The 57,671-nt window shown below is 52.0% G+C and carries 49 protein-coding genes and 1 other annotated feature (2 of these 50 cut by a window edge); of the genes, 32 read left to right on the top strand and 17 right to left on the bottom strand.

The genetic code is table 11. The annotated features are described in order from the left end of the window. Positions 1-810: the end of an outer membrane assembly protein AsmA gene (gene asmA / locus ACK13D_RS13725; protein WP_418796623.1), read on the top strand. The gene continues 1,014 nt to the left of window position 1, outside the view; only the last 810 of its 1,824 coding nucleotides appear in the window; its start codon lies beyond the left edge, outside the window; it ends in the stop codon at positions 808-810. A gap of 30 nt (positions 811-840) precedes the next feature. On the opposite strand, the gene ACK13D_RS13720 is transcribed toward asmA, so the two are convergent. After that, positions 841-2,412 (bottom strand): TerC family protein, encoded by a 1,572-nt coding sequence (locus tag ACK13D_RS13720; protein WP_010670979.1) that lies wholly within the window; start codon positions 2,410-2,412, stop codon positions 841-843. A gap of 795 nt (positions 2,413-3,207) precedes the next feature. On the opposite strand from ACK13D_RS13720, the gene wbaP reads away from it, so the two are divergent. From wbaP to gndA, 26 genes are all read left to right on the top strand, one after another. Beyond that, on the top strand, positions 3,208-4,641 hold the full coding sequence (gene wbaP, locus ACK13D_RS13715) for an undecaprenyl-phosphate galactose phosphotransferase WbaP (protein WP_022625020.1): 1,434 nt from the start codon (positions 3,208-3,210) through the stop codon (positions 4,639-4,641). Positions 4,642-4,928: 287 nt separating this feature from the next. Further along, on the top strand, positions 4,929-6,068 hold the full coding sequence (locus tag ACK13D_RS13710) for a polysaccharide export protein (protein WP_010248145.1): 1,140 nt from the start codon (positions 4,929-4,931) through the stop codon (positions 6,066-6,068). Positions 6,069-6,077: 9 nt separating this feature from the next. After that, the gene (locus ACK13D_RS13705) at positions 6,078-6,512 is read left to right on the top strand and encodes an arsenate reductase/protein-tyrosine-phosphatase family protein (RefSeq protein WP_010248142.1); all 435 of its coding nucleotides are present in this window, start codon (positions 6,078-6,080) and stop codon (positions 6,510-6,512) included. A gap of 12 nt (positions 6,513-6,524) precedes the next feature. Then, positions 6,525-8,702, top strand: a complete 2,178-nt coding sequence (gene wzc, locus ACK13D_RS13700; protein ID WP_010248139.1) for a tyrosine-protein kinase Wzc — start codon at positions 6,525-6,527, stop codon at positions 8,700-8,702. A gap of 277 nt (positions 8,703-8,979) precedes the next feature. Next, positions 8,980-10,116 carry an EpsG family protein gene (locus ACK13D_RS13695; protein ID WP_010248137.1) on the top strand — a complete coding sequence of 379 codons (1,137 nt, stop codon included), beginning with the start codon at positions 8,980-8,982 and terminating at the stop codon, positions 10,114-10,116. A gap of 128 nt (positions 10,117-10,244) precedes the next feature. Next, positions 10,245-11,162, top strand: a complete 918-nt coding sequence (locus ACK13D_RS13690; protein WP_031591361.1) for a glycosyltransferase family 2 protein — start codon at positions 10,245-10,247, stop codon at positions 11,160-11,162. Between the two features lie 69 nt (positions 11,163-11,231). After that, complete coding sequence (locus ACK13D_RS13685; protein WP_010670978.1) at positions 11,232-11,984, top strand: glycosyltransferase family 2 protein; 753 nt, start codon at positions 11,232-11,234, stop codon at positions 11,982-11,984. A gap of 46 nt (positions 11,985-12,030) precedes the next feature. Continuing rightward, positions 12,031-13,065, top strand: coding sequence for a glycosyltransferase (locus ACK13D_RS13680; protein WP_010670977.1), 1,035 nt, complete (start codon positions 12,031-12,033; stop codon positions 13,063-13,065). A gap of 82 nt (positions 13,066-13,147) precedes the next feature. After that, complete coding sequence (locus tag ACK13D_RS13675) at positions 13,148-15,364, top strand: phage tailspike protein (RefSeq protein ID WP_163798726.1); 2,217 nt, start codon at positions 13,148-13,150, stop codon at positions 15,362-15,364. A 159-nt stretch (positions 15,365-15,523) separates the two neighbouring features. Continuing rightward, positions 15,524-16,786 (top strand): colanic acid biosynthesis pyruvyl transferase WcaK, encoded by a 1,263-nt coding sequence (gene wcaK, locus ACK13D_RS13670; protein ID WP_010248124.1) that lies wholly within the window; start codon positions 15,524-15,526, stop codon positions 16,784-16,786. Positions 16,787-16,790: 4 nt separating this feature from the next. Continuing rightward, entirely contained in the window at positions 16,791-18,014 is a 1,224-nt protein-coding gene (locus ACK13D_RS13665; RefSeq protein WP_010248122.1) for a glycosyltransferase, read from the top strand. Further along, positions 18,011-19,351: a lipopolysaccharide biosynthesis protein gene (locus ACK13D_RS13660; protein WP_010248120.1), complete on the top strand. Its 1,341-nt coding sequence runs from the start codon at positions 18,011-18,013 to the stop codon at positions 19,349-19,351. The genes ACK13D_RS13665 and ACK13D_RS13660 overlap by 4 nt, the downstream gene beginning before the upstream one ends. A 278-nt stretch (positions 19,352-19,629) precedes the next feature. Beyond that, a complete protein-coding gene (gene galF / locus ACK13D_RS13655) occupies positions 19,630-20,532 on the top strand; it encodes a UTP--glucose-1-phosphate uridylyltransferase GalF (RefSeq protein WP_010248118.1) in 903 nt (300 codons plus the stop codon). Between the two features lie 42 nt (positions 20,533-20,574). Continuing rightward, positions 20,575-21,588: a UDP-glucose 4-epimerase GalE gene (gene galE / locus ACK13D_RS13650; protein WP_010670976.1), complete on the top strand. Its 1,014-nt coding sequence runs from the start codon at positions 20,575-20,577 to the stop codon at positions 21,586-21,588. 547 nt (positions 21,589-22,135) lie between these two features. After that, complete coding sequence (locus ACK13D_RS13645) at positions 22,136-23,551, top strand: mannose-1-phosphate guanylyltransferase/mannose-6-phosphate isomerase (RefSeq protein WP_010248114.1); 1,416 nt, start codon at positions 22,136-22,138, stop codon at positions 23,549-23,551. 14 nt (positions 23,552-23,565) lie between these two features. Further along, positions 23,566-24,948: a phosphomannomutase CpsG gene (gene cpsG, locus ACK13D_RS13640; protein ID WP_060680583.1), complete on the top strand. Its 1,383-nt coding sequence runs from the start codon at positions 23,566-23,568 to the stop codon at positions 24,946-24,948. Further along, the gene (locus tag ACK13D_RS13635) at positions 24,945-25,739 is read left to right on the top strand and encodes an ABC transporter permease (protein ID WP_031591346.1); all 795 of its coding nucleotides are present in this window, start codon (positions 24,945-24,947) and stop codon (positions 25,737-25,739) included. Before cpsG ends, ACK13D_RS13635 begins: the two co-directional genes overlap by 4 nt. Further along, entirely contained in the window at positions 25,739-26,938 is a 1,200-nt protein-coding gene (locus tag ACK13D_RS13630; RefSeq protein ID WP_187495739.1) for an ABC transporter ATP-binding protein, read from the top strand. Before ACK13D_RS13635 ends, ACK13D_RS13630 begins: the two co-directional genes overlap by 1 nt. Before the next feature lie 7 nt (positions 26,939-26,945). Then, positions 26,946-27,818: a class I SAM-dependent methyltransferase gene (locus tag ACK13D_RS13625; RefSeq protein WP_033778791.1), complete on the top strand. Its 873-nt coding sequence runs from the start codon at positions 26,946-26,948 to the stop codon at positions 27,816-27,818. A gap of 10 nt (positions 27,819-27,828) precedes the next feature. After that, positions 27,829-28,245, top strand: a complete 417-nt coding sequence (locus ACK13D_RS13620) for a hypothetical protein (protein WP_033778793.1) — start codon at positions 27,829-27,831, stop codon at positions 28,243-28,245. A gap of 2 nt (positions 28,246-28,247) precedes the next feature. After that, on the top strand, positions 28,248-31,499 hold the full coding sequence (locus tag ACK13D_RS13615; RefSeq protein ID WP_418796621.1) for a glycosyltransferase: 3,252 nt from the start codon (positions 28,248-28,250) through the stop codon (positions 31,497-31,499). Between the two features lie 11 nt (positions 31,500-31,510). Further along, positions 31,511-32,545, top strand: coding sequence for a GDP-mannose 4,6-dehydratase (gmd, locus tag ACK13D_RS13610; protein WP_033778797.1), 1,035 nt, complete (start codon positions 31,511-31,513; stop codon positions 32,543-32,545). A 1-nt stretch (position 32,546) separates the two neighbouring features. After that, positions 32,547-33,449 (top strand): GDP-mannose 4,6-dehydratase, encoded by a 903-nt coding sequence (locus ACK13D_RS13605; RefSeq protein ID WP_187495737.1) that lies wholly within the window; start codon positions 32,547-32,549, stop codon positions 33,447-33,449. Next, positions 33,425-34,588 carry a glycosyltransferase family 4 protein gene (locus tag ACK13D_RS13600; RefSeq protein WP_081113816.1) on the top strand — a complete coding sequence of 388 codons (1,164 nt, stop codon included), beginning with the start codon at positions 33,425-33,427 and terminating at the stop codon, positions 34,586-34,588. Before ACK13D_RS13605 ends, ACK13D_RS13600 begins: the two co-directional genes overlap by 25 nt. Then, positions 34,585-35,700: a glycosyltransferase family 4 protein gene (locus ACK13D_RS13595; protein ID WP_060680577.1), complete on the top strand. Its 1,116-nt coding sequence runs from the start codon at positions 34,585-34,587 to the stop codon at positions 35,698-35,700. The genes ACK13D_RS13600 and ACK13D_RS13595 overlap by 4 nt, the downstream gene beginning before the upstream one ends. 135 nt (positions 35,701-35,835) lie before the next feature. Next, a complete protein-coding gene (gene gndA / locus ACK13D_RS13590) occupies positions 35,836-37,245 on the top strand; it encodes an NADP-dependent phosphogluconate dehydrogenase (protein ID WP_010248093.1) in 1,410 nt (469 codons plus the stop codon). A 35-nt stretch (positions 37,246-37,280) separates the two neighbouring features. Here the strand turns inward: gndA and ACK13D_RS13585 are convergent, their stop codons facing one another. The 12 genes from ACK13D_RS13585 to hisL all read right to left on the bottom strand — a co-directional run bounded on the left by ACK13D_RS13585 (position 37,281) and on the right by hisL (position 47,361). Beyond that, positions 37,281-38,579, bottom strand: coding sequence for a succinylglutamate desuccinylase/aspartoacylase family protein (locus ACK13D_RS13585; protein WP_033758378.1), 1,299 nt, complete (start codon positions 38,577-38,579; stop codon positions 37,281-37,283). 106 nt (positions 38,580-38,685) lie between these two features. Continuing rightward, the gene (locus ACK13D_RS13580; protein WP_010248077.1) at positions 38,686-39,477 is read right to left on the bottom strand and encodes an ABC transporter substrate-binding protein; all 792 of its coding nucleotides are present in this window, start codon (positions 39,475-39,477) and stop codon (positions 38,686-38,688) included. Between the two features lie 66 nt (positions 39,478-39,543). After that, positions 39,544-40,020: a YbaK/prolyl-tRNA synthetase associated domain-containing protein gene (locus ACK13D_RS13575; RefSeq protein ID WP_132500063.1), complete on the bottom strand. Its 477-nt coding sequence runs from the start codon at positions 40,018-40,020 to the stop codon at positions 39,544-39,546. Between the two features lie 114 nt (positions 40,021-40,134). After that, on the bottom strand, positions 40,135-40,746 hold the full coding sequence (gene hisIE, locus ACK13D_RS13570; RefSeq protein WP_033778806.1) for a bifunctional phosphoribosyl-AMP cyclohydrolase/phosphoribosyl-ATP diphosphatase HisIE: 612 nt from the start codon (positions 40,744-40,746) through the stop codon (positions 40,135-40,137). Continuing rightward, positions 40,740-41,516 (bottom strand): imidazole glycerol phosphate synthase subunit HisF, encoded by a 777-nt coding sequence (gene hisF / locus ACK13D_RS13565; protein ID WP_010248068.1) that lies wholly within the window; start codon positions 41,514-41,516, stop codon positions 40,740-40,742. The genes hisIE and hisF overlap by 7 nt, the downstream gene beginning before the upstream one ends. Continuing rightward, on the bottom strand, positions 41,498-42,235 hold the full coding sequence (hisA, locus tag ACK13D_RS13560; protein WP_061901282.1) for a 1-(5-phosphoribosyl)-5-[(5-phosphoribosylamino)methylideneamino]imidazole-4-carboxamide isomerase: 738 nt from the start codon (positions 42,233-42,235) through the stop codon (positions 41,498-41,500). Before hisA ends, hisF begins: the two co-directional genes overlap by 19 nt. Further along, positions 42,235-42,825, bottom strand: a complete 591-nt coding sequence (gene hisH, locus ACK13D_RS13555) for an imidazole glycerol phosphate synthase subunit HisH (RefSeq protein WP_008926061.1) — start codon at positions 42,823-42,825, stop codon at positions 42,235-42,237. The genes hisA and hisH overlap by 1 nt, the downstream gene beginning before the upstream one ends. Next, on the bottom strand, positions 42,825-43,892 hold the full coding sequence (gene hisB, locus ACK13D_RS13550) for a bifunctional histidinol-phosphatase/imidazoleglycerol-phosphate dehydratase HisB (protein ID WP_010670960.1): 1,068 nt from the start codon (positions 43,890-43,892) through the stop codon (positions 42,825-42,827). The genes hisH and hisB overlap by 1 nt, the downstream gene beginning before the upstream one ends. Then, positions 43,889-44,965, bottom strand: a complete 1,077-nt coding sequence (gene hisC / locus ACK13D_RS13545; protein ID WP_010248060.1) for a histidinol-phosphate transaminase — start codon at positions 44,963-44,965, stop codon at positions 43,889-43,891. The genes hisB and hisC overlap by 4 nt, the downstream gene beginning before the upstream one ends. Continuing rightward, on the bottom strand, positions 44,962-46,266 hold the full coding sequence (gene hisD, locus ACK13D_RS13540) for a histidinol dehydrogenase (protein WP_172608007.1): 1,305 nt from the start codon (positions 46,264-46,266) through the stop codon (positions 44,962-44,964). Before hisD ends, hisC begins: the two co-directional genes overlap by 4 nt. A gap of 3 nt (positions 46,267-46,269) precedes the next feature. Next, positions 46,270-47,169, bottom strand: a complete 900-nt coding sequence (gene hisG / locus ACK13D_RS13535) for an ATP phosphoribosyltransferase (protein ID WP_004571317.1) — start codon at positions 47,167-47,169, stop codon at positions 46,270-46,272. Positions 47,170-47,217: 48 nt separating this feature from the next. Continuing rightward, positions 47,218-47,338 (bottom strand) — a sequence feature (His leader region). Further along, a complete protein-coding gene (gene hisL / locus ACK13D_RS13530) occupies positions 47,314-47,361 on the bottom strand; it encodes a his operon leader peptide (protein WP_100396937.1) in 48 nt (15 codons plus the stop codon). Its footprint overlaps the feature before it by 25 nt. Before the next feature lie 179 nt (positions 47,362-47,540). Between hisL and ACK13D_RS13525 the strand changes: the two genes are divergently transcribed. Then, positions 47,541-48,368, top strand: coding sequence for an SDR family oxidoreductase (locus tag ACK13D_RS13525; protein WP_033788300.1), 828 nt, complete (start codon positions 47,541-47,543; stop codon positions 48,366-48,368). A gap of 168 nt (positions 48,369-48,536) precedes the next feature. On the opposite strand, the gene ACK13D_RS13520 is transcribed toward ACK13D_RS13525, so the two are convergent. The 3 genes from ACK13D_RS13520 to puuD are packed head-to-tail and all read right to left on the bottom strand — an operon-like array spanning position 48,537 to position 51,150. Next, positions 48,537-49,814, bottom strand: a complete 1,278-nt coding sequence (locus ACK13D_RS13520; RefSeq protein WP_418796616.1) for an NAD(P)/FAD-dependent oxidoreductase — start codon at positions 49,812-49,814, stop codon at positions 48,537-48,539. A gap of 18 nt (positions 49,815-49,832) precedes the next feature. Beyond that, positions 49,833-50,390, bottom strand: a complete 558-nt coding sequence (gene puuR / locus ACK13D_RS13515; RefSeq protein ID WP_010670955.1) for an HTH-type transcriptional regulator PuuR — start codon at positions 50,388-50,390, stop codon at positions 49,833-49,835. Beyond that, entirely contained in the window at positions 50,383-51,150 is a 768-nt protein-coding gene (gene puuD, locus ACK13D_RS13510; RefSeq protein ID WP_418796614.1) for a gamma-glutamyl-gamma-aminobutyrate hydrolase, read from the bottom strand. Before puuD ends, puuR begins: the two co-directional genes overlap by 8 nt. 204 nt (positions 51,151-51,354) lie before the next feature. Here puuD and ACK13D_RS13505 point away from each other — a divergent pair, with 204 nt between their 5' ends. Then, on the top strand, positions 51,355-52,770 hold the full coding sequence (locus ACK13D_RS13505) for a glutamine synthetase family protein (protein ID WP_010248044.1): 1,416 nt from the start codon (positions 51,355-51,357) through the stop codon (positions 52,768-52,770). A gap of 405 nt (positions 52,771-53,175) precedes the next feature. Then, entirely contained in the window at positions 53,176-54,534 is a 1,359-nt protein-coding gene (locus ACK13D_RS13500; RefSeq protein ID WP_010248042.1) for an APC family permease, read from the top strand. A 48-nt stretch (positions 54,535-54,582) separates the two neighbouring features. Here ACK13D_RS13500 and ygbI read toward each other — a convergent pair whose 3' ends face one another. Further along, entirely contained in the window at positions 54,583-55,344 is a 762-nt protein-coding gene (gene ygbI / locus ACK13D_RS13495; protein WP_033758363.1) for a DNA-binding transcriptional repressor YgbI, read from the bottom strand. A 267-nt stretch (positions 55,345-55,611) separates the two neighbouring features. On the opposite strand from ygbI, the gene ltnD reads away from it, so the two are divergent. Next, on the top strand, positions 55,612-56,517 hold the full coding sequence (ltnD, locus tag ACK13D_RS13490; RefSeq protein WP_228312579.1) for an L-threonate dehydrogenase: 906 nt from the start codon (positions 55,612-55,614) through the stop codon (positions 56,515-56,517). After that, positions 56,517-57,671: the 5' portion of a 3-oxo-tetronate kinase gene (otnK, locus tag ACK13D_RS13485; protein ID WP_418796610.1), read on the top strand. 108 nt of this gene lie beyond the right edge of the window; only the first 1,155 of its 1,263 coding nucleotides appear in the window; its start codon is at positions 56,517-56,519; its stop codon lies off the right edge, out of view. The genes ltnD and otnK overlap by 1 nt, the downstream gene beginning before the upstream one ends.

Raw genomic sequence — 57,671 nt, 5'->3', positions numbered from 1 at the left:
TTACAGGCTGACAATGCGGTATGGCGCGGACTCTCTCTGACCAGTCTTTCGGTGAACGCCAGCAATCAGCAGGGAGTGATGACGCTGAAGACGCTCAGCGGCAAGCTGGGCAATGGCAGCTTCTCAATTCCCGGCAGTATCGATATCCGTCAGCCAGAGACGCGGGTCAGCCTTAAACCCCAACTCCGGTTAATTGCGATTCAGCCGCTGCTTAAAGCGTTTGAACTGCCGGAAAGTGTGCAGGGGAACCTGAGTCTGGATGGCGACCTGTCGGGCGATACGCTGACGGTCGAAGCAGCCAAACGTCGCTGGCAGGGCAGGGCGACCATCAGCGCCAGCAACCTGAAGCTGGCACAGCTGAATCTGCAGCAGATGGTGCAGCGTGCCGTGGCGCGGGTCAGCGATAAGGTCAGCAGCGATCAGGCGGTGGATGAGGGGATTGAGTCGATTAGCGCACAGGTGGCGCTGAATAAGGGCGTACTCAGCTTCAGCGATATCAATGGCAACGGACAGAATCTGGGCCTGCAGGGTGCGGGCAAAGTTGACATGGTGCAGCAACAGCTGGATATGACCCTGGGGCTGAAAATCAGCGGCTGGCGTGGCGATGATGCGCTGGTGAAGGCGCTCTCCAGTCAGCCGGTTCCGCTGCGCATGTATGGTCGCTGGGACAGCCTGCAATACTCTCTGCCGGTGGATGACGTTCTGCGTAACCGGCTGCAGAGTGAGGCGAAATCACGGCTGAATCAGTGGATCGATCGCCAGAAAGAGGGCGAGAACAAAGAGAACCTGAAGAAAATCATGCGCCCGTAGCGGGCGCATTCCCTTCTGCCAGCTAACCACTCAGACCTCGTAACTGATATCGGGCTGCAGCAGGATCTCGACTTTCTGCACCCGATGATTTTCGACCTGCAGCGTTCGCAGCAGATAGTCACCCAGTTGCAACACTTCGCCTTCCTGAGGGATGTGTTGCAGCTTATCCATCAGTAATCCCGCCAGCGTATGATAGTCACCCTGCTCATCGAGCGGCAATTTCACATAGAGCGCCAGATCTTCCAGCGGCATATGACCGTTAGCAATCCAGTGACCTTCATCCTGAATCTGAATATCGTAGCGAGCATCGATTTCACCCGCCTCATTCGGCAGATTGCCGGCGATGGTCTCCATTACATCGCTCAGCGTCACCACGCCTTCCACCGAACCAAACTCATCAACCACAAAGGCGAAGTGAGTATGGGCCTGACGAAACTGTTCAAGCGCCTGCAGCACCGTCAGCCGCTCAGGAAAGACCAGCGGCTGTCGAATCAGGGCGCGTAAATCCAGGGAATTGTGGTGCAGTGACTGGTGCAGCAGATCGATAACGTGAACCACGCCCAGCGGTTCGCTGGAGTGATCCGTAATCAGTATTCGCGTGTGCTGGTTGCGGTCGAGGCGCGACATAATCTCTGCCGGATCATCACTGAGATCGATATGTTCGACGTCGTGGCGAGAGGTCATGATGCTGTTAATGTGGCGCTGACCCATGCCCAGTACGCGGGCAATCATCACCCGTTCCTGCCGGTTAAACAGCATGCTGTCATCGCTGTCAGCAATCAGTGACGAAGTTTTCGCATCCAGCTCCGCCGGTTCTGCCGCGCCGCGCAGCAGGCGTAACACCGCTTCCGCCGTACGCTGGCGTAGTGGACGACCGGCCGACAGCACCCGACGACGATTAAAGTGCGCCAGCTGGTTCAGTGCCTCAATCACCACCGAGAAGCCGATTGCCGCATAGAGGTAGCCTTTGGGAATCACAAAACCAAAGCCTTCCGCCACCAGGCTGAAGCCGATCATCAGCAGAAAGCTTAAGCAGAGGATCACAATCGTAGGATGGTTGTTCACGAAGCGGGTTAACGGCTTGCTGGCGAGCAGCATCAGCAGAATGGCGATGGTGACCGCAATCATCATGACCGGTAAGTCATTAACCATGCCGACGGCAGTAATCACCGCATCCAGCGAGAAGATGGCATCCAGCACCACGATTTGCGCCACCACCGGCCAGAATTTAGCGCCGCCTTTTTGTTGACCGGACGCCTCATCACCCCCTTCAAGACGCTCATTCAACTCTGTGGTGGCTTTAAATAGCAGGAAAATCCCCCCTGTCAGCAGCAGTAAATCGCGCGCACTGAAGGGGTGGCCCATAAGCGTAATCCAGGGTTCTTTCAGCGTAACCAGCCACGAAAGCGATGCCAGCAGCAATAATCGGCACAATAACGCCAGCAGCAGTCCAATCACGCGCGCGCGGTCGCGAAGCGGCCCTGGAAGCTTCTCCACCAGGATGGCGATGAAGATCAGATTGTCGATGCCTAAAACCAGTTCCAGAACGATTAGCGTTACTAATCCCGCCCATAGCGAGGGATCTGCAATTACCTCCAGCATGCGTTGTTCACCTGAATGTCTTAAATTGAGTTTTCTCTGATGATAGTGGAGTGCGAAGCCACGTACAAATGGCAGGGCAGGGGGCATGTTCTCAGATAACCGCGCTATATCGTGCAAAATATGAACATAATAGTGTGACGCTTTGATTAACTTCACAGGGCGCAGTAGAGATAATTCTTAGTCATTAGCTGACAGGAAAGAGATATTCACCTGTCGGGCTTATGCGATTTATCTCATCGGGAGTATGGCATTAATCCGAATTGTGAAGAAAGGATTGCACTGCCCGTCAGGCCTCAATACTAATTGCTGGTAGTCTTTTTCCTAAAATAGTCCAGGGATGGCGGGACCTGCTTGTAAACAAGCCAGTAATAACTAGTATAGCAACAAGTTAGCAAACTCTGCCCCAGAGTCGTAATCTGCGTACCTATTCGACATTAATCGCAATGTCACGAATGAGTAATTCGCCTGTGAACGTCTGTATGATGCGTTGCGGTAACGCTAACACATTACGGGGAGCATTATGAATGATGACAGCGATATTGGCAGCGACAGCCAAGGGCGGTAGCGTGCCCGAATCGCGTTTTTGTTGATAAAGTGAGCAGCGCTGGCGGTGGTTAAGTCAGAGTAATCTGTTGGTATTCATCACGATATTATTGGTTTCATGGTTAAGATCATTGGCGTAAACGCCGCAGGAGCTCCCCTTAGAAACGGCTCACTCTGGAGAGGTTTCGTCGCTTAATGATTAAACAGGCGATAGCCGTTGCGGGTTTAAGGAAATAAAATAAAGAGTTAAATATGCGCGATACAGAATTTACGTTTAAAAGTCTTATTACCAAATTAATGCTGGCATGTTCAGACTTAATTTGTTTCAACGCAGCGTTATTTTTGGCGATGATGCTAATTAATTTGCAGTCAGATTCGCCGCTGGCAGATATTTCTGAAAAAGAAATGAATTTAAAAATTGCCACACACATTTGTCTGTCGGTAATTTGTATTGGCTGGTTCTGGGTAAGGCTGCGTCACTACACTTACCGCAAACCTTTCTGGTTCGAATTAAAAGAAGTTTTTCGTACCATTCTTATATTTTCTGTTATCGACCTGTCGATTACCGCCCTGTCGCAGTGGCAGATGTCGCGTTTCGTCTGGTTACTGACCTGGATCCTGGCGCTGATTTTAATTCCGACCTGCCGCGCGCTTTCTAAACGTCTGCTGAATAAAAATGGCTTGTGGAAAAAACAGACCATTATTATCGGCAGCAGCAAAAATGCGCACGAAGCCTGGCAGGCACTGCAAAGCGAAGAGGTCATGGGTTTTGACGTTATCGCCTTCTATGACGTTGATGGAACCTGTCCGCAGGAGATCATGAACGGCGTGCCGGTGCTGCGCGACGAGCAGGAGCTCTGGAGCCTCACCAACAGCGAAACGCAGTTTATCGTTGCCGTTGAGTATGAGCAGAGTCAGTACCGTGATGTCTGGCTTAAATCGCTGGCGATGCACAACTGCCGTTCAGTGTCAGTGATCCCAACCCTGCGTGGTGTACCGCTCTACGGTACCGACATGGCCTATATCTTCAGCCATGAAGTGATGATCCTGCGGGTTCAGAACAACCTGGCCAAACGCACGTCGCGCTTCCTGAAGCGGGCATTTGATATCGTGGGTGCGCTCTCGATTATCCTGATGCTGATGCCAGCGCTGCTGGTACTGGGCTTCCTGGTGGGTCGTGACGGTGGACCACCGATTTATGGTCACGAGCGTGTGGGAATGAATGGCCGTAAATTCAAATGCCTGAAATTCCGCTCGATGGTCATTAATTCAAAAGAAGTGCTGGAAGAGGTGCTGCGCACTGATCCGATTGCCCGTGCGGAATGGGATAAAGATTTCAAACTCAAAAATGATCCACGTATTACTAAAGTGGGCCACTTCATCCGTAAAACAAGCCTCGATGAGCTCCCTCAGCTCTGGAACGTGGTGCGCGGTGATATGAGTCTGGTCGGACCGCGTCCGGTCATTGAAGATGAACTCTGTCGTTATGCCGGTGATGTTGATTATTACCTGATGGCAAAGCCAGGCATGACGGGATTGTGGCAGGTCAGCGGTCGTAATGATGTTGACTATGAAACCCGCGTCTATTTCGACTCGTGGTACGTGAAAAACTGGTCACTGTGGAACGACATCGCGATTCTGTTTAAAACAGTGGGCGTGGTGTTGAAACGCGATGGTGCCTATTAATCGTGAGTCGGAATGAGCGCGTTAATGCGCGCTCAGAGGTGTTTTGCCGTTGTCAGGCGTGTCGTTGATAGTGGCCATCATCAGGGATATCGCTGTGCATCCATAGTCCGCTATGATGCGTGGCGTTCAGGGTACACCCTGGTAGATGGCCGCTACTTATAACAAGTGGAGCAAGGATAATGAACGACAGGTTCAGTGCTTAAGTCAGGTAGGATTTACTTTTTGTTGGACGCTTACACAGCGGCGGTTTCGCCTCTATCAATAAATAACTGATAGCGAAGATCTAAATGATTACAATCAAAATGAAATTGATACCCTTGCTGGTATCCGCCACATTCCTTAGCGGGTGTACGATCGAACCAGGTTCTCACCTTTCTACATCAGGAAAAGATGTTGTTGAACAGCAGGATAGCAACTTTGACATCGATAAATATGTCAACGTCTTCCCGTTAACGCCTTCACTGGTTGAAAGGATGCGTCCGAAGCCACTGGTGGCTCAGACGAATCCTGCCCTGCAGAACGAAATTCAGAACTACGAATACCGCATCGGTGTGGGCGATGTCCTGACCGTAACGGTCTGGGACCACCCGGAACTGACCACCCCAGCGGGTCAGTACCGTAGCGCCAGCGACACCGGTAACTGGGTGCATTCTGACGGCACCATTTTCTATCCCTACATCGGTCGTGTGCGTGTAGCGGGCCGTACCGTCGGCGAAGTGCGTGACGAAGTGTCACGTCGTCTGGCTCAGTACATTGAAAGCCCACAGGTTGATGTCAGCATCGCCTCGTTCAAATCACAGAAAACTTATGTGACGGGTTCAGTGACCACTTCTGGTCAGCAGCCCATCACCAACGTTCCGTTGACGGTGCTGGATGCGATCAACGCCGCTGGCGGCCTGGCCGCTGATGCTGACTGGCGCAACGTGGTGCTGACGCACAACGGGCGTGAACAGCGCATCTCTCTGCAGGCACTGATGCAGAATGGTGACCTGAGCCAGAACCACCTCCTCTATCCAGGCGATATTCTTTACGTTCCGCGTAACGATGATCTGAAAATCTTCGTGATGGGTGAAGTGAAGCAGCAGACCACCCTGAAAATGGACCGTAGCGGCATGACGCTGGCGGAAGCACTGGGCAATGCGGCCGGGATGGATCAAACCACCTCTGACGCCACCGGTGTATTCGTTATCCGTCCACTGCACGGCACCGATCGCAACAAGATTGCCAACATCTATCAGTTGAACACCAAAGATGCGGCATCCATGGTGATGGGAACCGATTTCCAGCTCCAGCCTTACGACATCGTTTATGTCACCTCTACGCCGCTGACGCGCTGGAACCGTGTGATTGGACAGTTGATACCGACCATCGCAGGTATCAACGATGCAACACAGGCCGCATCGCGTATCCGTACCTGGGGTAATTAAGGTCCCATCATGATTAAGTCCGTGTTAGTCGTTTGCGTTGGCAACATCTGCCGCTCTCCTACCGGAGAGCGCCTGTTTAAACGTGCGCTGCCTGATTTAGACGTTCGCTCTGCCGGCCTGGGGGCGCTTGTCGGCCACCCGGCCGACAAGACGGCGTCTGAAGTCGCTGCTGCGCAGGGTCTGTCGCTGGAAGGACATGAGGCGCAACAGTTGACGGCAGAGATGTGCCGCAACGTTGACCTGATTCTGGTGATGGAAAAGCGACATATTGAACAGGTGAATCGCATCGACCCGGCCGCGCGTGGCAAAACCATGCTGCTTGGGCACTGGCTCAATCAGAAAGAAATTGCGGATCCGTACAGAAAAAGCCGTGAGGCCTTTGAAGAGATTTACGGATTACTGGAAAACGCTACCCAGAAGTGGGTGAACGTATTAAGCCGATAGTTGGGATTATCCATGAATATAAAAAATAAGGTCAGAACCGCGCCGGGAGAGGATTCGAATGGATGGGATCTGGCGCATCTTGTGGGACAGCTAATTGATCATCGCTGGATCATTGTTGCCGTTACCGCTTTTTTCATGCTGGCGGGAACACTCTACACACTGTTTGCAACACCCATTTATAGCGCAGATGCGTTAGTTCAGGTTGAGCAGAAGAATGCCAGCACCGTTCTGAACGAAATTGACAGCATTCTGCCACCGACACCAGCCTCTGATACGGAAATCGAGATTCTGGAATCCCGTATGGTCATCGGCAAAACCGTTGACGATCTGGGTCTGGATACCGTCGTTGAGCAGAACTATTTCCCGGTTATCGGTAAAGGTCTGTCGCGCCTGATGGGCAACAAACCCGCCAGTATCGCGATTTCGCGCCTGGAAATCCCACGCACTATCGACAAACGTAACGTTGAACTGGAAGTGACCGGTCCGGATAGCTACACCGTCTCAAAAGATGGCGATGAGCTGTTCAAAGGTAAAGTCGGCCAGCTGGAGTCGCACGGCGACATCAGCATGCTGGTCAGCGAGATTCACGCTGATGAAGGCACCAGCTTCACCGTGACCAAGCTGAATAACCTGCAGGCGATCCGTTCAGTGCTCTCTAACCTGACCGTGGCAGACAAAGGTAAAGATACCGGCGTGCTGGGTCTGGAGTATCTGGGTGAAGATCCAGAGCAGATCAGTAAAGTGCTGAACCAGATTGTGAATAACTATCTGTTACAGAACGTTGAGCGCAAGTCAGCGCAGGCAGAGAAAAGCCTGGAGTTCTTACGCACTCAGCTGCCTGCCGTGCGCAGCAAGCTGGATGAAGCGGAAGACAAGCTGAACACTTTCCGTCGTCAGAACGAATCTGTTGACCTGTCACTGGAAGCGAAATCCGCTCTGGACTCCTCTGTCAGCGTGCAGAGTCAGCTGAACGAACTGACCTTCCGTGAAGCCGAAGTCTCTCAGCTGTTTACCAAAGATCACCCGACGTATCGCGCGCTGCTTGAAAAACGCAAAACGCTGGAAGGTGAGCAGGCTCAGCTGAACAAGAAAATTGCTGGCATGCCGCAGACTCAGCAGGAAATCCTGCGTCTGACCCGTGACGTTCAGTCTGGTCAGGAGATCTACATGCAGCTGCTGAACCGTCAGCAGGAGCTGGGTATCAGTAAAGCGAGCACCGTGGGTGATGTCCGCATCATCGATGGCGCGCAGACTGCTAACTCGCCTGTTGCACCGAAGAAGCTGCTGATCATCGCCGCGAGCCTGATTTTCGGTCTGTTCGTGTCAGTGGGTCTGGTTCTGCTGAAAGCGCTGCTGCATCACGGCATCGAGAACCCGGATCAGCTGGAAGAGCTGGGCATGAATGTCTATGCCAGCGTTCCACTGTCAGACTGGCAGCGTAAGAAGGATACCGAAGCCCTGGCGCGTCGTGGCAGCAAGGTGAAAACCGATCCGCACGAAACGCTGCTGGCGCTGGGTAACCCGACTGACCTCTCCATCGAAGCGATTCGTAGCCTGCGTACCAGCCTGCACTTCGCGATGATGGAAGCGAAAAACAACATCCTGATGATCACCGGTGCCAGCCCGGGTATTGGTAAAACCTTTATCTGTGCCAACCTGGCGACCCTGGTCGCGAAAGCGGGTCAGCGTGTTCTGTTTATCGATGGCGACATGCGTCGTGGTTATACCCACGAACTGCTGGGCGCAGATAACAAATCAGGTCTGTCCAACGTGCTGTCCGGTAAAACTGAATTCAGCCCGGCACTGATTCAGCAGGGCGTGTACGGTTTCGACTTCCTGCCACGTGGTCAGGTTCCGCCGAACCCGTCTGAGCTGCTGATGCATCGTCGCATGGGTGAGTTGCTGGAGTGGGCGAGCAAGAACTACGACCTGGTGTTAATCGATACGCCGCCAATCCTGGCCGTCACCGATGCCTCTATCATCGGTAAGCTGGCCGGTACCTCACTGATGGTGGCGCGTTTCGAAGCCAACACCACCAAAGAAGTGGACGTCAGCTTCAAGCGCTTTGCCCAGAACGGTATTGAGATTAAAGGTGTGATCCTCAACGCCGTGGTGCGTAAAGCCGCTAATGCATATGGCTATGGGTATGACTACTACGCCTATGACTACGGCAAGACGAACAAAAGCTGATCATTGAGCAATAAAACAGGGGGCGGTCTGACCGCCCCTTTTTATCGTCCCTTTGAATGACGACACGCATCAATTTACACAGGTTATTCTGTCCAAACCCACAAAAGCGATACATCTATAAATCGCATGGCGAGCGTCACTCAACAGAATTCATCACCAGCAGGCATCGCCCGCACGCAATTTGTGACCGTGCAATCAGACTCGCTGTAAAGCCAGTCGGTAAGGCGAAGCGTGATTATTGCTGGCATGAGAACTTGTGGAATTAAGGAATCACACCATGGCTCCATATTGGTATGTATCAGGCTTTTTACTGCTGCTTTCGCTGTTTGAAATAGCGCTAAAAAAAGACGAACGCACAAATTATATTCTGACCTGGCTACTCTGTTTTGCCGCCGTGACTTTGATTATTTTCGGGGGAATACGCGGTCTTGGTACCGGCATGGATGACTTTCAGTACCGGAGCTTCTTCGAAGACTTTGTAAGACGTATTGAGATTAATGGCTTCTTTAATACCGTTGCGTTTTTCCGTTACGAACCGCTGATTTTTGCGATGGCCTGGCTCACCAGCCTGTTTTCGCACAATGCCAGCATCTTCCTGTTTGTCTTCTGCGCCATTGCAGTTTCCATCAATACCTGGTTTTTCAGGAAGATGTCTCCGTATCCGGTGCTGGCGCTGGTGCTCTATTCGGCGCACATCTTTATCAACAAAGACATTAACCAGATTCGCTTTGGCCTGAGTTCTGCGCTGTTCCTTGGCGTTCTCTGGTCGATCTATCTCAAGCGCTACTGGTGGGCATTTGCCTTCTTTATTCTGTCGTTCACGAGCCATAACACCGGTGTCATGGTGGTGACGCTTGTGCCGTTCCTGTTTATCCGGGACTGGCGCTGGTGGCCGGTCATTATCATCGTTGCCAGTCTGCCGCTATCGGTTGTGGGTGGCTCGGGCTTTATTGCCCTGATTGCCGGTCATCTGGGATCGCTGGGAGAGAGGGCATCGGGCTATAACAATGACCCCTCCTATGCAATGGGTGGCAGCATCCTGGCCGTATCGAACCTGAAAAACATCATGCTGGTGTTCGTCTTCTTCTATTTCATGCTGACCGATAAGCTGAAGCGCGAGAATTACGCCCAGTATCGCCTTAACTATCTGCTGATTTTAAGTTTTGCCATCGGCGGGGCGATCAGGATCTTCCTGTACAACTTCCCGTCAGGTTCGCGCCTGTCCAACTATCTGCAGCAGGTTGAGCCGATCATCCTGACCTCGCTGATTTATCAGGCAAGGCGATCCTGGAAGCCAGCGCTGTATGCCATGCTGGTGTTCTTCCTGCTCTATTACCTCTACTACAACACCATTTCAACCAAACAGGCCGTTACCGGTTATGAAGTGGCGCGGGAGTTTTGGCTGATCCACTAATCAATCTGACGACCGCCTCTGGATGACGAGTTTCACCCAGGGGCGGTCGTCGGTCAGAACACAGGTTTTTCATCGACCGTTGTCGAATGAACTGTTTATTTTTGAACTACTTTAATGAGGTGCTGGCAATGAAGGACATTCGTTTCTCCATCGTAATTCCGGCTTATAACGCGTCAGAATCGATTGTCACGACGCTGGATTGCGTTAAAGCACAAACGTATCGCAATTTCGAAGTCATCATCGTTGATGATAAATCTGCGGATGCCGCCGCGCTGGCGGATGTGGTGCGCAGCGAACGTTACCGGGATCTCGATATCAATCTGGTGCTCTCCGAGGTCAAACTCAACGGAGCCGGTGCACGTAACAAAGGCATTGAGCTGGCGACCGGTGACTATGTCAGCTTCCTTGACGCCGATGATGAGTGGGCTGCGGACAAACTGCAGCAGGTGAGCGAAAAAATTGCTCAGCTGGACGCACAGGGCAAAAAGAATTTCGTCATTTTCAGCCAGGTGAATATCTATCAGGATGGCACGTTCCTGAAAGTGATGCCGATGCAGCCGCCAGGCAAAAATGAAACGGTCGCGGAGTATCTGTTCGGCTGCTACGGCTTTATCCAGACCAGCACCATTGTGCTGAAGCGGGAAGACGCGGCGAAAATTCAGTTCGATACCCGCTACATCCGTCATCAGGACTACGATTTCTGCATACGTGCCGACCGCATGGGCTATGACTTTGTGATGATCGCCGCACCGCTGGCGAACTACCATCTGGTCACTAAGTTTGGCTCGAAACACAAAGGCGAATCGGTGAACTACTCGATGTTCTGGCTCGATAGCATGAAGCCGCATCTGACCCCGCGTGACATCCACACCTACAAAGCTTTTAAGCTGCCGCTGCGCTACAAGATGGATGGTAAGTCGCTGATGGCGAGCCTGAGCTTCGCGCGCTACTTCTTCCTCACCAACAAAGACAACCGTGCTTATTTCATGAACCGGGTTAAAGACAAGGTCAGAGCACGTTTCGGCGGTGAGAAAGCGATCTCCTGACGCGCGCCGCGCCTCGCTCTGCTCCTGATGCCAGGAGCGACTCTTTTTACGATTAATTCAGGGTTGAAGATGAATACTTCTGTTGGAACCGTTGGCATTGTCATGCCTATGTATAATGCACGTCAGACGGTGTTACGCGCGGTGCAATCGGTTATCAATCAGCACTATACCGACTGGCATCTCTATCTGGTCAACGATAAATCGACCGATGACTCGCTGGAATTTGTGCGTGAGCATTGTCAGGATCCGCGCATTACCATTCTGGATAACGCGGTCAACATGGGCGCAGCAGAGACCCGAAATGTCGGGCTGCGCGCGGCCACTGAAGAGATTATCGCCTTTCTCGACAGCGACGATGAGTGGCATGCGGATAAGCTGACCCAGCAGGTCGCTGCCATCGCGGCCGGCGATGATTTTGTGATTACCGAATATCACTATAAAACCCGCAAGGCTGAGCACGACATTACCTACGGCAAACCTTACCTGCAGCAGGAAAACTTTGTGAAGAAGCAGTATCGCGTCTGCTTCTCCTCCGTCTGTTTCCGCCGTCCGCCGCAGGGGCTTTTCTTCCAGCGCAAAGGCCACGAAGATTTCCTGTTTTTGTATGAATTATTCACCCGCTATAAGCAGGCGCGCGTAATTCAGACGATTCTGGTCAACTATTACGAATTAGGCGATTCCCTTTCCCGTAATAAGAACAAAGCGGCCCAGTGGCACCTTGAATTATTAAGAATTATCTATAAAAACAATCCTTTAAAAATCTATTACTATTACGCCTGGTATATGGTGAATGGTGTGCTGTTTACCCTTAAGCATCGTTAAGCCTGTCGGCAGGATTGTCTTTAAAATTTGAGGTGGATAGCGTTTCATGAAAAAAATTGTCCTGGTGATCAAAGATGCTTATTCGTATGCGGGCACCGAGAACATCTGTAACTTCATGTCAGAGTGTCTTGGCGAGACCCATGAAGTCACCATCTACTCGCTGGAAGGCAGTGGAAAAACCTTTTACCCGTTTGAGCACGTCAAACAGATCGTCAGCTTTGAAGGGCAGAGCAATCCGATCAAAAGCGCGGTTGCCCGGATTCACGAAGAGGGCTTTGATACCGTCTTCCTGATCAGCATGGGTCGCCTGAGCGTGATGTTCGCGTTCTGGAATCTGCTGGCGATGAAGAAGAAGCGGGGCAAAGCCTACGCCTGCGAACACATCGCCATTAACTCCTTCAGCAAACCGATTAAGTTCCTCAAGTTTCTGCTGCTGCGCTACTACGACCGCGTGATTGTTCTGACCGACAAAGATCATCAGGTGTTCAGCCGCTGGCGCATTCCCAGCAAGCAAATCCCCAACCCGGTGGTTTACAAAGACTATCAGCGCCAGACCCGTCATCGCCAGGCGCTGGCCGTAGGCCGTCTGGATAACCAGAAGGGCTTTGACCTGATGCTGGATATCTGGCGCGACTTCGCCCGCAGCCATCCTGACTGGACGCTGGTGATTGCCGGTGACGGTGAACTGCGTCAACAGTTGCATGACCAGGCGGCGGTGCTGGGCATCACCGACAGCGTGAAGTTTGTCGGTAAGGTCAGCAATATCAACGACTACTATCGCGACAGCGATATGGCGCTGATGACCTCGCGCTACGAAGGATTGCCACTGGTGCTGCTGGAAGCAAAATCCTGGTCACTGCCGGTAGTGGCATATGACTGCCCGACCGGTCCACAGGAGATCATCAATCACGGTGAAGATGGTTTCCTGGTTCCGATGAACGACAAAGCCACGTTTCTGGCCCGAATGGAGCAGCTCGCCAGCGATGACGCGCTGTTCTATGCCATGAGCGAAAAAACGAAACAGACCGCGCTGAAATTCGACGGTAATCAGATTAAGCAAAGCTGGCTGTCACTGGTTTAACCGGAGCTGGAAAAGCTCACTTGCGACGTGCCTCAGGGACACCGCCATGGCCAATGGCCTTATTGACTACGGGAATTGATGCATGAAAAGAAGAGAAGTTTTACAGACCGCCGCCTCCGCTCTGGTGGGGGCTCTCTCCGTGAGCACCTTTTCCAGCTACGCTGCAAAAAGTAACGGTATCGCCCTGAAGCCGGTTGATGCCACTGACGTGCCTAAAGGCGACGTGCCAATTCTGACCCCGGAAAATGTCTACGCCATGCCGCCGCAGTTCTGGCAGGGCTTTGAAGGCAAACTCTGGATTGGTAAAGCGGGTGCAGATGCCAGCAAACCGGGCAACCAGATCCCGGTCTTCCTGCGTGATGCCAGCGGCAAAGTGTCGGAGATTGCTCAGCCTATCGCGCTGAACAAAGGTAACTTTGCCCAGTTTATTCAGGACAATGCTGCGCTGATTGCCAATCCGTCGCATTCGATGGCAGTTGAAGACAGCAGCGGTCAGACGCTGTTCAACATCGCGGATGTCAGCCGTCCGGGCGCTGCAGATTTCAGCCAGCGTCTGGCACAGCCAGCGGGTTATCAGCTGATTGGTGAGATCCCGTCCGTAGCGGAGTTACGCAAAACCCGTCCGCTGTTTGAAGGCGCCAAGGTTAAGCTGAAAAGCTGGCATGAAGGACGGGAAGTCGGCGGCGGCGAGTTTGTCGGCAGCTTCCAGCCCGCTCAGAATGATGGCGGCGTAAACTTTGCCGGTGAGGGCTTTTCCTGGCGTCGCGTGGTAGACGATTTTAACCGCCTGACCCTGTTTGATTTCGGTGCGATTGCCGATGGCAAAACCGATACGGCACCCGCCATTATGGCGATGTTCCAGTGGTCACAGCAGGCTAACCAGCAGATCTGCGTCCAGTTCCCGGCCGGGACCTTCATGGTCTCAGCCTGTAACCTTGGCGATAAGTATCTCAACTTCTTCCGCATGTCCGGTGCGATGGTAAACTTCGGCTACTTCCCGGCGACCACGATTGTCTCGGATGGTAAGTCAGAGTTCGTCTTTGAGATGAATGCCCGTCGGGTTGAGCTTTCCAACCTGAACTTTAACGGCAACAGCGATAAAAGCCCCAACAAGCAGGGCTTTTTCCATAACAACTGCCCTGGCGGACAATATTTCCGTGGTGCCTGCCTGCGCTTTAACGCAGTTGGCGGCACCGCCATCAGCCTGCAGGATACTCTGGATTGTAAAATCGACCAGTGGTACGCCTCACGCTGTAGCGGCGATGTGATCAAATCGGGCTGGTCAGGTCAGAAGCAGGGCAAATGGGACCACAGCACCGCGATTGAGCTGTCGAACTTTAATGCGCAGTACTGTCGTGGTGGCAAAGTCCTCAATCTGCCGCGCTGCGGCCAGTCGATTATCCATAATGGCTGGATTGAGCACTGTGATAACCCGGGCGATCTCTCCAACGGTCAGTGGATTGTCGATGCGCTGAGTCTGGAGGATTGTAAGAATCCGCTGATCGCGCATAACACGCGCCTGAATATGCGGCAGACCAGCCTCCAGTCGGGCAGCTGGATCGACAACTCTATGCAGGGCGACCGTCTGCTCAGCATCTGGGAGATGGGATCGACCCGCGTGGAGTCCTATGGCGTCGCGCTCGATGGCAGCCTGAAGTACAACTACATCACCTCGCGCTGGCGTTTAGAGAACAACACGAATCAGGAAACCTGGTTTGATCTCGGCAGTCTCTACTCCCCGACCGTGGGTGATTCGTGGGAGATCGAAATTTTTGGTCAGTCGCAGTTCAGCAACGGCAGTGGCGATAAGCCGCTGATGGACCTGATCGGTGACAAGACCACCGGTGGCCGCGCGATGATCCATGTACAGCGCAAAAAAGATCGCTCTGAAGCGAGCTGGTCGGCCGAAGGCAGCAGCCCGATTGTCGATGTGCGCTATGTGGCTGAGCATGACACCGATGTCCGCATCTTCATCAAACTGGCAGGCTGGACGCCGTCGGTGGCCGTGCTGGTGAAAACCACCGGTAAAGATCGCTTTGTCACCGGTCGCTGTGCGCGCGTTAACGCGAAGATGGAGAAGGGCAATCCTCCGGCGGGCGACGCGACTAAACGCGCGCCGCAGCGCTTCAGCCTGCACAACGGCAAAGCGGGCGTGGGCGCTAATGAACAGGGCGACCTGCTGATGGCTTCCCGTCCGCTCTCCGCCGATCAGGTCGATACCAGCAAGCCAGAAGGCTTTGTTTCCGTCGTGATCAACGGCAAACAGGTCGCACTGCCTTACTTCGCAATCAAGTCGTAATCCCTTGCATCACGGCCGCCACAATGGAGGCGGCCGGTTTTAACAGGAGCACTACCTTTGGGTGCGTTATCCCGTAAAGCATTACTTTAAACAGAGTTCATTTTGCCCATTGCGGATCTGGGCGGCTTACAGAATTAAAAAAATTCATTCGGAGTTGTTATGAAAATTTTATTGGTGGGTAACCATACGTGTGGAAATCGCGGGGATGGCGCGATTCTTCGTGGACTGATTGATTCAATGAAGTCTGCACGCAGTGATTTAGAAATTGATGTTATAAGCCGTTATCCAACCAGCTCCGGTTATCTGCTTCAGCAGGATATTAAGCAGGATGCGCTGTATCTGCACAACAGCAAATCAGGTAAAGGTCTGGTCGGTTCGTTCAAGCGTAAAGTCGCGAACCGCCTGATGCCTGATATCATGATGGCGCATCTGGGCAAGGGCGGGATCTTTAAGTCGTTCGCTGTACCCCCGCACCTGAAGGCGTTTACTGACAGTCTGGCAAAATATGATGCGATTATTCAGGTTGGCGGATCGTTCTTCGTTGACCTCTATGGTGTGACCCAGTTTGACCATGCCCTCTGTGCGCTGATGGCGAAAAAGCCGATCTACCTGATCGGTCACTCGGTGGGGCCGTTCCAGAACCCGCGCGTCAATGCGCTGGCAAACTTTGTCTTTGATCGGGTCGACAGCCTGGTGCTGCGTGAATCGGTCAGTCTTGACCTGATGAAGCGCGATGGCGTGACCAGTTCTAAAGTCGCGTCTGGCGTTGATACCGCTTTCCTGGTGCGGGCACGCGAAGTCGAAAATCCAAGCCATAACCTGCTCTACTGGCAGGGCATTATCGATGGTCGTAAAACCATCGCGATCACCGTGCGTGAACTGGCACCGTTTGATAAACGTCTGGGTGTGACGCAGAAAGAGTATGAAGCGGCATTTGGCCGGGTGATCAATGCCATGATTGCTGAAGGCTATCAGGTTGTGGCGTTCTCAACCTGTACCGGCATCGACAGCTATGCCAAAGATGACCGCATGGTTGCACTGACCCTGCGTGACCACGTGACGCAGCCTGAACATTACCATGTCATTATGGATGAGTTTAATGACCTGGAACTGGGCATCCTGCTGAATCATTGTCATCTGACCATTGGTACCCGCCTGCACTCGGCGATTATCTCCATGAACTTTGGCACCCCGGCTGTGGCGATTAACTACGAGCACAAGTCGATGGGTGTGATGAACCAGCTTGGTCTGCCGCAGATGGCAACCGATGTGAAAAGCCTGATGGATGGCTCGCTAATCGACAAGGTGAAAACTGTGCTTGCCGATTACGACAACATCAAGCTCAAGGTCGACACGGCCGTTGCGAATGAAAGGGAAATTGGCAACCGGATCACTGAAGAGATTCTCAAAGTATTAGGGTAATGTGATGAAACTGACTTTTTTCACCATGCGTTTCCCGGTTGCCTCTGAGACATTCGTATTAAATCAGGTAACCCACTTTATTGATGCCGGTTACGAGGTGGAGATTATTTCAGTCTTTCCCGGCGATTTAGTGAACCGGCATGCCGCTTTTGATGAGTATGGTCTGGCGGCGAAGACGCATTATCTGCTGCCGGAAGAGAAGATCTCGATTGTCGATAAGCTGAACCAGCGTATCAAGCTGGTGCTGCCAAAAGTGACGAAGCCGTCGCTGCTGCGTTCGCTGAATGTGCGCCGTTATGGCGCACAGTCCAGCAAACTGCTGCTGCCGTCGATTGTGGCGAATGCTAAACAGACCTTCACCGCAGATGTTTTCCTGGTGCATTTCGGCTATGCCGGTGCGCTGGCGAACAAGCTGCGTGAGCTGGGCGTGCTCAAGGGTAAACAGGCGACCGTGTTTCACGGCGCCGATATTTCCCGTCGTCACATTCTGGAAGAGCACAAACTCGACTATGTGAATCTGTTCCGCCAGAGTGAGCTGATGCTGCCTATCAGCAATCTGTGGAAGAATAAGCTGATTGAGATGGGCTGCCCGCCGGAAAAAATTCACGTTACGCGTATGGGCATTGAGCCGGAGAAGTTTAACTTCCAGCCGCGCCAGGCGTTTCAGACGCCGCTGCGTATCGTTTCGGTGGCTCGTCTGACCGAGAAGAAAGGGCTGGATGTGGCGGTCAAAGCCAGCGCCATCCTGAAGCAGCGTGGCGGTCAGTTTCAGTACACCATTATCGGTAACGGCGATCAGGATGAGATGATGCGTGATTTCATCGCCCGCGAGGGGATGGAAGATTGCGTCAGCATGCCGGGCTTTAAACCGCAGGAGGAGATCCGTCGCGCGCTGAGTGAGGCTGACATCTTCCTGCTGCCTTCCAAAACCGCCGCAGATGGCGATATGGAAGGTATTCCGGTTGCACTGATGGAGGCGATGGCGGTCGGCCTGCCGGTGGTCTCAACCTTCCACAGCGGCATTCCGGAGCTGATCGAAAACAACGTATCTGGCTGGCTGGTGGAAGAGGACGATCCTGAGGCGCTGGCGGAGACGCTGCTGAAGCTCTCTCAGGGTGAAGTGGATGTGGCGCCCGTGGTCGCGGCCGCCCGTCACAAAGTTGAGACTGAATTTAATCAGCATATCGCCTACGGCGAACTGGCACAGATTCTGGAGCGACTGGTGTGAGTGGATTTAAGTCACAGGCGATTTGGCTGTTCGGCAGCACCTGCTTCTCGGCAGTGCTGCAGGTTGCACAGCTAAGCTTTCTCGCCCGCAAACTGGAAACCCACGAGCTGGGTCTGTTAGCCATCATCAACGCCATCCTGGCGGTGGCGGGTGTGCTGCAGGATATGGGGATGAGCAGTTATCTGGTGCATCGCCAGAACATTACCCGTCGTGAGCAGAGCACCATCTACTGGGTGAACGTCTCACTCAGCTTGTGTACTGGCCTGATCATGCTGCTGATCGCCTTCCCGGTCTCCTGGTTCTATCATCTGCCGGAGCTGGTGGGTCTGATCATGCTGACCAGCCTGAACTTCCTTGTGCTGGGGCATCTGTCGCAGTATCAGGCGCACTACATCAAAACCAAGCGGATGGTTTCGCTGGCGAAGATTGAGATGGGCACCAAGCTGTTTGCCTTCCTCTGTGTGGTGGCGATGCTGGAGTTCACCTCGCTCACCGTAGCGGCGGCGATTCTCGGTCTGTTCATCAACGCCTTTACCCGCATCCTCTGCATGATTGCGCTGGGTGAGAAGTCGTGGCGTCCGACCTGGGAGTTCGATAAAGCGACTTTTATTGGCGCGATTCGCTACGGCAGTTATCAGCTCGGCTCGCAGACCATTAACCAGCTGCGAACCCAGGCCGATGCGCTGGTGGTCGGTAAAGTGATGGGCGCAGAGATGCTGGGTGTCTACTCGCTGGCGAAAGAGCTGGTGCTGCAACCGCTGAAGCTGGTGACGCCGGTGATTAACCGTCTGGCACTGCCGCGCTTTGCAGAGAAGCAGCACGATGCCGAGCAGCTGAAGAAGCTGTTCCTCAAAGGCACGCTGGGGATTATGCTGTTCAGCAGCGCGATGTACCTGGTGATTGGCATCTTCTCGCCGGTTATCGTTCGTGTGCTCTACGGCGCATCCCACGAGCAGGTCTATCACCTGATTCCGCTGATGCTGCTGTTTGGTATGCTGCGGCCGATGGGCGGACTGACCGGGGCAATTTCCCAGGCCAACGGACGGACCAACGTTGAGTTCTACTGGAACATCGTGGCGAGTATTGTGGTTCTGGCGGTGCTGGCAACCACCTTTATCTGGCCGAACGTGCTCTATGTGGCGCTGACGCTTTCCATCTCGCAGATTCTGATCTCGGCACTGGCTCATCCATTCTTTATCAAGCCGGTGATTGGCATTCGGTTTATCCCTTATGCCCGACAGTGGGTGGCGGTGTCGGTGGTATTTGTCGGCATAATGTTGCTGGTGAATCACTTTAATCTGTTTGTGATGCCAGAGTGGTTTGAAGGCTGGTTGTAATCACAATTGCGTTATATCAACGGGCGGCCTCAGGGTCGCCCGTTTTCATTTATGGCTGGTCTCAGCCGCGCGGCGACCAGGGGTGGAAATAACAGAGGCGATATTCGATTACTGATTGTCTTTATTCAGTTTATGCCGTTGCTGGCAATGGGCAAAATGCCGAATTTCCAAGTTATGACAGAGAGTTACTGTCCGATTTTCAGATAAAGATTATACTTGCTCTTCCGGCCGATCCTGCATAATCGACCCACATCTTCATTTTATTAAACGGAATAAATATGACCAAGCTTAAAGCAGTAATCCCGGTTGCGGGCCTCGGTATGCATATGCTCCCTGCGACTAAAGCCATTCCGAAAGAGATGCTGCCTGTCGTCGACAAACCGATGATCCAGTACATCATTGACGAGTGTGTTGCCGCGGGTATTAAAGAGATTGTGCTGGTCACGCATGCATCGAAAAATGCCGTAGAAAACCATTTCGACACCACCTATGAGCTCGAAGCGCTGCTTGAAGCGCGCGTGAAGCGTCAGCTGCTGAGCGAAGTGCAGTCTATCTGCCCGCCAGGCGTGACTATCATGAACGTGCGCCAGGCGCAGCCGCTGGGTCTGGGCCACTCGATTCTCTGTGCCCGTCCGATGATCGGTGATAATCCGTTTGTGGTCGTGCTGCCAGACGTCCTGCTGGATGACTCCACCGCTGACCACATGCGTTACAATCTCGCAGCAATGGTTGCCCGTTTTGAAGAGACCGGCCACAGCCAGGTCCTGGCGCAGCATATGCCCGCGTCCAATCTCACTGAGTACTCGGTAATCACCACTGCAGAGCCGATTGATCACCCTGGCGATATCAGCACCATTACCGATTTCGTTGAGAAGCCTGAAGATACCGCCGGACTGAACTCTGACCTGGCTGCGGTAGGCCGCTATGTCCTTTCTGCTGATATCTGGGCCGAACTGGAGCGCACTGAGCCAGGCGCGTGGGGCCGTATCCAGCTGACCGATGCCATCGCCAGCCTGAGCAAACATAAAACCGTTGATGTTTCGCTGCTGACCGGTCACAGTTTTGACTGCGGTCGTAAGCTCGGTTACATGCAGGCGTTTGTCTCTTACGGCCTGCGCAGCAACGCGCAGGGTCGCGATTTCCGCGAAGCTATCCAGACCATCCTCGCAAAACAACAGTAATTTATTTGCCGCGTCCTGCGCGGCAGATTGAAAGGAGCTCACATGGCAATTTTAGTCACGGGCGGAGCAGGGTATATCGGCTCCCATACGGTACTGGCGCTGTTGCAGCGCGGTGATGATGTTGTGGTTCTGGATAACCTCTGCAATGCCTCACGCGAAGCGATTAACCGCGTTGAGAAACTGGCAGGCAAAAAAGCGACCTTCGTTGAAGGCGATATCCGTGATCGCGCCTGTCTGCGTGACCTGTTTGCATCCAACAGCATTTCAGCCGTGATCCACTTTGCTGCGCTTAAAGCCGTCGGTGAATCTACGCGTATGCCGCTGGAGTACTACGAGAACAACGTCGCGGGCACCGTGGTGCTGCTGGAAGAGATGCGTGATGCCGGCGTCTGGAACTTTATCTTCAGCTCATCAGCAACCGTTTATGGCGCAGATGCCCCGGTTCCTTACGTTGAGACCACCCCGATTGGCGGCACCACCAGTCCATACGGCACCTCTAAGCTGATGACCGAATTCGTGATGCGCGACTTCGCCAAAGCGGAGCCGAAGTTCAAGGCGATTGCGCTGCGTTACTTCAATCCGGTTGGCGCGCATGAGTCAGGCGAAATCGGTGAAGATCCGGCGGGTATCCCAAACAACCTGCTGCCGTACATTGCACAGGTTGCGATTGGCCGTCTGGAGAAGCTGGGCGTGTTTGGCGGTGATTACGATACGCCAGACGGCACCTGTCTGCGTGACTACATCCATGTCGTTGACCTGGCGGAAGGGCATCTGAAAGCACTGGATTATCTGAGCAAAGTTGAGGGCTACACCGCCTTTAACCTGGGCGGCGGCAAAGGCTTCTCGGTGCTGGAGATGATCAAAGCGTTTGAGAAGGCGTCCGGCAAGGCGATCCCGTTTGAGATCAAGCCACGTCGCGATGGCGACCTGCCTGCGTTCTGGGCCGATGCGTCACTGGCAAACACCACGCTCGACTGGCGCGTGACGCGCGGCATCGATGAGATGATGCGCGATACGTGGAACTGGCAGAGCAAGAACCCGGATGGGTTTCGGTAGTCTGCGATGAAATAAAAAAAACCCGGCTCAGGCCGGGTTTTTTTGTGCCTGCATTAAGAGAAATTGCATATTCCTGCTCACTCTCCTCACCTCAATGCCAGATTGTGACTGACTGATGACTTAATACGGAATTATCCTGGTCTGGCTTCTATAGCGTTTAATCACAATAGCGGCTAATCCGACTGTGTGAAGAGGCGCAAAGCGCGATTCCTCATACGCTACTATGCTGTTTTGCCAGTGATTACATTTACTCATGCAGGATGAGATCAATGTTTAGTCACTCTTAAGTTTTGTCAGTGGCAATGAAAGATTAGGCATATTATTTTTGCCGCACAAAATGTACTATTTGGTGTTATCCCGGAACCCGTATGCGATTGAATAAAATATAATCAGCGCATCGACAAGCTAACCTGTGAAGGTAAGATTCCTATCACACAGCGCATTGGTTGCTGCAAGCCAGGGGCGGTAGCGTGGCTGTTTATTCATAATGAATAAAAATTGACCCGCTTATATGCATAGCATGTTTAAATTTGTTAGAGGATGTGGAATGTTACTTCCCGTAATCATGGCCGGAGGAACCGGCAGCCGCTTATGGCCCCTTTCCCGCGAACTTTACCCAAAACAGTTCATCTGTCTGCACGGTGAGCACTCCATGCTGCAGGAGACGGTTAATCGTCTGAGCGGTGTCGAAGCGCGTGCACCGATGGTCATCTGTAACGAGGAACATCGTTTCCTGGTTGCCGAGCAGTTGCGACAAATTAACAAGCTATCCCATAACATCATTCTCGAACCGGTAGGGCGTAACACTGCTCCGGCCATCGCGCTGGCTGCGCTGAACGCCGTAGAGCAGGGTGATGATCCGGTTCTGCTGGTGCTGGCCGCCGATCACGTGATTGAAGACCGTGCTGCGTTTCATCAGGCTATCAAAGTCGCCACCGCCTATGCCAAACAGGGCAAGCTGGTGACTTTTGGTATTGTGCCAACCGGTCCGGAAACCGGCTATGGCTACATTCAGCGTGGCGAAGCACTGCCAGGCGCAGAAAGCGGCCCTTATCAGGTTCAGCGCTTTGTTGAAAAACCGAATCAGAGCACCGCTGAGCAGTATCTTGAGTCCGGTGAATACTACTGGAACAGTGGCATGTTCATGTTCCGGGCTAAACGCTATCTGCAGGAACTGGAGAAATTTCGTCCGGATATTCTGGAAGCCTGCCGTCGAGCCATGGCTAACGTGAAAGAAGGGAATGATTTCATCAGTATTGATAAAGATGATTTTATCGCCTGTCCTGACGAGTCAGTGGATTACGCCGTAATGGAACAGACCGATGCCGCTGTGGTCGTCCCGCTGGCAGCCGGATGGAGTGATGTCGGTTCATGGTCTGCACTGTGGGAAGTAAACGACAAAGACGCTCACGGCAACTCCCTGAAGGGCGATACCTTCCTGCACAACACCAAAAACTGCTATATCAACAGTGAAGACCAGCTGGTTGCCGCCATTGGCGTTGAAAACCTGGTCATTGTGAACACCAAAGATGCTGTGCTGGTTGCACGTAAAGACCAGGTACAGGATGTTAAGCGAGTGGTTGAGTTCCTGAAGAGCGAGTGCCGCAGCGAATATCGCCGCCATCGTGAAACTTACTGGCCATGGGGACGTTGCGATCTGGTGGTCAATACTGGCCGCTTCAACGTTAACCGCATTACGGTTAAGCCGGGTGAAGCCTTCGAACTGCAGATGCATTATCACCGCACCGAACACTGGGTGATCCTCTCAGGCACAGCGAAAGTCACTATTCAGGATAAAACCCTGCTGCTGACAGAAAACCAGTCAACCTTTATTCCAATCGGTCACCCGCATACCTTAGAAAATCCAGGCAAAATCCCTCTGGAACTTCTGGAAATCCAGTCGGGTTCTTACCTTGGTGATGACGACCTCATTTTGATTAAACAACAGTTTGCAAGTAAGTAAGGACAGACACGATCATGGCAGCACTGACCTGTTTTAAAGCTTATGACATCCGCGGCGAGTTAGGCACTGAACTGAATGAAGACATCGCTTACCGCATTGGCCGCGCCTATGGTGAATTTATCCGGCCAAAAACGATCGTGGTGGGCGGCGATGTCCGCCTGACCAGCGAGTCGTTAAAGCTGGCACTGGCTAATGGACTGCGGGATGCGGGCACCGATGTGCTCGACATTGGTATGAGCGGAACAGAAGAGATCTATTTTGCCACGTTTCATTTAGGCATTGATGGCGGCATTGAAGTGACTGCCAGCCACAATCCCATGAACTACAACGGGATGAAACTGGTACGGGAAGGTGCTCGCCCGGTCAGTGGTGATACCGGTCTGCGTGACGTGCAGCGCCTGGCTGAAGCGAATGACTTTGCTCCGGTAGAAGAGAGTAAGCGCGGCAGCTATAAACAGATTTCTGTGCTGGATGCGTATGTCGATCACCTGATGGGTTACATCGACCTGAGCAACTTCACTAAACCAATGAAGCTGGTGATCAACTCCGGTAACGGTGCTGCAGGTCATATCATTGATGAAATTGAAAAACGCTTTAAGCAGGCGAATGCGCCAGTAACGTTCATCAAAGTACATCATGAAGCTGACGGTAACTTCCCGAATGGTATCCCAAATCCGCTGCTGCCGGAGTGTCGCAAAGACACTTCTGATGCGGTGCGTGAGCATCAGGCCGATATGGGTATCGCCTTCGACGGTGACTTTGATCGCTGCTTCCTGTTTGATGAGAATGCAGAGTTCATTGAGGGTTACTACATCGTTGGGCTGTTAGCCGAAGCGTTCCTCAAGAAAGAGCCAGGAGCGAAAATTATTCACGATCCGCGTCTGACCTGGAACACCATTGATGTGGTGACCAAAGCGGGTGGTATTCCGGTGATGTCTAAAACCGGTCATGCGTTTATCAAAGAGCGCATGCGTGAAGAAGACGCGGTTTACGGTGGTGAGATGAGTGCGCACCACTATTTCCGTGACTTCGCTTACTGCGACAGCGGTATGATTCCATGGCTGCTGGTGGCAGAGCTGCTGGCAGTGAAAGGGGAGACACTTTCCGGGCTGGTTTCGGAAAGAATGAAAGCGTTTCCCTGCAGTGGTGAGATTAACTTTAAAGTGAAAGATACTTTCAAAGTTATTGAAACTATTAAGGCCGAATATTTAAAAGACTGTGTCAATGAAAACTATATTGACGGAGTAAGCATTGAATTTGAAAAATGGAGAGTAAACGTAAGAAACTCTAATACCGAGCCTCTGTTAAGAATCAATGTTGAGAGTCGGGGATGCTTACGTGAAATGGAATTAAATACCAAAAAATTGATTGATGTTATTCAAGGAAATAATAAATGATAAAGTCATTAATGGCTGCGGCCGGATATCGTGATTTTATATTAAACAGTATAATACGTGATTTTAAGAGCAGATATCAGACAAGTATATTTGGCGCTGCATGGTTAGTGCTTCAACCTTTAGCTATGATTACAGTCTATACTGTAATTTTTTCTGAAGTGATGAAAGCGAGGATGCCAGATAACAATGGTCCTTTTGCATATAGCATCTATCTTTGTGCCGGATTATTGACCTGGGGCCTTTTCTCAGAATTAGTAGCAAGATTAATAAATGTATTTGTTGATAGTGGAAATTATTTAAAGAAACTTAACTTCCCGCGAATCTGTTTGCCAATTATTTCAATAGGTGTTTCTTTTACGAACTTTTTGATAATTTTTTCTCTCTATTTAATCTTCCTTCTTTTATCAGGGAATTTCCCTGGTTTTGAAATCCTATATATTATTCCGCTCCTGGCTATTCAAATACTCTTTGCTACCGGTCTGGGGATTACACTTGGTGTTTTAAATGTTTTCTTCAGAGATGTAGGCCAATTTATGAGCATTGTCCTTCAGTTCTGGTTTTGGTTTACCCCAGTAATTTACCTAATAAATATCCTACCTGAGTGGGCCAGACACTGGCTTTTGATGAATCCAATGACTGGCATCATAATGGGATATCAAAACATATTTGTTAATCATCAAGCCCCTGAATGGGACCATGTAACTTTAGCACTGATACTTGCAATATTTTTTAATATTACTGCATTTTATCTTTACCGCAAACATGCTGGCGAAATGGTAGATGAACTCTGATGAATATAATTTCAGTAAATAATGTCACAAAGAGCTATAAAAACTACCCTAAAAAAAACCATCGTCTTATCGAATGGGCATCTTTAGGTTATAAGAAATGCCACACTACCATCGATATCTTGAAAGGTATTAATTTTAATGTTGGTGCCGGAGAGTCTGTCGGAATCATTGGAATGAATGGTGCTGGCAAAAGTACGCTGTTAAAAATTATTACTGGCACAACGGTTGCAACTTCAGGAAGCGTGTCTGTAACAGGAAGAGTGGCAGCTTTGCTTGAGTTAGGTATGGGTTTTCATCCTGATTTTACTGGTAGAGACAATGTGTATATGTCTGGCCAGTTAATGGGATTGAATAGCGCTCAAATAAAAGATTTGATGCCAGCGATAGAAGCATTTGCAGAAATAAACGAATATATAGATCAACCCGTCAGAACCTATTCAAGCGGGATGCAAGTCAGACTGGCATTTGCTGTCGCGACTGCCGTCAGACCAGAGTTGCTCATCGTGGATGAAGCACTTTCGGTAGGGGATGCTTATTTTCAGGCCAAATGCTTTAACAGAATCAGAGAGTTTAAAGCACAGGGTACAACTCTGCTCATCGTTTCCCATGATCAGGCTGCCATAGCTAATATCTGTACCCGAGCGATTTTATTGGATAAAGGTAAAGTTGTTGCCGATGGCGCTCCTACAGATGTGATGAACTTGTATAATGCTAAGCTTTCTAAAAGTTCAGAACAGAATGCTATAAATGCAGAAAATGGTAAATCTGAATCTGGCAATAAAAAAGCGGTTATTACTGAGTTCTTTCTTGAAAATTCAGCAGGTCAAAAAACTGAAGTTGTTAACGTGGCTGAAGACAGTTCTTTATGTTTTGCCATTGATAACAAAGAAGTTCGTTCAGGTTTAACACTTGGCTTTCATATCAGAGACCGCCTTGGCAACATTGTTTTTGGAACTAATACTCTCGCTCATAACATTGACATGAATGAGCCAGGTAAAAAGATCGTTAGATTTAAATTTAATATGAATATAGGGGTTGGTGAATACAGTATTTCAGCTGCATTACACAAAGAAAGGGATCACTACGAAGAATGTTTCCATTGGAAGGATGGTTTAGGACAATTTAATGTAATAGCGCCTGGAAAAATATTTGTCGGCAGCGCCTGGCTTGAAAACACCTGCACCGTAACAACAATCTAGGAAAATTATGTTGAATATTATCAGTGAATTCAAGAATAAATTTAATAATATTATTGATGTCATCAGTAGATTAGAAAACAAGGTGACGAGCCTTGATGAAAAAGTGCTATCTGTAGATGCTAAAGTTGAAAATTTAAATCATAAAATAGCATCTATTGACGATAAGTTTGATGCAGTAAATGAAGAAAAGAGCCAGTTAATTCCGGTAGAGGTTGATCAGGCTGATGATAAGAGCGCTGTTATTGAGCAGCTTGTGCACAATCTTCAGGACAGACTTGAATTTGTGCGCGAAGAATTTATGTTCGAGTTACGTCTGAAAACAGGTACGCTAACAGACAGAGATAACAAAAAAGAAATTGAAACAAAGATAATATCCTCAGATAAATTCGATAACCTCGGCTGGAGAAAGATCAATATCGGTTGCGGTCACGTTCAACCTGAGGGTTATATAAACGTTGATGCCAGGGAGTTACCTGGAGTTGATGTCATCTGTAGCGCGAGCGATTTAGTATTTGATGATGAAGCATTGGAAGAAATTTATGCTGCACATCTGATTGAGCATTTTACTGAATTAGAACTGACCAGAGTTATTTTCCCACACTGGTACAAGAAGCTCAAAACTGGCGGAGTACTAAAATTAGTAACACCTGACGCAGATAGTATGATTAAGGATTACGTCAGTGGCACCATGAGTTTTGACGATCTGCGGAAAGTCACTTATGGAGCACAAGATTATGAAGGTGACTTCCATTACATCATGTTCTCAGTCGACTCGTTAAAAAAGATGCTTACTGATGCAGGATTTACTACTGTAACGTTAGTAGAAGACAACAGAAAGAATGGCCTCTGCAGAGAAATGGAAGTTCTCGCAATTAAATAATGGAGTTTATATGAACAAAGAAAAAATTGTCTCCGCAAACAAAAGCATTTTAGAGACAATCGAAGATGCTCGTTCAGAAAGAAGACAAACTGAAAGAACGGGCATTAATATTTTGCCTAAAGAGTTGAGGTTTCTTTTTAAGACCACTCAGTTTGAAATTAATGAATTGATTACTTTATGCAAAGATGATTATCGAAAAATTATTGTTGTTTTGATCACCAAAGTCTCACCTGAAAATATTGAGGGCTATTCATTCATAGATAGATTCAGGGCAAGTCCTTTTATATTTATTAACCTTCTGGCTCTTCATCCGAAATCAAAAGTCAGGGTTAAAGGCAGTTTTAAATATGCCGCAGTAAAAATATTGCGTAGAAACAAAACTCTTTTCGATCTTGCAAGAAAAATTTATATTAAGGTCAGAGGCTGAATATGTACGAACATTTCTCGGGACGTTTTATCCAGGTAATCGAATCTCTGGATATGTATGATGCATGTTCGAATCATGTCGTCAATATTGATGAGTATGTTAAAAGCGCATATGGTTTGAAATCAGAAATTTATGCACGGCATTTTCATCCTGAAAGAGAGTCATTGATAAAGTTCATCGATCATTTACAGACAACTGATGATGATATTATACTCTTTCATTTCTCTGCTTATTCTGAATATTGCGCTGAGAAAGTTGTTTCCTCAAAGGGATTCAAAGTACTACATTATCATAATATTACGCCACACTATTTTTTTGAGAAGAATTCATTTCTTTATGAGCTCTGTAAAAAAGGTAGAGACCAGTTAAGTTCAATAATTGATAAGTTTAGTTTTGTAACAGGTGATAGCTTTTATAACATTCAGGAGATAATTAATCTTGGGTTTAAAGAGAGCAGAACACTAAAACTTCCTATCATCATTGATGATCGTAAGCTTGATAAACTTAGAACGGTTGATGAGGTTGAAAAAAATCTTCTATTTGTTGGCAGGATTTGTGAAAACAAATGTCAGCACAAGTTAGTTGAATTTTTTTCTCAATACAGGAAGAAAAATTCGGTTAATAAACTTTTTTTAGTTGGTAAATACGATACTTCCTCGGCCTACTACAAGAAAGTTGTCCAGCTTATTAATGACCTGGGCTTAAAAAATGAAGTGATACTTACTGGTTCTGTATCTGAAGAAGAATTAGATGAGTATTATAAAAATGCTTCCTGTTTTATTTCTTTTAGTGAACATGAAGGATTTGGTGTACCGTTGCTTGAAGCATCGCAATATCAATTACCTGTACTGGCCTTAAATAAGGCGGCTGTGTATGAGACACTATCAGGCTCTCCCGGTATATTTAACGACTCTATTGAACTGGAAGGATTATTAACTAAATCGCTAAACGATAATATTTACCGGAAAATTTTAATAGATTATCAAAATGATGTCCTGACTAAAAATAACTATAGTTCCTGGAAAGGATATGCAGATAGTTTCCTGTCAACGATTCTACCTGATAAAGATCAATTTAAAACAGTTTCTGTTGTTATTTGTACTCTCAATCGAGGAGACCATTTAGACAGATGCCTGGATTACCTTGAAAAAAGCTATAGTAACAATTTCGAGGTTATTGTTGTTAATGGGCCATCTACCGATAACACTTCAGATGTTTTAAAAAAATGGTCTCATCTGATTAAAGTATTCGACAATCCAGTTAAAAACTTGTCTATATCTAGAAATATAGGTATTAAAGCTGCTTCAGGTGATCTTGTCGCTTTTATTGATGATGATGCCATACCGTTTTTTGACTGGTTTGAAAACCTGGTAAATTACTTTAACAGTACGCACTCATTCGTTGCAGGTGCTGGCGGTCCGACTTATTACGCTGGGACACTAAACTTTCAGGCCAGGGATATATTTGTCGATCATTTTGGTAGTGGAATCGTAGATCCTAACGATAATATTAAAAATGATCCTGAATACAACAGAACGCTTCTTGGTACTAACTCTGTTTTCAGACGTGATTATTTAATTGAGTGTGGTGGATTTGACGAAGAATACGACTACTTTCTGGACGAAACTGATCTCTGTTTTAGATTGATTAAAAATGGTTTCTCTATAAACCACTGCGCAGATGCATATCTCAGACATGAATTCGCGCAAAGTGAAAACAGAACCAATAAATATGGCTACAACTGGTATTCTATAGTAAAAAATACTGTTTATTTTGCGCTGACGTATTCTAAAGCAAGTCGGAGTTTTTTGATTGAAGAACTGGAATCTATTGTTAAGCGCGAGAGAGTCGACTACATACAAACTGGTTTTAATAAGAAAGAAATTAGTAAAGAAGAGTGTGATAAATATCTGGCCGAAATTTGGCGAGGTTTTGATGCTGGGTTGAGTGCAGCTAATAATTCACCAAAACTTTTGAGCTACGAAAGCTTAAAACCTGACGAATTTCTTCCTTTTAAATCTCAGGCAACAGATTACAAACGACTTCACATAGTTGTAGTCAGTAAAGAGTTCCCACCATTTACCCGCTCTGGCGGGATAGGCACGCTTTATTATCATTTGGTGAGCGAACTGCTACTGGCTGGCCACTTTGTAAGTGTGATTATTGAAAGCGATGAGGAAAATGTTTTAGAGCGAGGCCGATTTAAACTAATAGCACTCGAAAAACAATCTATCAATCACGTTTATATTGATGATTCAAACATTGCTAACGCTATTGTCAGTTGGTCTACAAGAGTGGCAGTAGAGATTGATAGTCTCAACGAGATTCATCCCATCTCAGTTGTCGATTCATGTCTTTGGGATTCTGAAGTCTATTCATTCAGCCTGATTAATAAAAATCTCGATATTCCTTTAGTGGTTAGATTAGTTACGCCACTGAAGGTAGCTAATGAAAAAAATGCCTGGAATATGAAGACTGAAGATGTTGACTATTTATCGTTCTTCGAAAAAGAAATTGTTAACAATGCTAATGCTGTTATCCCTATAAGCGAATCAATCAAGAAAACATTCATTGAAAAATACTCACCGTCTGAAAGTGTTAAATATCACAAGATCCATGCTGGGATAGCCTACTGGCCTTATTATGAGGTATCTCAGGGTTATGCGAAGTTAGAAAATTTCCCTGATTTGAGTGATGAGAAAATTAAGAACAAGAAAAAATTCCTGTTTTTAGGTCGGCTGGAATTAAGAAAAGGTATTGATGTATTATTAGACGCAATTGAGAAATTCAATCTGGAGCATCTTAATAATAACAATGCATGTTTTATAATAGCCGGAAGCTCTTCAATCGATATCAGAAGTATTTTGAAAGATCGCTTTAAGGATCATGACAATATCGTGTATCTCGGAGAAGTTAATGATTTTGATCGTGAGAAAATTTATGCATTAAGTGATGTCGTAATTTTCCCATCAAGATACGAATCTTTCGGTTTAGTGCCCCTTGAAGCGTTTGTACATGGTAAGCCCGTTATCGCAAGCAACTCAGGCGCGATTCCTGAAGTTGTTATTAATAACTATTGTGGGTTGCTTTTTGAAGATGGTAACTCACAGGCACTTGCTGATAAAATCGCGTTGTTAAACAACGATGACAGTGTAGTAGCTAAACTTAGCGAAGGTGCATTGCTACGAGTCAGAGAACTGTCATCGTACAACTCCGCTAAAGAATCTATCGATCTCTATAACACCCTGGTTTAAGGTACTATTTTATGAAATCTGCAGTTATTACAGGCATCACTGGTCAGGATGGCGCATATTTAGCCGAATTGTTACTTGATAAAGGTTATAAAGTCTTTGGTACTTATCGCCGTACAAGTTCAGTGAACTTCTGGCGTATCGAAGAATTAGGGATTAAAAGCAATCCTAATCTTCACCTTGTCGAATATGACCTGACTGACCTGTCATCAAGCATTCGTTTACTTCAGGAAAGCAAAGCGACCGAAGTCTACAACCTTGCGGCTCAGAGCTTTGTAGGTGTTTCTTTTGACCAGCCACTGACCACAGCTGAAATTACAGGTATTGGTCCGGTAAACCTGTTAGAAGCTATTCGCATCGTTAACCCTAAAATTCGTTTCTATCAGGCGTCTACTTCAGAGATGTTTGGTAAAGTACAGGCTATTCCGCAGAAAGAAGATACGCCTTTCTATCCACGTAGCCCGTATGGCGTCGCAAAGTTGTATGCCCACTGGATGACAATTAACTACCGTGAGAGCTACAACATCTTCGCATCAAGCGGCATTCTGTTTAACCATGAATCACCACTGCGTGGACAGGAGTTTGTGACCCGTAAGATCACCGATTCTGTAGCCAAAATTAAGCTCGGTAAGCTGGATGTGCTTGAGTTAGGTAACATGGACGCCAAGCGTGACTGGGGCTTTGCTAAGGAATATGTTGAAGGCATGTGGCGTATGCTGCAGGCTGATGAGCCAGATACATTTGTCCTGGCAACCAACCGCACTGAAACAGTCCGTGACTTCGTTTCAATGGCGTTCAAAGCTGCTGGCATTGAATTGCGCTTCGAAGGCAAAGATGACCAGGAAGTTGCAATTGATGTAGCCACTAATAAAGTGGTGGTTAAGGTCAATCCTAAGTTCTATCGTCCTGCTGAAGTAGAATTACTGATTGGTAATCCACAGCGCGCGAAAGACATTCTGGGCTGGGAACCAAAAACTACGCTCGAAGAATTGTGCGCGATGATGGTAGAAGAAGATCTGCGCCGCAATAAACAAGGGTTCTCCTTCTGATATGACTAATGGCAAAAAAGCATTGATCACTGGGATCAAGGGCTTTACCGGCCAATATATGGCAGCGGATTTATCCGCTGCCGGATATGAAGTTTATGGTTTCGGTTCAACTCCCGCCCAGAATTCCTCACGCTATTTTCAGGTTGATCTTACGAATGCAGCACAGGTAAAAAATTCTGTGGACAGTATTCAGCCTGACGTCGTTGTTCATCTTGCAGCCATCGCTTTTGTTGGTCATGCCGACCCGAATGCGTTCTATAGTGTAAACCTTTGCGGTACGCGTAATCTATTACAGGCTCTTAGCGAATCAGCAAAAATGCCGGATGCAGTTTTGATCGCCAGCAGTGCTAATGTTTACGGTAATAACACACCGGGAAAATTAGCAGAGTCAGTTCCTGCCAGACCTGCAAATGACTATGCGGTAAGCAAGCTGGCAATGGAGTATATGACCAGTCTGTTTTATGAAAAATTGCCGATTATTATTACCCGGCCATTCAATTACACCGGCGCCGGTCAGGCAGAAAATTTCCTGATCCCGAAAATCGTCAAACATTTTCGTGAGAGAAAAGATGTCATTGAGCTGGGCAACATAGATGTATGGCGTGATTTTTCCGACGTGCGTGACGTCGTTAAAAGCTATTCCGCGTTACTGCATTCCCGCTCATCTGGTCAGACTGTCAATGTCGCTTCAGGTAAAATGCATTCATTGAGGGAAGTCGTTGATCTCTGTCAATCCCTGACAGGCCATGATATTAAGATTGAAGTTAATCCTGATTTTATGCGGCCTAATGAAATTAAAGAACTTTGTGGCGATATCACTTTGCTCAGTAGCTTAGTCGGTGAGACTTCGTCTAAAATCCCTCTTAGAGATACCCTGAAATGGATGCTGGAAGCAAAGCAATAAACGTCGTTTATTCTACGGACTGTATTAAATATCCTTTAACCGGTATTGGCCGTTATGCGTTTGAGCTTGCTAAACAGCTTCAAGAAAGAGATAACGTCGCGCTGACGTTTCTTCATGGCACTAAGACTCGCGACTCACTAGCAGTCGCGAGTGAGTCTGCTCAATCGGTTCAATCTATAAAGCGTAAGTTACAAAGAAGCAAAACAGTAAGTGAAATATATCGCCTGACTTTCCCGGTAATGAAAATGATGGCGCTGAGGCATTTTAAGAATCATATATTTCATAGTCCAAACTATTATCTACCTCCTCGCGTGAAACATTGTGTTGCCACCTTTCACGACCTGTCAGTATTCCATTGGCCTCAATTTCATCCGGCTGGACGTGTTCACCTGATGCAAAAAGAGTTAAGAAATACCGTTTCGCGTGCATCGATGTTGATTACTGACTCTTATTACACAAAGAATGAGTTAATTGATTTCTTTGGTATTGAAGATCATAAGATTGCCGTAGCTCCTCTGGCCTGTAATGAACATTTTCATCCCCGGGATGAAGCAGAAACACAACATGTTCTTGAAAAATACAATCTTAAGTGGCGACGTTTCTTTCTATATACCGGCACGATTGAACCAAGAAAGAATATCCTGACATTGCTTCAGGCGTATGATCGTCTGCCCGCTCAGGAAAAATCCGCTTTCCCGTTAGTCATTAGTGGTTATAAGGGTTGGGAAAATGAGCAACTCTTTAAACTCTTTGACAAGGGCGAGAGAGAAGGGTGGCTAAAATATTTAGGTTTTGTACCCGGTAAAGATCTGCCGTTTTTATTCAGTGCTGCAACGAGCTTTGTTTTCCCTTCAATCTATGAAGGTTTCGGCTTGCCGGTTCTTGAAGCGATGGCATCAGGAACGCCCGTGATCTGCTCAAATGCAACATCACTTCCGGAAGTCGCTGGAGATGCAGCATTAATGCATGAACCTCAGGACGTTCATGCTTTGACAAATTACATCCAGATGATGATTGAAAACGCTGATGAAAAGCGCCGTATGATTGATACGGGATTAGCGCGTGCCCGCGAATTTTCATGGTCACTGTGTGCGGATAAAACCATTGAAGCTTATGAGCAGGTCGCAAGATATATATGATTAAAGTTCTACACTGTTACAAAACCTACTACCCTGATACTTTTGGCGGCATCGAGCAGGTTATTTATCAGCTCGCAGAAGGTGGTTTTAAATCAGGTATTGAGTCTGTTGTTTTTACTCATAGTCCCCAATTTGAAAACAAACAAAACACGCTGGATAATCATCAGATTCATCGGGTAAAAACGCAGTGTGAGTTTGCTTCCACGCCATTCTCTTATTCAGCGATAAAAGAGTTCAGGGAACTGGCTCAGAAGGCGGATATCATCCATTACCACTTCCCGTATCCCTTTATGGACTTTATGCATTTTGCCGCTGGCATCAAAAAGCCATCAGTAGTGAGTTATCATTCTGATATTGTTAAACAGAAGGTGCTGTTAAGGCTCTATACGCCGTTGATGAACCGCTTTCTCTCCAGTGTAGACCGCATCGTTGCCGCGTCGCCAAACTATGTTGAAAGTAGCCCGGTCCTGCAGCAGTTCAAAGATAAAGTTGAAGTTATTCCTTACGGTCTTGATAAACAGTTTTATCAAAATAACGATCCTGCCGTTCTGCAAAAATGGCAGGCAAGATTTCCGGATGGCTTCTTTCTCTTTATTGGAACGTTTCGCTATTACAAAGGCCTGCATATCTTAATCGAGGCGGCAAAGAACAGCCATTATCCAATCGTTGTGGTTGGTGCAGGACCTATTGAGGCTGAGCTGAAATCGCAGGCGCAGCAGTTAGGCGTGAACAATATCCATTTCCTGGGTGCGCTGGAAGACAGCGAAAAATCTGCCTTGCTACAGTTATGTACCTGTCTGGTTTTCCCGTCTCATTTACGTTCAGAAGCATTCGGTATCTCCTTACTGGAAGGTGCTCTCTATTCAAAACCACTAATCTCCAGCGAGATCGGAACGGGAACAACCTTTATTAATATTGATAGGGTCACTGGATTAGTCGTCCCTCCATCCGATCCCGCAGCATTACGACGGGCGATGGATGAAATCTGGCAGAACCCCGAGCTGGCAACGACCTATGGTGCGGCTGCGCTGGCACGCTTTGAAGCCCTTTTCACAGCAGATAGAATGATTCAAAGCTATACCAAGCTTTATAAATCCTTGTTAAGTGTGTGATTTATTTTCAGATAATTTCATCTGCGCGACCGCACCATTCATTACCTTTAATCCGCTATCCTGAGTTAACATACTGATCACTTACAAAGTGGTGTTACGGGTAACACCATGCGAGACCACAGACAGGAGTATGTAATGTCCAAGCAACAGATCGGCGTTGTAGGTATGGCAGTGATGGGCCGCAATTTGGCTCTTAACATTGAGAGCCGCGGTTACACTGTTTCTATCTTTAACCGTTCACGCGAAAAGACTGATGAAGTCATCGCCGAGAACCAGGGCAAGAAACTTGCTCCTTTTTACACCGTTGAAGAGTTTGTCGAATCGCTGGAAAAACCTCGTCGTATCCTGCTGATGGTTCAGGCGGGTGAAGCGACCGATAAGACTATCGCCTCCCTGACTCCACACCTGGATAAAGGCGACATCCTGATCGATGGCGGTAACACCTTCTATAAAGATACTATCCGTCGTAACAAAGAGCTTTCTGACCAGGGCTTCAACTTCATCGGTACCGGTGTCTCCGGTGGTGAAGAGGGCGCACTGAAAGGCCCATCTATCATGCCTGGCGGTCAGAAAGAAGCCTACGAACTGGTTGCACCGATTCTGGATAAAATTGCTGCACGTGCAGAAGATGGTGAAGCCTGTGTGGCTTACATCGGTCCGGACGGCGCGGGCCACTACGTGAAGATGGTTCACAACGGCATCGAGTATGGCGACATGCAGCTAATCGCTGAAGCCTATGCTCTGCTGAAAGGCGCGCTGGGTCTGAACAATGAAGAGCTGGCTGAGACCTTCACTGAGTGGAACAACGGCGAACTGAGCAGCTACCTGATCGACATCACCAAAGATATCTTCACCAAGAAAGACGAAGAAGGTAAATACCTGGTTGATGTGATTCTGGATGAAGCAGCGAATAAAGGCACCGGTAAATGGACCAGCCAGAGCTCACTGGATCTCGGCGAACCTCTGTCACTGATCACTGAATCTGTATTCGCTCGTTACCTCTCCTCGCTGAAAACCCAGCGTGTGGCAGCCTCTAAAGTACTGAGCGGTCCACAGGCGAAGGCCTTCACCGGTGACAAAGCGGAGTTCATCGAGAAAGTTCGTCGCGCTCTGTATCTGGGTAAAATCGTTTCTTATGCTCAGGGCTTCTCACAGCTGCGTGCCGCGTCTGAAGAGAACAACTGGGATCTGCACTACGGCGAAATCGCGAAGATTTTCCGCGCTGGCTGCATCATCCGTGCCCAGTTCCTGCAGAAGATTACTGATGCATACGCAGAAGATGCAGGCATCGCTAACCTGTTGCTGGCACCGTACTTCAAAGATATCGCCGATCAGTATCAGCAGGCGCTGCGTGATGTGGTTTCCTACGCGATTCAGAACGGTATCCCGACGCCAACCTTCTCTGCGGCGATCGCTTACTACGACAGCTACCGTTCAGAAGTGCTGCCTGCTAACCTGATTCAGGCGCAGCGTGACTACTTCGGCGCGCATACCTACAAGCGCATTGATAAAGACGGTGTGTTCCACACCGAGTGGTTAGATTAATCACTAAAAAGGGCTTCCCTCGGGAAGCCCTTTTTTTATCCTACCAGCAAATCCCCGCTCCGAATCTCTCGCTCACCTGCCAGCCTCACAACCAGCATGCCTGCTGTCGCAAACTTAGCCCAGTGTCTCGCATAGAGAATACCGCCATGTTCCGTCACCAGCGGCGTAATCTGGTCAGTTATCGGGTCAACAATCTCCGCCACCACTTCTCCCGGCCGAATCTTTGCGCCCAGCGGTTTACGATGCAGGATCAGTCCGGATACCGGCGAATGAATATATTCACAGCCCGCTAACGGCGTAGGTGGATTTTTCAGGGCAGGGGAGGCCGCCGCCGATCCTTCGCTGTGACGCTCTTTGATGACGCCAGCTTCTCCAGGTGCTTCAGCGATATCTGGCACGTTTAAACCAATCGGGCCGTCATTGATAGCCACGATATCGTCTCCGCCCGCGCTCGCCGGGACAAGTTCGTCGCCGCCAATCACGGGTGCCGCCACCTCCACGGAAATCGCAGGCTCGCTGTAGCCGATATAACCGCCTTCCTGTAGCGCTGAAATAATCGCCTCCGCGTCTTTCTCCGCCTGTTCAGGCGACACATCACGCACGCCACGCAACTCCAGCGTCACCGGCAGCAATCCGCGTGGCATCGGATAATCTTTGCCAAACCGTTCCGCCAGCGTCAGCCAGGGTTCGCAACAGGCTTCATCAAACGGCTCACCGCCAGAGATCTGCGCCAGCAGCTGCACCTCGCTGCCTAACCAGCGCGCCAGCGGTTCAATGTCCGGCCAGGCGTGCGGCGTGGTGTAGAGATGTGGCACGGCTTCCCAGTCACAGTGCAGGTCAATCATCAGATCGGCCTGACTGGCCATCCGCATCAGCGTGTGGCGTTGCGCATCCAGCTCGGTTTTTGGCACGGTATCACGATAGTGGCGATCAATCGCCTCGCGGATCAGGCTTTTATTCTGCGTTTCACTCTGGGTCAGACTCTCAGCCAGCCCGGCCGCCAGGGTTGCGCCCAGTGACGGGAAACGGCGGTTGAAGTCCTGGCCAGAGAGCGTATGGAATCGGCCAAGATGGGTGCCATGCCAGTGCTGTCCCAGCGCCAGGGGATTGGCAACCGGCACCAGGGTAAAGGCGGCTTTAAGTTGACCGGCGGACTCCAGCGCCTGTAGTCGCTGCTTTAAAAACCACGCCACTGCCATACCGGGCAGTTCGTCGCCATGCAGCGCAGCCTGAATGTAGACCTGACGCTCGTTGTCTTCCGCGAAATGGAAACTGATGATTTCACGCTGGGTGCCTAAAGAGGCGCTTAACAGTGGATGATGTTGTTGATGCATACCGTGTTAATGTCCTTTAATCGGCAAAGGACGACAGCGCGCCGTCCCGAAATAGTTAGAGTATAGTGCCGGATCGCGGTGAGGATGAAAAAGGGCGACCGCGAGGTTAAGGCTGGATAGAGATATCCGTGGCGAAGTAGCGCTTCTGAATCTGGTCAAAGGTGCCATTCTTTTTGATTTCGACGAAGGCGTTATCCAGTGCGGTTTTCAGCTCGGTATCGCCTTTACGCAGGCCAATCGCCGTGCCGGGGCCGATGATCGGATCCTGTATAATCGGGCCAGCCAGTTCAAAATCTTTGCCCTGCGGATGCTTCAGGAAGCCGATGGCAGCCTGTGCCGCATCGGTGAATACCGCATCCAGTCGGCCTGAAACCAGATCGCTTTCAACCTGTGCCTGATCGCCATAAGGCACTACGGTCACACCGTGAGGCTGCCATTTCGCCAGCGCATAGCGCTCCTGAACCGTTCCCTGTTCTACGCCGACCGTTTTTCCTTTCAGGGATTCAACGGTGGGCAATATGCCAGCACCTTTACGGGCAATCAGCTGGGTGTGGGTGTCATAGAGCGGCGCGGTGAAATCAATCTGCTTCAGGCGCTCTTCGGTAATGCCCATGTCGGACAGAATGGCATCAAATTTACGCGCTTTAAGGGCCGGGATCATGCCGTCAAACTGGCTTTCAACCCAGACACATTTTGCCTGCATCTGAGTACAAAGCGCATTGCCCAGATCAATATCAAAGCCGACCAGCTTGCCCTGTGGCGTTTTCGATTCGAAGGGCGGATAGGTCGGATCGACCGCGAAACGCACCTGTTCGATTTTTGCCTGCGCGCCAAAAGCGCAGCCTGCCATAACCGCCACAGCCAGCGTCTGACGCAGGCGTTGAGTGAAAATGTTCATGATTTTGCTCTTATTCTGTCGTGATGAGTGATTATGCAGAGTATCGCCGGGCTGCCGGGATGGCAATTACTGCGTAATCTTCACCACGTCAGCCGCGCATAACGCGCGATAATCTTCGGTATTCAGGATCACTGAACGTTCCAGCAGACCAGCGTTAAACGCGATCTCCGGATAACGTTCAAACAGCGCGGGGTCAACAACCAGTTTGAGGTCGGGATGAAAGCTGAACGGCGGAATCGCCCCGAATACGCAGCCGGTCAGCAGATCGGTTTCCGCCGGACTGGCGAGTGAGGCGCGTCTTCCCCCGACTGCTGCCGCGACTTTGCCCAGATCGGCCTGATGATCGGCAGGTAAAACCGCCAGTACATGCTGTTTAACGCCGTTGCCTTTCACATGACAGACCAGCGCTTTAGCACCCTGGCCGATTTCGGTGCCGCGTATCGCCGCGACCGCTTCACATTTACCGGTCGCCTCATGCTCCATCAGGCGATAGCGTGCCTGGTGCTGGTCGAGCAGGGCGATTAATTTCTCATGGGTGGTCACGGTTCTCTCCCTGAGGTTTGAGTTGCCGTCATTGTGCCGGATGGACGTGAGGAATGAGCTGAAGACTGCTCAGAATCCGCATAAAAACGGCATTCTGAGCAGCATATTGCATAGTTACTTATGGCGGTCACGCAGGTTGTTAATCACGGCGCGGAAGTCGAGATCCTGATCCTGCAACAGCACCATCAGGTGATAGACCAGGTCAGAAGCTTCGTTGGTGAGTTCATCCCGATCGTTGACCGTGGCGGCCAGTGCGGTTTCAACGCCTTCTTCACCCACTTTCTGCGCGATGCGTTTGGTGCCGCTGGCGTAGAGTCGTGCGGTGTAGGAGCTTTCAGGATCGGCGGTTTTGCGCGAAGCCAGCAACTGCTCAAGCTGATAGAGGAACGTCCACTCAGGGACCGCCGGTGAGAAGCAGCTGGTGGTGCCCAGATGGCAGGTCGGGCCAATAGGATCCGCCAGCACTAACAGGGTGTCATTGTCGCAGTCAGGCGTGATGCTCACGACCTGCAAAAAGTTGCCGGAGGTTTCGCCTTTGGTCCACAAGCGATTTTTGGTGCGGGAGAAAAAGGTGACCTTGCTTTCTGCCAGCGTTTTCTCCAGCGCGGCCGGGTTCATGTAGCCATGCATCAGCACTTCGCCTGAGACGAAGTGCTGGACAATGACCGGCATCATGCCCTGTGTTTTATCCCAGTCGAGAAGGGCCAGTTGTTGTTCAGTTAGCACGCGCGAATCTCCACTCCGTTGTCGATCAGAAAGCTCTTCAGCTCACCAATATTAATAATCTGCTTATGGAATACCGAGGCGGCTAAAGCACCATCCACGTTAGCTTCGGTAAACGCATCCAGGAAGTGCTGCATGGTGCCTGCGCCGCCAGAGGCGATCAGGGGAACTTTGCAGACTTCACGCATTTTCTTCAGCTGCACCAGGTCATAGCCGTTACGCACGCCATCCTGATTCATCATGTTCAGCACGATCTCGCCTGCGCCCAGCTTCTGCACTTCCTGCACCCACTCCAGCGTTTCCCACTGCGTCACGCGGGTGCGCGCTTCGTCGCCGGTATACTGATTCACCTGATATTTACCGCTGGCTTCATCAAACCAGGTATCGATCCCGACCACAATACACTGCACGCCAAAACGGTCCGCGAGGCGGGTGATCAGCGTGGGGTCGGCCAGCGCCGGCGAGTTAATCGAAATCTTATCTGCGCCAAACTCCAGAATGCGCGCTGCGTCTTCCGGGGTTTTAATGCCGCCCGCGACGCAGAACGGGATATCGATCACTTCCGCAACCCGCGATACCCAGCTTTTGTCGACGACCCGGCCATCGGATGAGGCGGTGATATCATAGAACACCAGCTCGTCGGCACCTTCGGCGGCATAGCGCTGCGCCAGCGGTACGATGTCGCCGATGATCTCGTGATTGCGAAACTGTACGCCTTTGACCACCTGGCCGTCACGTACGTCCAGGCAGGGAATTATCCGTTTTGCCAGCATGCGATCGCCTCCGAAACAGTGAATTTATCTTCCAGCAGCGCACGTCCGACAATTACGCCCTGAACGCCGCTGCCGCGCAGGGCGGCGATATCATTGAGGTCGCCAATGCCACCCGAGGACTGAAAAGCAATCGTCGGGAAGCGCGCCGTCACTTCCTGATAGAGCGCAACATTGGAGCCGCTCAGGGTGCCGTCGCGAGAAATGTCGGTGCACAGCACGTGCTTCAGGCCCACCTGCTGAAAGTCGGTAATCACCTCTTCCAGCGTGACACCCGCCGCTTCCTGCCAGCCACTGATTGCCACTTCTTTGCGGTTACTGGCATCAATGCGCACATCTAACGCAAGCACAATCGCCTCTGCGCCAAATTCCGCAAACCACCGTTTTACCTCTTCAGGCTGTTTCACGGCGGTGGAACCGACCACCACACGACTCGCTCCGGCTTCAAGCAGCGCATGCACATCATCACGGCTGCGAATGCCGCCACCAACCTGCACCGTCACATCAACGCCATCCAGCAGGGTTTTCAGCAGCGCGATCTGGCGTTTCGCCGGATCTTTCGCGCCGGTTAAATCCACCAGATGCAGCACGGTCGCGCCCTGGCGAACGTAATCCTGCAGACGTGGCAGCGGAGCGCTGCCGTAATCGCGCTGCTGTCCATAATCGCCCTGATGCAGACGAACCACTTTGCCGTCAATTAAATCTAACGCGGGGATAATCATTACATCTCCAGGAAGTTTTTCAGCAGCTGCGCACCCGCTTTGCCCGAGCGTTCCGGGTGGAACTGGACGCCAAAGAAGTTATCTTTCTGCACCGCGGCGGTGAAAGCTTCACCGTAGTGACACTGGGCGATAGTGCTGGCGTTGACCGGCATGGCATAACTGTGGACGAAGTAGAAATAGCAGCCTTCGTCGATGCCACGGAACAGATGATTGCCCGCCTGCGCGGTAATCTGATTCCAGCCCATGTGTGGCAGCGGCAGGCCGTGCGTGTCCATTAACGACACCGGCTCATCGATAATCCCCAGCGTCGGCACGCCGCCGTTTTCATCGCTGCCGCGACCCAGCAGCTGCATACCCAGGCAGATCCCCAGCACCGGCTGGGTACAGGCTTTCACCAGATCGATCAGGTCACGCTCTTCCAGCTGATTCATTGCCGCCTGCGCGGTGCCGACGCCGGGCAGAAACAGTTTGTCGGCACGCAGCACCACATCGGGATCGCGGCTCACTTCCGGGGTGTAGCCCAGACGTTCAATCGCCCATTTCACCGACGACAGGTTGGCGCAACCGGTATCCATGATCACCACGTTCATCACAGCACTCCCTTCGAGCTTGGCAGCGTATTGCCCTCAACGCGGATCGCCTGACGCAGCGTACGGCCAAAGGCTTTAAACAGACTCTCGACGCGGTGATGGTCATTCTTGCCTTTGGTTTTAAGATGCAGGGTGCTCATCATGGCGTAGGAGAGTGAGCTGAAGAAGTGCTCGACCATCTCGGTGCTGAGGTCGCCCACGCGCTGATAGTTGAACTCCGCTTTGAACTCGATGTGCGGACGGCCGGAGATATCCAGCGCGCAGCGCGCCAGACATTCATCCATCGGCAGCACAAAGCCGAAACGGCCTATGCCACGCTTGTCGCCCAGTGCCTTCAGCAGCGCTTCGCCCAGTGCCAGACCGGTATCTTCCACCGTGTGGTGATCGTCAATATAGAGATCGCCTTTCACTTCGATGTTCATGCGGAACCCGCCGTGTACGGCAATCTGGTCCAGCATGTGGTCGAAGAAACCCACGCCGGTATTAATCTTGCTGCCGCCTTCGCGATCCAGCCACAGTTCTACCCGCACCTGTGTCTCTTTGGTGTTGCGCTGCACCAGCGCATGGCGGTCACGCTGGGTCAGACGCTGCTGGATAGTCTGCCAGTTCTGGCCGTCAGCACCGTAGCGGATAGGCTGGATGCCCATGTTCTCCGCCAGCTGAACATCGGTCAGGCGATCGCCAATCACGTAGCTGTTGGCGGTATCCAGCGCGCCTTCGGCCAGCCAGGCTTCCACCATTCGGGTTTTCGGCTTGCGACAGTCGCAGTGATCGTCCGGCATGTGCGGGCAGATCAGCACATCGTCAAACGCAATGCCCTGCGAGGTCAGGATCTGCATCATCAGATTGTGCGGGCCATCGAAATCGGCCTGCGGGAAACCCGGGGTGCCAAGACCATCCTGGTTAGTGATCATGACCAGGCGATAACCGGCGGCCTGCAGTGCCAGCAGCGCCGGGATAACGTCTGGCTCAAACGCCAGCTTATCCATGCGGTCCACCTGATAATCTTCAGGCGGCTCAGAGATTAACGTACCGTCGCGGTCAATAAAAAGGGTCTTCTGGCTCATGCTTGCTCCACAGAAAAGGCTTGCAGCGCGGCGATCACTCGTTCGCACTCTTCACGCGTGCCGATGGAGATGCGCAGGCATCCCGACAGGCCCGGATTTTTGTTCTGATCACGCAGGATAATGCCCTGATCCCATAAGGTTTTGAAGACTTTTGGTGAATCGGTAAAGCGCGCCAGCACATAGTTGGTTTCACTGGAGAAAACCTGCTCAACGCAGGCCAGCTGAGCCAGTTCAGCCTGCAGCCAGCTACGATTCTCATTCAGCTGTGCCACATGCTCACGCATCAGCGCAATTCCCTGGTCGCTCAGTGCCTGACCGGCGACATCGGCCACCGGTGTGGCCAGCGGGTAGGGCGCGATGACCTTCATCAGCAGGTCGATGACCGGCTTATTCGCCAGCGCAAAGCCGCAACGCAGACCAGCCAGCGCAAAGGCTTTAGAAAGCGTACGCAGGATCACCAGATGTGGATAATCCTTCAGCCAGCCGGTCAGGGTCGCCTGCGGGCAGAACTCAATGTAGGCTTCATCTGCGACGACCAGCGCTTTACCGGCGGTCATTGCCAGCAGCTGACGGATGTCGTCCTGATTGATCAGGTTGCCGGTCGGGTTGTTCGGGCTGCAGAGGTAAACCACTTTGACGCCATCCAGCTGCTCTGCAATGGCAGGCAGGTTCAGCTGCCAGTCGGTCAGGGCCGGGACGGTGCGGTATTCAATGCCGATGGTTTCGGCGCTGACGCTGTACATGCCATAGGTCGGTGGACAGAACAGAATCGCATCCTGACCCGGCTCACAGAAGGCACGCATGATCAGTTCGATGGCTTCATCTGCGCCACGGCTCACCAGCACCTGCTCCGGCGTTAAGCCTGCATAAGCCGCGTAGCGCTCAATCACCAGTTTAGGCTGACATTCCGGATAGCGGTTCAGCGTCTGCTGCGACAGCTCAAACGGCACCGGCAGCGGAAATTCGTTGGCATTGAGCCAGACATCTCCGTTGCCACCCAGACGACGCGCCGACATATAGGGCGTCAGGGCGCGCACATTGGCGCGCGCCAGCTGCTCAATATCCTGACTCATGCTTGCTCCTTCAGTGCGGCAACGCGCAGGGTGACGGCATTCTTATGGGCATCCAGCTGCTCGGCGGCGGCCAGGGTTTCAATGGTGGCGGCCAGGTTCAGGAAGCCCTGCGGCGTCAGCTCCTGCACCGTCATGCGTTTCTGGAAATCGGCCAGGCCCAGGCTGGAACAGGTCGAAGTGTAACCGTAGGTCGGTAACACGTGATTGGTGCCAGAGGCGTAATCGCCCGCGGACTCCGGCGACCAGTCGCCTAAAAATACCGAACCGGCGCTGGTGATCGACTCCACCAGATCGCGCGGCTGACGCGTCTGCAGAATCAGGTGCTCCGGGCCGTAGAGATTAGAGATCGCGACACACTGCTCAAGGTCACGCGCCACGATCAGGCGGCTGCTTTCCAGCGCCTGACGCGCTGTGGCAGCCCGCGGCAACTGCGCCAGCTGCTGCTCAACCGCGACCGCGACCGCCTCGGCCAGCTTAAATGAAGGCGTCAGCAGAATGACCTGCGAGTCGGGCCCATGCTCTGCCTGTGAGAGTAAATCAGACGCGACAAACGCGGGCGTGGCGCCTTCATCCGCAATCACCAGCACTTCAGAAGGACCCGCTGGCATATCAATCGCCGCGCCATCGAGTCGCTGACTTACCTGACGTTTCGCTTCTGTCACCCAGGCGTTGCCCGGTCCAAAAATCTTATCCACGCGTGGCACGGTTTCGGTGCCGAAGGCCATCGCGGCGATGGCCTGCGCGCCGCCTACCTGGAACACCTCTTCTACGCCGCACAGCTGGGCGGCATACAGGATCTCATCGGCAATCGGCGGCGGCGAACAGAGCACCACGCGGCCACAGCCAGCGATACGGGCCGGGGTCGCCAGCATCAGCACGGTGGAGAAGAGCGGGGCGGAACCACCAGGAATATAGAGTCCGACCGATTTCACCGGACGGGTAATCTGCTGGCAGCGTACGCCTGGCTGGGTTTCCACATCCACCGGCGGCAGGATCTGCGCGTTGTGGAAGGTTTCGATATTGCCCACCGCGACAGCCATCGCCTGCTTCAGCTCGTCACTCAGACGTAAGCTGGCCTCTGCGATTTGCTGCGCGGTAACACGCAGGTTATCCACCTGCGCTTTGTCGAAGCGGGCGCTGAACTGGCGCAGAGCGTCATCACCGTTCAGCTTTACCTGCTCCAGCACATCGCGCACCGTCAGCGTCACGTTTTCAGAGGCGGCGATAGCAGGACGTAACAGCAGCGCCTGCTGCTGTTCGGGGGTGCACTGCTGCCACTCAATCGGGGTAGAAAAGGCCATGGCTTACTCCATCATCTTCTCAATAGGCAGCACCAGAATCGAACTGGCACCCAGCGCTTTCAGTTTTTCCATGGTTTCCCAGAACAGGGTTTCGCTGCTGACCATGTGCATCGCCACGCGGCTGACATCGCCTGCCAGCGGCAGCACGGTCGGGCGCTCTGCGCCAGGCAGCAGGCTGATCACTTCTTCCAGACGCTCACTCGGCGCGTGCAGCATGATGTACTTCGATTCACGCGCTTTAATCACGCCCTGAATACGGGTCATCATTTTGTCGATCAGCTCCTGCTTCGCGGCAGGCATCTCGCCGTCACGCTGGATCAGCACCGCTTTTGAACGATAGATTACTTCAACTTCGCGCAGGCCATTGGCTTCCAGCGTAGCACCGGTAGAGACCAGGTCGCAGATGGCATCAGCCAGACCGGCACGGGTCGCCACTTCCACGGAACCGTTCAGTAAACAGGTCTTAAAGCTGACGCCTTTTTTGTCGAGGTATTGTTTTAACAGGTGCGGATAGGAGGTGGCGATACGGGATTTATCCAGGCATTCCGGGCCGGTGTACTCGGCATCTGTCGCCATCGCCAGTGACAGACGGCAACCGCCGAAGTCCAGGCGGCGCAGCGTAAAGTAGCGCGGATCTTCACCCTGGGCACGGCGCGACAGCAGCTCTTCTTCCAGTACGTTCTCGCCGATGATGCCTAAATCGACCACACCATCCATCACCAGGCCAGGAATATCGTCATCGCGCACACGCAGGATGTCGATCGGCATGTTCTCCGCAAACGCAATCAGGCGCTGTTGCTGAAGGTTGATTTTAACGCCGCAGCGCGCCAGCAGTTCGCGTGAATCATCACTTAAACGGCCAGATTTCTGCATAGCTATGCGTAAACGGGTGTTATCTAACATGGTTCCTGTCCTCTTAATTCGGTCCTGAATGTGTGGTTACGTCAGCCCATAAAAAAACCCCCGGAAGACGATCTTCCGGGGGTTCTCTTGCGTTCACACCACTGGAAGATCTTGAAAGTCTTCCAGCACCAATCGCCTGAAAGACTAGTCAGGATGATGGTGGTGATGATGGTTGAACTGAACGCGTGTCATAATAATCTCGTCGATGAATGAGTATTCATTTGTGGGGTTTAACCTAGCGAAGATGGCTGCGCTTGGCAACACTTTTTTAAACGGGCGGTTCGGAAAGCGCTGAAACAGGTTGTTCTGGTTTGCAATCCGGGGGCAAACTACGGTGAAGTCAGGGTTGATGTTTCACGTCAGGAGTCAAAATGAAGAAGGTCGCGATTGTGGGACTGGGCTGGTTGGGTATGCCGCTGGCCACGGCGTTAACGGCGCGAGGCTGGCAGGTCACCGGCAGCAAAACCACGCCAGACGGTATAGACGCGGCACGCCGCTGCGGCATTGAGGCGTTCCAGCTGGAACTGACGCCGGAACTGCTCTGTGATGCCGCCGATATTGAGCCGCTATTCAACGTCGATGCGCTGATCGTTACACTGCCCGCCAGCCGCACTGCGGAAGGGGGCGAAGCCTATCTGCAGGCGGTGCAGAATGTGGTCGATACCGCGCTGGTTTATAAGGTACCGCGCATTATCTTTACCAGTTCCACCTCAGTCTATGGCAGCAGCGCCGGCGCTAAGCGGGAAAACAGCCCGCTGGACGCAGAAACGGTGGCCGGAAAGACGCTGGTTAAACTAGAGAACTGGCTGCACGATCTGCCGGGCACCAGCGTGGATATTGTGCGGCTGGCCGGTCTGGTCGGGCCAAAGCGCCATCCGGGACGCTTCCTCGCCGGCAAGCAGGATGTGGCCAATGGCTCGCAGGGCGTGAATCTGGTGCATCTGGATGATGTGGTTGAGGCAATTACGCTGCTATTGCAGTCGCCCAAAGGGGGACGGGTCTATAATCTGTGTGCCTCGAAACATCCCTCGCGTGACACCTTCTATCCTGCGGTCACGCACCAGCTTGGGCTGCAGCCGCCGCAGTTCGCACCCGAGCCGGAAAAGAATAGCGGCAAGCTGATTGATGGTTCCCGCATCTGTAGCGAACTCGGTTTTGAGTACCGCTATGACGACCCGATTAAAATGCCGCTGGAGTGATACGCGGCTGGCGCTGTTGCGGGGGCTGAGTGCTCCCGCTCTGATATGTTAACGTTCCGTTCTTTCCATAGTTACAACATACTAAAAAAGTTTAAACTACAGGGCAGAATGTGCCCTGCTGAAAGACCTGTTTTCATCAGGCCAGACAGCCAGGTCTGGCCCTCAGCCTCACACCCCTAACCGATCCCTCAACGCATACCACACCGCGCCCATCGCCGTTAGCGGCACCTTAAACCGTCGCCCACCGGGAAACGGCAGGTGAGGCAGGCGGGCGAAGGCATCAAAACGCTCGGCGTCGCCGCGTAACACTTCGCTGATCAGCTTGCCGGAAAGATGCGTACTGGTTACGCCATGACCGCTGTCACCCTGCATAAAATAGACATTCTTCTCCAGTCGGCCAAACTGCGGCATGCGCGACAGCGTCAGGAGGAAATTGCCGCTCCAGCTGAAGTCCAGCTTCACGTTCTGCAACTGCGGGAAAGTGCGGCGCAGCTTGGGCCGGATCAACGCTTCAATATCGGCCGGTTCCCGTGCGCCATAAACCACGCCGCCGCCATAGAGCAGCCGGTTGTCCGCCGTCAGACGGAAGTAATCCAGCAGATAGTTACAATCTTCCACACAGTAGTTGTTCGGCATCAGCGACAACGCCTGGTCGGTTGACAGCGGTTCGGTTGCCACAATCTGCGATCCGCACGGCATGCTTTTCCTGCTCAGTCGCGGTTCCAGCTGCGGGGCCAGATAGGCATTCCCGGCGAAGATCACAAAGGGCGCGCTGACCTCGCCCTGGGCGGTTTTTACCCGGTTTGGTGTGCCATAAACCACACTGGTCGCCGCGGACTGTTCATAGATGCGTCCGCCATGTCGCCGGATCGCCTCCGCTTCCCCCAGCGCCAGGTTCAGCGGATGCAGATGGCCGCCGCGCCGATCCAGCAGCCCGCCAACGTAGCGTTCGGTGGCGACTTCACGGCGGATGGCTCGCTCATCCAGTAGTTCCAGATCATGATTCCCATACTGCTGCCATAACGCTTTCTGTTTTCGCAGATGCGCCATCTGGCGCGCATTCAGGGCCGCAAAAACGCCGCCAGGCCGGTAATCGCAGTCAATCGCGTACCGCTTAATGCGATCGCGGATGATTTCAGCGCCTTCAAACATCATGCTGCCCAGCATACGGGCGCTCTCTTTACCGTAGCGCTGCTCAATCACATCCACGTCGCGGCTGTAGGAGTTCACCACCTGACCGCCGTTACGCCCGCTGGCACCAAAGCCGACCCGCGCCGCTTCCAGCACGACCACGTCATAGCCTACCTCGGTCAGATGCAGCGCCGCCGAAAGACCGGTGAAACCGCCACCAATAATGCAGACGTCACACTGAATGCTCTCCTGTAATGTCGGCCAGGGCGCATGCGGATTGGCGGTCGCTGCGTAATAACTCTCCACGTAATTCATAACAACCTCCGGAAGCGCCTAAAAGTTGGCTGGCGTATGGGCACTGACAATGCGGCAGGGGATTTCAGCACGGTTGGTGAAACTGTGTGGTAAGCCCGTATCAATGACGTAGCTCTCTCCGGCGGAGAGATGATAGTGCTCTCCGTTGATGACCAGCGTAATCTCTCCTTCCAGCAGCGTGCCGGTCTCTTCGCCCGGATGACGCAGCTTCTCGCCAGTGCTGGCACCGGGTTGATAAGTTTCCAGCAGCATGCCCAGCGTGCGCTGTGCACGGCCATTGTCGATAAGCTTCAGCGAAACCCCCTGACTGCCAATCTCCAGCAGGTCGCTGGCGCGGACAATGACCTTAGGTTCCGCATCCGGTTTGGGTTCCGAGAAGAACTCTGACAGCGAGAGCCCATAGACTTTCAGCAGCTTCTGCAGGGTGCTGACCGCCGGGCTGACCTTATCCTGTTCAATGGTGCTGATGGCGCTATGGGTCAGTCCGGCCAGTTCGGCGACGCGGCGTTGCGACAGCCCCAGTGTCTGCCGGATCTGCGCCAGCCGTCGTCCCGGCGCCAGCGTGGCATCACTCATTTTCTTTTTCCTTGTGATAACGAATGGCGGCCTGAATAAAGCCGCTGAAGAGCGCCTGCGATCCCGCCGTGTGTTCCGGCTGCCACTCGGGATGCCACTGCACCGCCAGGGCGAAGGGATGATGGCGCAGACTCACCGCCTCAATCAGGCCATCCGGCGCGCGCGCTTCAACGCGCAACTGCGGGCCCGGTTCGCGTACCCCCTGATGATGCAGTGAATTGACCGCCAGCGGACTGTTGCTGTCCAGCAGCGTCGCCAGCAGGCCGTCGGGTTCGATAGTGATTGGATGCGCCTGAGCATACTGCTGCTCCAGCGGCTGCGTCTCATCTTCATGATGACGCTGAAACGGCGGCTGCCCGCTGAGCTCCCGCCACAGCGCACCGCCATTTGCCACCACCAGCTCCTGCAGCCCACGGCAGATCCCGAACATCGGCATCTTGTGGCTGGTGGCCCAGGTGATCAGCTGAAAGGCGAGATGGTCACGGCCCGGATCGGCATGCAGCTCTTCGCCCGCCTCGCCATAATGCCAGGGTTCGATATTGCTGGGGCTGCCGGTCAGCAGCAGACCATCCAGAACAGCCATAGCGTTTTCTAATAGATGAGGCGCATTCATCAGACTGTGGGGCAGGGCCAGTGGTACGCCACCCGCAAGGACAACCGCATCGGTATACTTATTGTGAACCGTCTGGCTCGGATGGCCGCCCAGATCCTTCTGGCACATCACTACGCCAATCAACGGCTTGTCAAAAATAATGCCCATCTCACGTCCTCGCATCGCTGTTCGAAATATCTACCGAAAGGGCACGTCTGGCGGTTAAGTGTGCAATATTTTTTCAATCTAGCAATCTGCTGTTTGTTCTTCAAACAGATTTGTTACATTTGCACACTTTTTATGTTGGCGCTATGTTAGTGGTGTGGCTGTTATTTTGAGCATTACGCAAACCTAATAGGGGCGGGTGAGATCATGACTAACCTGGTAGAAGTGGAAGACTTCACGCTTCACAGTGAAGAGAAACGAACCAGCGCGTTCCAGCTTGAGGTGAAAACCTGGCTGGAGCGCCATCCTGACACGCAGTATGTCGACATCCTGTTAAATGATTTAAATGGTGTGTTCCGCGGCAAGCGTATTCCGGTCTCTGCGCTGCCTAAGCTGGAAAAAGGGTGTTATTTCCCCGCCTCGGTGTTTGCCATGGATATCCTCGGCAACACAGTAGAAGAAGCGGGACTCGGCCAGTCACTGGGCGAACCCGATAATCTCTGTCTGCCCGTCACCGGTACTTTAGTTCCCTCCGCGTCTGACCCTCAGCACATTGCGCAACTGCTGTTAACCATGTGCAACCAAGATGGCACTCCCTTTGACGTTGAACCCCGAAATGTCCTTAACCGGCTGTGGCAACAGCTGCGTAACCGAGGTCTGTTTCCGGTGGTAGCGGTAGAGCTGGAGTTCTATCTGGTGGACAAAAAGCGCGATGCCGAAGGCTTTATCCAGCCGCCGTGTTCGCCCGGCAGTGATGAACGCAATATGCAGAGCCAGGTCTACTCGGTAGATAACCTCGATCATTTCGCCGATGTGCTGCGTGACATCGACGATCTGGCCCGTCAGCAGGACATCCCGGCCGATGGTGCGCTGGCGGAAGCCTCGCCCGGACAGTTTGAAATTAACCTGCATCATACCCGCGACGTGCTGCGGGCCTGTGACCATGCGGTGCAGCTGAAACGCCTGATTCGTCAGGTGGCAGAAAATCACGGTATGACCGCCACGTTTATGGCGAAGCCCTATGAGGAGTACGCGGGCAGCGGCATGCATGTGCATATCAGCATGCTGGATGCCGCCGATCACAACGCCTTCGCCTGCGATGACGGCAGTGATTCGCCGCTGATGAAACGGGCGCTGGCCGGGATGATCGATCTGATGCCCGCCTCAATGGCGCTGCTGGCACCCAATGTGAATGCCTATCGCCGTTTTGTTCCGGACGCCTATGTGCCGTTGCAGGCATCGTGGGGCCATAACAACCGGACCGTTGCGCTGCGGGTGCCGTGCGGGGATATCGACAATCATCGTATTGAGTACCGGGTTGCGGGCGCGGATGCTAATCCCTACCTGGTGGTGTCGGCTATTCTTGCCGGGATGCTGCATGGGCTGGATACCCAGTTGCCGTTGCCCCATCCGGTCACCGGCAACGGTCACCATGCCGAGGGTCTGGCACTGCCGATCCGCCAGAGCGATGCGCTGTATGAGTTTGACAACAGCTATCCGCTGCAGAAGCTACTGGGCGAACGCTTTGCCAGTGTCTGGCACAGCTGTAAGCATCATGAACTGATGCAGTTTGAACGGCTGATTACGTCTACCGAGATTGACTGGATGCTGAAAAATGCCTGACAGGTTTTTTTACCTGTCATCTGACGCGCTTTTTTTTGCATAAGATGCCCCGATGGCTTGTATTCCTGCCACGGGTTAGGGCAGAATACGCGGCCTGCAAAATCAGATGATAACCGACGCTAACCGCGCCGGTTATTTTTTTGCATCCAGTTTTATTAGAGCGTTTTTTGCTGACTTAACCGAGGCCGGGCACGCACCCGGATAGATAAACACTGAAAACACGCATAAGCGTGAGATTGAGGATGACAAAGATGGGGATGTTTTACACTCTGCCAGCCAACGCTGGTACGCGTTTTCGTGATGACTACGGCGCCGCGTTAACCGCTAACTTTACTCCCTGTCGCTTAATGCGCAGTTGCCCTGTGACCCAGCCCAGCCAGGTTGTCGCACATGGGGGACTGAAGCATGTCGCTTAATACCTCCGCCGCACCGCAGCGTGCGCAACTCAAAAAAACACTCACGTTACTTCCGGTCGTCATGATGGGCTTAGCCTACATGCAGCCTATGACCCTGTTCGATACCTTTGGCATCGTTTCCGGGCTGACCGAAGGTCACGTCGCCACCGCTTATGCTTTCGCGCTGATTGCGATTCTGTTCACTGCCGTGAGTTACGGTAAGCTGGTACGCCGCTTCCCCTCTGCGGGCTCCGCTTATACCTACGCTCAGAAGGCGATCAGTCCGCACGTCGGCTTTATGGTCGGCTGGTCATCACTGCTGGACTACCTGTTCATGCCGATGATCAACATCCTGCTGGCTAAAAACTATTTCGAATCGCTGGTGCCGGGCATCCCGTCGTGGATTTTTGTGGTGTTGCTGGTCGGGTTTATGACGCTCTCTAACCTCAAGGGCATCAAAACCGTCGCCAACTTCAACAGTGTGATTGTGGTGCTGCAGGTGGTTGTCATGGTCGGGATTACCGCGATGGTAATCTACGGTGTGGCAAGCGGCGTGGGTTCCGGCACGCTGGTGAGCAGCCGTCCATTCTGGTCTGAGAATGCGCATGTGGTGCCGATGATTACCGGTGCGACGATACTCTGCTTCTCGTTCCTCGGCTTTGATGGCATCAGTTCGCTGTCCGAAGAGACCAAAGATGCAGAACGCACCATTCCGCGCGCTATTTTCCTGACCGCGCTGATTGGTGGTGTGATCTTTATCGCGGCATCTTACTTCCTGCAGCTCTACTTCCCGGACATCACACGCTTCCAGCACCCGGACTCATCGCAGCCTGAAATCATGCTGTTCGTGGCCGGTAAAGCGTTGCAGGTCGGCATCCTGATCTTCTCGGTGGTCACGGTGCTGGCATCCGGTATGGCGGCGCACGCTGGCGTCTCGCGTCTGATGTATGTGATGGGCCGTGATGGTGTGTTCCCGGAGCGTTTCTTCGGTTACATCCATCCGAAATGGCGTACTCCGTCGCTCAACGTGCTGCTGGTGGGTGCGATTGCACTGATGGCGATTAACTTCGACCTGGTGACCGCAACTGCGCTGATTAACTTTGGTGCGCTGGTGGCGTTTACCTTCGTTAACCTGTCGGTGATTGCGCAGTTCTGGGTCCGTGAGAAGCGTAACCGCACGCTGAAAGATCACGTTCAGTATCTGCTGCTGCCGCTGCTTGGCGCGCTGACGGTGGGTGCGCTGTGGGTGAACCTGGAAGAGAGTTCTATGGAGCTGGGCCTGATCTGGGCCGCCATCGGGATTATCTACCTGGCGTTCGTAACCCGCAGCTTCCGTAATCCGGTGCCGCAGTTCAGCGAAGAAGTTTAATCACGCTCACGTTGCCGCCTTCCCGGTCTCAGGGAAGGCGGCGACAGCTTAACCAGCCAGTACCAGTTCACAGCTCCCCGCACTTAACAACTCCCGCGCCGACTCACTCAGATGCGTGTCTGTCACTACCCGATCAAAGCTCTCCAGCGGTAAAGCCAGAAACGTCGCAATCCTGTTGTACTTCGAACTGTCACTCAGCAATACCCGCTTACTGCTCACCTCACTCACCGCTTGCTTCACCATCACTTTATCTTCATCCGGCGTAAACAAGCCACGCGGCCCCCAGCAGGAGGCGGAAATAAAGGCAATATCAATGGCCAGATGACGCAGGCTGCGTGCCGCCGACTCGCCGACACAGGAGCGGTTCTCCCGGCATACGGTGCCGCCCGTGTGAATAACCCGGCACTGACTGGCCTCCATCAGCAGATTCGCCACCATAAAATCATTGGTCACCACCAGTAAATCATCGCGATCCACCACTTCTCTTGCCAGCGCTAACGTTGTCGTGCCGGCATCCAGATAGATGCAGCTGTTACGTGGGATCTGTCGGGCGGCGGTGCGGCCAATTGCGCGCTTCTCCTCGTTGTAGAGGGCGCTTTTCGTCAGATGTGACGGCTCAGCCGCCAGCCGGTCGGCTGAGCGCACGCCGCCGGAGACCGACAGCACGGCCCCTTGCTCCTCCAGTTTCTGCACATCACGGCGTATGGTCATGTGTGACACACCCAGCCGTTCAGTGAGTTCTGCAATGCTCACCACGCCACGATCGGCCACCAGCGCAAGAATCTGTTGATGACGTTCAACCGGAATCATATCGGCTCCCTGATAATTATCATTTTTTCACATTATAAAGTATCTGCCAGTTAACCAGAACAAATAATAACAGCGGTAACCCCGGCAACGGCGGCGCTAACCGCACTGCAACAGGGCCAGCGCTGCCAGTGTGGTAATGTTAAAAATTGTTCTGGTTCACATCGGGAATATTTTTTTGTGAGCGGTAACACATTTTTGGCGGCAGTAAACTGGCAGGATTAACAGTAACAAACAAATAATCACTTAAATTAACAGTGGAGGCGTATCGTGCCAGCTGAAAATATCTGCGTTATCGGGTTAGGTTCCATGGGCATGGGTGCCGCGAAATCCTGCCTGCGTGCCGGTCTCAATACCTGGGGTGTCGATTTGAATCCCGCCGCGCTTGAGAACTTACGCCAGGCCGGCGCGCGTGATGCGCAGCCTTCAGCATCCGCCTTTGCAGACCAGCTTGATGCCGTTTTGCTGCTGGTGGTAAATGCGCAGCAGGTTAACGCCATTCTGTTTGGTGAAGAGGGCCTGGCCGCAAAACTGCGTCCCGGCACCGTGGTCATGGTCTCATCCACATTGTCCGCCCGGGATGCGCAGCAGATTGAACAACAGCTGGCGCAATATCAGCTGCTGATGCTGGATGCACCGGTCTCCGGCGGTGCCGCTAAAGCGGCCAGCGGTGAGATGACGGTGATGGCGTCCGGCAGCGACGCGGCCTTTACGCAACTGCAATCTGTACTGGATGCCGTGGCAGCCAAAGTTTATCGCGTGGGCAGTGAGATCGGCCTCGGATCAACCGTCAAAATTATCCATCAGCTGCTGGCAGGTGTTCACATCGCGGTCGGGGCAGAAGCGATGGCGCTGGCGGCGCGTGCCGGCATCCCGCTGGAAACCATGTATGAAGTGGTCACCAACGCCGCAGGCAATTCATGGATGTTCGAAAACCGCATGCGGCATGTGGTGGATGGCGACTACAGCCCGAAATCGGCGGTCGATATCTTTGTGAAAGATCTCAACCTGGTGGCCGATACCGCGAAAGCCTTGCACTTCCCGCTGCCGCTGGCCTCAACCGCCCTCAATATGTTCACCGAAGCCAGCAACGCCGGTTACGGCCGTGAAGATGACAGTGCAGTAATTAAAATCTTCAGCGGCATCACGCTGCCGCAGGCAGAGGAGAAAATCTGATGCGGCTTGGCGTGATAGCGGACGATTTTACCGGTGCGACTGACATCGCCAGTTTTCTGGTGCAGAACGGGCTGATCACTATTCAGTTCAACGGCATTCCTGACAGCGAGGAAACCACAGAGGCGCAGGCGATTGTGATCAGCCTGAAGAGCCGCTCCTGTCCGGCAGACCAGGCGGTTGCTCAGTCGCTGGCTGCGCTGGCCTGGCTGCAGAAGCAGGGCTGTGAGCGTTTCTACTTCAAATATTGTTCCACCTTCGACAGTACCGCGCAGGGCAATATCGGTCCGGTAACCGACGCCCTGTTGCAGGCGCTGGGTGAAACGCAGACGGTAATCTGTCCGGCGCTGCCGGTGAATGGCCGCACCGTTTATCAGGGCTACCTGTTTGTTGGCGATCAGCTGCTGTCAGATTCCGGTATGCGGCATCATCCCGTCACACCGATGCACGACAGCAACCTGCTGCGGCTGATGACATCACAGGCGACGGGCAAAGCCGGGCTGATCGCTGCGGCACAGGTCGATCAGGGCGCTGAGTCAGTACGGCAGGCGCTGGGTCAGCTGGCGGCGCAGGGGATCAACTACGTCGTAACTGACGTCCTGCATCAGGAACATCTGTTGACCCTGGGCGAAGCACTGAGCGATCTGCGCCTGGTCACCGGCGGTTCCGGGCTGGCCATCGGTCTGGCACGGCAGTGGGCGACGGCTGAGAGTGATGCAAAAGCGGAGCAGGCAGGCCGTCCGCAGGGCGATCGCGCCGTGGTGCTTTCCGGTTCCTGTTCACAGATGACCAATCGTCAGGTCGCCGCGTACCGCCAGCTGGCACCGGCCTGCGAAGTTGAGACTGAACGCTGTCTGGAAGATGCCGGGGCTTATGCCCGGCAGTTATGCGACTGGGTGGAAGCGAACAGCGATCAGACGCTGGCACCCCTGCTGTTTGCCACCGCTGACGCGCAACAATTGCAGGCGATTCAACAGCGTTTTGGCGCTCAGCGCAGCAGCGAAGCCGTTGAGCAACTGTTTGCTGCCGTCACCCGCGAGCTGAAACGGCGCGGATGGCAGCGCTTTATCGTGGCGGGTGGCGAAACCTCCGGCGTGGTCGCGCAGAGCCTGGGTGTGACGGCCTTTCATATCGGCCCGACGATTTCGCCCGGCGTG

The sequence above is a fragment of the Pantoea sp. K16 genome (genome assembly GCF_048452805.1).
GTDB lineage: Bacteria > Pseudomonadota > Gammaproteobacteria > Enterobacterales > Enterobacteriaceae > Pantoea > Pantoea agglomerans.
The sequence above is the reverse complement of the archived record's forward strand: the minus strand, read 5'-3'. Positions and strand labels throughout refer to the sequence as shown.

What these genes read in the sequence shown, in the direction of transcription:
- ACK13D_RS13720 (WP_010670979.1), bottom strand. Translation starts at nt 2,412, where the DNA reads ATGCTGGAGGTAATTGCAGATCCCTCGCTATGGGCGGGATTAGTAACG.
- wbaP (WP_022625020.1), top strand. Translation starts at nt 3,208, where the DNA reads ATGCGCGATACAGAATTTACGTTTAAAAGTCTTATTACCAAATTAATG.
- ACK13D_RS13710 (WP_010248145.1), top strand. Translation starts at nt 4,929, where the DNA reads ATGATTACAATCAAAATGAAATTGATACCCTTGCTGGTATCCGCCACA.
- ACK13D_RS13705 (WP_010248142.1), top strand. Translation starts at nt 6,078, where the DNA reads ATGATTAAGTCCGTGTTAGTCGTTTGCGTTGGCAACATCTGCCGCTCT.
- wzc (WP_010248139.1), top strand. Translation starts at nt 6,525, where the DNA reads ATGAATATAAAAAATAAGGTCAGAACCGCGCCGGGAGAGGATTCGAAT.
- ACK13D_RS13695 (WP_010248137.1), top strand. Translation starts at nt 8,980, where the DNA reads ATGGCTCCATATTGGTATGTATCAGGCTTTTTACTGCTGCTTTCGCTG.
- ACK13D_RS13690 (WP_031591361.1), top strand. Translation starts at nt 10,245, where the DNA reads ATGAAGGACATTCGTTTCTCCATCGTAATTCCGGCTTATAACGCGTCA.
- ACK13D_RS13685 (WP_010670978.1), top strand. Translation starts at nt 11,232, where the DNA reads ATGAATACTTCTGTTGGAACCGTTGGCATTGTCATGCCTATGTATAAT.
- ACK13D_RS13680 (WP_010670977.1), top strand. Translation starts at nt 12,031, where the DNA reads ATGAAAAAAATTGTCCTGGTGATCAAAGATGCTTATTCGTATGCGGGC.
- ACK13D_RS13675 (WP_163798726.1), top strand. Translation starts at nt 13,148, where the DNA reads ATGAAAAGAAGAGAAGTTTTACAGACCGCCGCCTCCGCTCTGGTGGGG.
- wcaK (WP_010248124.1), top strand. Translation starts at nt 15,524, where the DNA reads ATGAAAATTTTATTGGTGGGTAACCATACGTGTGGAAATCGCGGGGAT.
- ACK13D_RS13665 (WP_010248122.1), top strand. Translation starts at nt 16,791, where the DNA reads ATGAAACTGACTTTTTTCACCATGCGTTTCCCGGTTGCCTCTGAGACA.
- galF (WP_010248118.1), top strand. Translation starts at nt 19,630, where the DNA reads ATGACCAAGCTTAAAGCAGTAATCCCGGTTGCGGGCCTCGGTATGCAT.
- galE (WP_010670976.1), top strand. Translation starts at nt 20,575, where the DNA reads ATGGCAATTTTAGTCACGGGCGGAGCAGGGTATATCGGCTCCCATACG.
- ACK13D_RS13645 (WP_010248114.1), top strand. Translation starts at nt 22,136, where the DNA reads ATGTTACTTCCCGTAATCATGGCCGGAGGAACCGGCAGCCGCTTATGG.
- cpsG (WP_060680583.1), top strand. Translation starts at nt 23,566, where the DNA reads ATGGCAGCACTGACCTGTTTTAAAGCTTATGACATCCGCGGCGAGTTA.
- ACK13D_RS13635 (WP_031591346.1), top strand. Translation starts at nt 24,945, where the DNA reads ATGATAAAGTCATTAATGGCTGCGGCCGGATATCGTGATTTTATATTA.
- ACK13D_RS13630 (WP_187495739.1), top strand. Translation starts at nt 25,739, where the DNA reads ATGAATATAATTTCAGTAAATAATGTCACAAAGAGCTATAAAAACTAC.
- ACK13D_RS13625 (WP_033778791.1), top strand. Translation starts at nt 26,946, where the DNA reads ATGTTGAATATTATCAGTGAATTCAAGAATAAATTTAATAATATTATT.
- ACK13D_RS13620 (WP_033778793.1), top strand. Translation starts at nt 27,829, where the DNA reads ATGAACAAAGAAAAAATTGTCTCCGCAAACAAAAGCATTTTAGAGACA.
- ACK13D_RS13615 (WP_418796621.1), top strand. Translation starts at nt 28,248, where the DNA reads ATGTACGAACATTTCTCGGGACGTTTTATCCAGGTAATCGAATCTCTG.
- gmd (WP_033778797.1), top strand. Translation starts at nt 31,511, where the DNA reads ATGAAATCTGCAGTTATTACAGGCATCACTGGTCAGGATGGCGCATAT.
- ACK13D_RS13605 (WP_187495737.1), top strand. Translation starts at nt 32,547, where the DNA reads ATGACTAATGGCAAAAAAGCATTGATCACTGGGATCAAGGGCTTTACC.
- ACK13D_RS13600 (WP_081113816.1), top strand. Translation starts at nt 33,425, where the DNA reads ATGGATGCTGGAAGCAAAGCAATAAACGTCGTTTATTCTACGGACTGT.
- ACK13D_RS13595 (WP_060680577.1), top strand. Translation starts at nt 34,585, where the DNA reads ATGATTAAAGTTCTACACTGTTACAAAACCTACTACCCTGATACTTTT.
- gndA (WP_010248093.1), top strand. Translation starts at nt 35,836, where the DNA reads ATGTCCAAGCAACAGATCGGCGTTGTAGGTATGGCAGTGATGGGCCGC.
- ACK13D_RS13585 (WP_033758378.1), bottom strand. Translation starts at nt 38,579, where the DNA reads ATGCATCAACAACATCATCCACTGTTAAGCGCCTCTTTAGGCACCCAG.
- ACK13D_RS13580 (WP_010248077.1), bottom strand. Translation starts at nt 39,477, where the DNA reads ATGAACATTTTCACTCAACGCCTGCGTCAGACGCTGGCTGTGGCGGTT.
- hisF (WP_010248068.1), bottom strand. Translation starts at nt 41,516, where the DNA reads ATGCTGGCAAAACGGATAATTCCCTGCCTGGACGTACGTGACGGCCAG.
- hisA (WP_061901282.1), bottom strand. Translation starts at nt 42,235, where the DNA reads ATGATTATCCCCGCGTTAGATTTAATTGACGGCAAAGTGGTTCGTCTG.
- hisH (WP_008926061.1), bottom strand. Translation starts at nt 42,825, where the DNA reads ATGAACGTGGTGATCATGGATACCGGTTGCGCCAACCTGTCGTCGGTG.
- hisB (WP_010670960.1), bottom strand. Translation starts at nt 43,892, where the DNA reads ATGAGCCAGAAGACCCTTTTTATTGACCGCGACGGTACGTTAATCTCT.
- hisC (WP_010248060.1), bottom strand. Translation starts at nt 44,965, where the DNA reads ATGAGTCAGGATATTGAGCAGCTGGCGCGCGCCAATGTGCGCGCCCTG.
- hisD (WP_172608007.1), bottom strand. Translation starts at nt 46,266, where the DNA reads ATGGCCTTTTCTACCCCGATTGAGTGGCAGCAGTGCACCCCCGAACAG.
- hisG (WP_004571317.1), bottom strand. Translation starts at nt 47,169, where the DNA reads ATGTTAGATAACACCCGTTTACGCATAGCTATGCAGAAATCTGGCCGT.
- ACK13D_RS13525 (WP_033788300.1), top strand. Translation starts at nt 47,541, where the DNA reads ATGAAGAAGGTCGCGATTGTGGGACTGGGCTGGTTGGGTATGCCGCTG.
- ACK13D_RS13520 (WP_418796616.1), bottom strand. Translation starts at nt 49,814, where the DNA reads ATGAATTACGTGGAGAGTTATTACGCAGCGACCGCCAATCCGCATGCG.
- puuR (WP_010670955.1), bottom strand. Translation starts at nt 50,390, where the DNA reads ATGAGTGATGCCACGCTGGCGCCGGGACGACGGCTGGCGCAGATCCGG.
- puuD (WP_418796614.1), bottom strand. Translation starts at nt 51,150, where the DNA reads ATGGGCATTATTTTTGACAAGCCGTTGATTGGCGTAGTGATGTGCCAG.
- ACK13D_RS13505 (WP_010248044.1), top strand. Translation starts at nt 51,355, where the DNA reads ATGACTAACCTGGTAGAAGTGGAAGACTTCACGCTTCACAGTGAAGAG.
- ACK13D_RS13500 (WP_010248042.1), top strand. Translation starts at nt 53,176, where the DNA reads ATGTCGCTTAATACCTCCGCCGCACCGCAGCGTGCGCAACTCAAAAAA.
- ygbI (WP_033758363.1), bottom strand. Translation starts at nt 55,344, where the DNA reads ATGATTCCGGTTGAACGTCATCAACAGATTCTTGCGCTGGTGGCCGAT.